35 protein-coding genes and 1 pseudogene are annotated in these 52,057 nt (G+C 68.3%); 14 read left to right on the top strand and 22 right to left on the bottom strand.

Features of this window, described 5'->3' with window-relative positions; translation table 11 throughout:
- The 11 genes from FMQ63_RS24225 to FMQ63_RS24175 form a co-directional block, all read right to left on the bottom strand.
- A partial coding sequence (locus tag FMQ63_RS24225) for a class I SAM-dependent DNA methyltransferase (RefSeq protein WP_194866445.1) occupies positions 1–712 on the bottom strand: 712 nt, incomplete at its 3' end.
- Positions 713–972: 260 nt separating this feature from the next.
- Entirely contained in the window at positions 973–1,686 is a 714-nt protein-coding gene (locus FMQ63_RS24220) for an MBL fold metallo-hydrolase (RefSeq protein ID WP_011555811.1), read from the bottom strand.
- 148 nt (positions 1,687–1,834) lie between these two features.
- Positions 1,835–2,662, bottom strand: a complete 828-nt coding sequence (locus tag FMQ63_RS24215; RefSeq protein WP_011555810.1) for an ion transporter — start codon at positions 2,660–2,662, stop codon at positions 1,835–1,837.
- Between the two features lie 43 nt (positions 2,663–2,705).
- Positions 2,706–4,340: a sodium/solute symporter gene (locus FMQ63_RS24210; RefSeq protein WP_011555809.1), complete on the bottom strand. Its 1,635-nt coding sequence runs from the start codon at positions 4,338–4,340 to the stop codon at positions 2,706–2,708.
- Positions 4,341–4,347: 7 nt separating this feature from the next.
- Positions 4,348–4,632, bottom strand: coding sequence for a DUF485 domain-containing protein (locus FMQ63_RS24205; protein WP_011555808.1), 285 nt, complete (start codon positions 4,630–4,632; stop codon positions 4,348–4,350).
- A 16-nt stretch (positions 4,633–4,648) separates the two neighbouring features.
- Positions 4,649–6,613: an acetate--CoA ligase gene (acs, locus tag FMQ63_RS24200; RefSeq protein ID WP_011555807.1), complete on the bottom strand. Its 1,965-nt coding sequence runs from the start codon at positions 6,611–6,613 to the stop codon at positions 4,649–4,651.
- Between the two features lie 28 nt (positions 6,614–6,641).
- Positions 6,642–7,715, bottom strand: coding sequence for a hypothetical protein (locus FMQ63_RS24195; protein WP_228556483.1), 1,074 nt, complete (start codon positions 7,713–7,715; stop codon positions 6,642–6,644).
- A 187-nt stretch (positions 7,716–7,902) separates the two neighbouring features.
- On the bottom strand, positions 7,903–8,730 hold the full coding sequence (locus FMQ63_RS24190) for a hypothetical protein (RefSeq protein WP_011555805.1): 828 nt from the start codon (positions 8,728–8,730) through the stop codon (positions 7,903–7,905).
- Positions 8,731–8,866: 136 nt separating this feature from the next.
- The gene (locus tag FMQ63_RS24185; RefSeq protein WP_011555804.1) at positions 8,867–10,249 is read right to left on the bottom strand and encodes a sigma-54 dependent transcriptional regulator; all 1,383 of its coding nucleotides are present in this window, start codon (positions 10,247–10,249) and stop codon (positions 8,867–8,869) included.
- 69 nt (positions 10,250–10,318) lie between these two features.
- Positions 10,319–13,219 carry an ATP-binding protein gene (locus FMQ63_RS24180; protein ID WP_228556482.1) on the bottom strand — a complete coding sequence of 967 codons (2,901 nt, stop codon included), beginning with the start codon at positions 13,217–13,219 and terminating at the stop codon, positions 10,319–10,321.
- Positions 13,216–13,410 carry a hypothetical protein gene (locus FMQ63_RS24175; protein WP_026113796.1) on the bottom strand — a complete coding sequence of 65 codons (195 nt, stop codon included), beginning with the start codon at positions 13,408–13,410 and terminating at the stop codon, positions 13,216–13,218. Before FMQ63_RS24175 ends, FMQ63_RS24180 begins: the two co-directional genes overlap by 4 nt.
- 234 nt (positions 13,411–13,644) lie before the next feature.
- Here FMQ63_RS24175 and eis point away from each other — a divergent pair, with 234 nt between their 5' ends.
- From eis to FMQ63_RS24160, 3 genes are all read left to right on the top strand, one after another.
- Entirely contained in the window at positions 13,645–14,832 is a 1,188-nt protein-coding gene (gene eis / locus FMQ63_RS24170) for an enhanced intracellular survival protein Eis (RefSeq protein ID WP_216608694.1), read from the top strand.
- A gap of 77 nt (positions 14,833–14,909) precedes the next feature.
- A complete protein-coding gene (locus FMQ63_RS24165) occupies positions 14,910–15,905 on the top strand; it encodes an NAD-dependent epimerase/dehydratase family protein (RefSeq protein WP_026113795.1) in 996 nt (331 codons plus the stop codon).
- Between the two features lie 3 nt (positions 15,906–15,908).
- Entirely contained in the window at positions 15,909–16,775 is an 867-nt protein-coding gene (locus tag FMQ63_RS24160; RefSeq protein ID WP_011555800.1) for a WGR domain-containing protein, read from the top strand.
- A gap of 67 nt (positions 16,776–16,842) precedes the next feature.
- Here the strand turns inward: FMQ63_RS24160 and FMQ63_RS24155 are convergent, their stop codons facing one another.
- Positions 16,843–17,685 carry a hypothetical protein gene (locus tag FMQ63_RS24155; RefSeq protein WP_225909483.1) on the bottom strand — a complete coding sequence of 281 codons (843 nt, stop codon included), beginning with the start codon at positions 17,683–17,685 and terminating at the stop codon, positions 16,843–16,845.
- Positions 17,686–17,855: 170 nt separating this feature from the next.
- On the opposite strand from FMQ63_RS24155, the gene FMQ63_RS24150 reads away from it, so the two are divergent.
- Positions 17,856–19,058: a substrate-binding domain-containing protein gene (locus tag FMQ63_RS24150; RefSeq protein ID WP_026113794.1), complete on the top strand. Its 1,203-nt coding sequence runs from the start codon at positions 17,856–17,858 to the stop codon at positions 19,056–19,058.
- Positions 19,059–19,085: 27 nt separating this feature from the next.
- On the opposite strand, the gene FMQ63_RS24145 is transcribed toward FMQ63_RS24150, so the two are convergent.
- Entirely contained in the window at positions 19,086–19,883 is a 798-nt protein-coding gene (locus tag FMQ63_RS24145) for a hypothetical protein (RefSeq protein WP_011555797.1), read from the bottom strand.
- Between the two features lie 93 nt (positions 19,884–19,976).
- Positions 19,977–20,420 (bottom strand): Spy/CpxP family protein refolding chaperone, encoded by a 444-nt coding sequence (locus FMQ63_RS24140; protein ID WP_225909482.1) that lies wholly within the window; start codon positions 20,418–20,420, stop codon positions 19,977–19,979.
- A 381-nt stretch (positions 20,421–20,801) separates the two neighbouring features.
- On the opposite strand from FMQ63_RS24140, the gene dnaE reads away from it, so the two are divergent.
- The 5 genes from dnaE to FMQ63_RS24115 all read left to right on the top strand — a co-directional run bounded on the left by dnaE (position 20,802) and on the right by FMQ63_RS24115 (position 27,830).
- Positions 20,802–24,359: a DNA polymerase III subunit alpha gene (gene dnaE, locus FMQ63_RS24135; protein WP_011555795.1), complete on the top strand. Its 3,558-nt coding sequence runs from the start codon at positions 20,802–20,804 to the stop codon at positions 24,357–24,359.
- Between the two features lie 40 nt (positions 24,360–24,399).
- Complete coding sequence (locus FMQ63_RS24130; protein ID WP_011555794.1) at positions 24,400–25,143, top strand: TIGR02269 family lipoprotein; 744 nt, start codon at positions 24,400–24,402, stop codon at positions 25,141–25,143.
- Between the two features lie 6 nt (positions 25,144–25,149).
- Entirely contained in the window at positions 25,150–25,878 is a 729-nt protein-coding gene (locus tag FMQ63_RS24125; protein ID WP_011555793.1) for a double-CXXCG motif protein, read from the top strand.
- A 5-nt stretch (positions 25,879–25,883) separates the two neighbouring features.
- Positions 25,884–26,711, top strand: a complete 828-nt coding sequence (locus FMQ63_RS24120) for a crotonase/enoyl-CoA hydratase family protein (protein ID WP_011555792.1) — start codon at positions 25,884–25,886, stop codon at positions 26,709–26,711.
- Positions 26,712–26,792: 81 nt separating this feature from the next.
- Positions 26,793–27,830: a prephenate dehydrogenase/arogenate dehydrogenase family protein gene (locus FMQ63_RS24115; RefSeq protein ID WP_011555791.1), complete on the top strand. Its 1,038-nt coding sequence runs from the start codon at positions 26,793–26,795 to the stop codon at positions 27,828–27,830.
- Positions 27,831–27,848: 18 nt separating this feature from the next.
- Here the strand turns inward: FMQ63_RS24115 and FMQ63_RS24110 are convergent, their stop codons facing one another.
- A complete protein-coding gene (locus tag FMQ63_RS24110) occupies positions 27,849–30,485 on the bottom strand; it encodes a U32 family peptidase (RefSeq protein ID WP_011555790.1) in 2,637 nt (878 codons plus the stop codon).
- 118 nt (positions 30,486–30,603) lie between these two features.
- Between FMQ63_RS24110 and FMQ63_RS24105 the strand changes: the two genes are divergently transcribed.
- The 3 genes from FMQ63_RS24105 (at position 30,604) to FMQ63_RS24095 (ending at position 39,248) form a co-directional block, all read left to right on the top strand.
- On the top strand, positions 30,604–31,407 hold the full coding sequence (locus FMQ63_RS24105; RefSeq protein ID WP_011555789.1) for an SDR family oxidoreductase: 804 nt from the start codon (positions 30,604–30,606) through the stop codon (positions 31,405–31,407).
- 167 nt (positions 31,408–31,574) lie between these two features.
- Positions 31,575–37,139, top strand: coding sequence for a lamin tail domain-containing protein (locus FMQ63_RS24100; RefSeq protein ID WP_011555788.1), 5,565 nt, complete (start codon positions 31,575–31,577; stop codon positions 37,137–37,139).
- Positions 37,140–37,295: 156 nt separating this feature from the next.
- A complete protein-coding gene (locus tag FMQ63_RS24095) occupies positions 37,296–39,248 on the top strand; it encodes a M3 family metallopeptidase (protein ID WP_026113792.1) in 1,953 nt (650 codons plus the stop codon).
- Between the two features lie 15 nt (positions 39,249–39,263).
- On the opposite strand, the gene FMQ63_RS24090 is transcribed toward FMQ63_RS24095, so the two are convergent.
- From FMQ63_RS24090 to FMQ63_RS24080, 3 genes are all read right to left on the bottom strand, one after another.
- A complete protein-coding gene (locus tag FMQ63_RS24090) occupies positions 39,264–40,334 on the bottom strand; it encodes a lipase secretion chaperone (RefSeq protein ID WP_011555786.1) in 1,071 nt (356 codons plus the stop codon).
- A gap of 459 nt (positions 40,335–40,793) precedes the next feature.
- Positions 40,794–41,270 carry a nuclear transport factor 2 family protein gene (locus FMQ63_RS24085; protein ID WP_011555783.1) on the bottom strand — a complete coding sequence of 159 codons (477 nt, stop codon included), beginning with the start codon at positions 41,268–41,270 and terminating at the stop codon, positions 40,794–40,796.
- On the bottom strand, positions 41,267–43,771 hold the full coding sequence (locus tag FMQ63_RS24080; RefSeq protein ID WP_011555782.1) for a glycogen/starch/alpha-glucan phosphorylase: 2,505 nt from the start codon (positions 43,769–43,771) through the stop codon (positions 41,267–41,269). The genes FMQ63_RS24085 and FMQ63_RS24080 overlap by 4 nt, the downstream gene beginning before the upstream one ends.
- 225 nt (positions 43,772–43,996) lie before the next feature.
- On the opposite strand from FMQ63_RS24080, the gene FMQ63_RS24075 reads away from it, so the two are divergent.
- Positions 43,997–44,581: a DUF2378 family protein gene (locus tag FMQ63_RS24075; protein WP_011555781.1), complete on the top strand. Its 585-nt coding sequence runs from the start codon at positions 43,997–43,999 to the stop codon at positions 44,579–44,581.
- A 47-nt stretch (positions 44,582–44,628) separates the two neighbouring features.
- Here FMQ63_RS24075 and FMQ63_RS24070 read toward each other — a convergent pair whose 3' ends face one another.
- The 4 genes from FMQ63_RS24070 to FMQ63_RS24055 all read right to left on the bottom strand — a co-directional run bounded on the left by FMQ63_RS24070 (position 44,629) and on the right by FMQ63_RS24055 (position 50,797).
- On the bottom strand, positions 44,629–45,807 hold the full coding sequence (locus FMQ63_RS24070; RefSeq protein WP_141591412.1) for a M23 family metallopeptidase: 1,179 nt from the start codon (positions 45,805–45,807) through the stop codon (positions 44,629–44,631).
- A 265-nt stretch (positions 45,808–46,072) separates the two neighbouring features.
- Positions 46,073–47,566: a SpoVR family protein gene (locus tag FMQ63_RS24065; protein ID WP_011555779.1), complete on the bottom strand. Its 1,494-nt coding sequence runs from the start codon at positions 47,564–47,566 to the stop codon at positions 46,073–46,075.
- A 35-nt stretch (positions 47,567–47,601) separates the two neighbouring features.
- Complete coding sequence (locus tag FMQ63_RS24060; RefSeq protein ID WP_011555778.1) at positions 47,602–48,711, bottom strand: DUF444 family protein; 1,110 nt, start codon at positions 48,709–48,711, stop codon at positions 47,602–47,604.
- A gap of 22 nt (positions 48,712–48,733) precedes the next feature.
- The gene (locus FMQ63_RS24055) at positions 48,734–50,797 is read right to left on the bottom strand and encodes a PrkA family serine protein kinase (protein ID WP_011555777.1); all 2,064 of its coding nucleotides are present in this window, start codon (positions 50,795–50,797) and stop codon (positions 48,734–48,736) included.
- 1,033 nt (positions 50,798–51,830) lie between these two features.
- Between FMQ63_RS24055 and FMQ63_RS24050 the strand changes: the two are divergent.
- Positions 51,831–52,057, top strand: a pseudogene (locus FMQ63_RS24050) (hypothetical protein); the annotation flags it as partial.

Here is a 52,057-nt window from a genome sequence, read left to right as displayed (position 1 = left end):
GGAGGGAGCTCCACACGGTGATGCAGGTCCGCACCTGGGTGCCCGCGAAGGCGCCGGGGCCCAGGTCCACCACCTCGCGCAGGGAGAGTGTCTCCAGCAGCGACTGGCGAAGCGGCGCGTACATGAAGGCGTCGAGGAAGCTCGCGGGGATGATGAAGGCGAGCGCACCGGGACGGGTGGCCAGCCGGTGCGCGGCCACCAGGAGGAAGAAGGCGAAGTCGTCTCGCAGGCTGGTGCCAGGCATCAGTGCCAGTGGGAGCAGGGCGCGCAGCCGCGCATAGGTGCCCGGGTCCTTCAGCACGGAGGAGGTGCCGTTGTAGGGCGGGTTGCCCACCCACAGCTCCTGGTGGTCCGGCGGAGTGGTGGCGAGCAGGGGCTCCAGTCCGTCTCGCAGCGCGTCTCCCGCGCGCACGGTGGCCTCGGGCACGCGGGCCTGGCAGAGGCGGGCGACCTCGGGGTCCAACTCGAGGCCACAGAGCCGGACGCCGGGCCGCAGCCGCGAAGCGGCGGTGAGGAAGGCGCCCGCGCCGCACGAGGGGTCCACGACCGTGAGGGGGCCTCCGCCCACGTGCTGGAGCGCGAGCGCGAGGGTGCGTTCCGCCAGCGGTGCAGGCGTGAAGAAAGCACCCACGGCCTTACGGTCCAGGCTGGGGAATTGAAGGACGAGCTTCTCCTCATCCACTTCCAGCGGCCTATGCGCGGTGCGAGGCATGGAACCGCATCCTACCCAGCGTGGTGCGGAGTGAACGTCGGGGGCCTGCTTTCTGGCGGGTGTTTCATCGAGTTGTGCGCTTGGCATCAACATACCTGCCCTGGAGTCGCAGGAGGCGGTGATGTCTGGGTGGGGCTCGCTGCCGTGTTGTGACAGGTTGGCCCGGGAACGTGGCGCGTGCGTTCACCGATTGAGACCGCCCACAAATGTCCCGACATTTCCGAACAGCAAGCCTTGAGCCGGCGCCGCCCCCCTGTACCTCAATGTGTGAAGCTGCCTCGCGCGCGGACCGGTGCCGTCAGTCCACAAGCGCGGTTGGCGGGAACCGCCACGTCGATGAGCTTGGGCTTCGGCAGGCCCAGGTTGTTCATGAGCTGGATGAAGCCGTCTCGGCTCCGGCCGGCCACGCGCGGGTTGTGTCGCTTCTCCTCGCCGATGGTCGTCACCGTCAGCCCTCTGTAGTCATGGGCCGGGTACACGAGCGTCTCATCGGGGAGCGCGAACAGCACCTGGGTGATGGAGTCATACAAGGTGCCGGCGTTCCCATTCTGGAAGTCTGTCCTGCCATTGCCACGGATGAGCAGGGCATCCCCGGTGAAGACACGGTCTCCCAACAGGTAGCTCACGCTGTCATCCGTGTGGCCCGGCGTCGCGAGCACCTGGAGCGTGAAGGTCCCGGCGCGCAGCGTGTCGCCATGTTTCACGTGGATGTCAGCGCACGGTGCCCCGGTGATGCCACTCACCACCTTGGCGCCCGTGCGAGCCCGGAGCAGGCCGGACGCAGTGACATGGTCCGCGTGCACGTGTGTGTCGAGCGCATGGGTGAGGGAGAGGCCTAGCTCCCGCAGCAGCGTGAGGTCCCGGTCGAGCTTCTCCGCGACGGGGTCGATGAGGAGTGCCGTTCCTTGTTCCTCGTCCCCAAGCAGATAGGTGTACGTCGAGGACGTCGTGTCGAAGAGCTGGCGGAAGAGCATGGTTGCCTCCAGGGCATCGAGAGCCAGGGCTCCGTCGATAAGCTTCACCCTGTGAGGGGCATTGGCTGGAGTCGGACGCCGGTTCCGCCTCCGTCCAGTCCAGGAGGCGCCCGGCCGCTGGTACGGGGGCCATGCGAGCGCCCGCGACCTAGAGCCCGTGACCGCAGTGCTTGCAGAAATGCGCGTCCAGGTCATGCCCCTGCTGGCCACAGGCGGGGCACGCCCGGTTGTCCACCGCGTGCCGCGTGGCGGCGGCCAGCTCCACGGAGACGATGCCCGTGGGCACGGCGATGATGCCGTAGCCCATCACCATCAGAATGGAGGCGATGAACTGCCCAGGTGCCGTCTTGGGGGTGATGTCGCCAAAGCCGACCGTCGTCACGGTGACGATGGCCCAGTACATGGCGCGCGGGATGCTGTCGAAGCCGTTCTCCTGGCCCTCCACCACGTACATCAGCGCGCCCATGATGACGACGATGGTCAGCACGGTGCCCAGGAAGACGGTGATTTTCGGGCGGCTGGCGCGCAGCGCGGTGAGCAGCACCTCCGCCTGGCCGAGCAGGTGCGACAGCTTGAGCACGCGGAAGACGCGCAGCAGCCGCAGCACTCGAATCGCCAGCAGGGACTGTGCCCCGGGAATCAGAACGCTCAGGAAGGTGGGCAGGATCGCCAGCAAATCCACCAGCCCGAAGAAGCTGCGGGCGTAACGCAGCGGCTTGCTGACGGAGAAGAGCCGGAGCAGGTACTCCAGGGTGAACAGGCCCGTGAAGAACCATTCGACGCCGAGCAGCAGGCTCCCGTACTGGGCCCGCACCGAGGCGACGCTCTCCAGCATCACCGCGATGATGCTGAAGAGGATGGCCCACAGGAGGCCGACGTCGAATGCCCTGCCCGCGGGCGTCTCCGCCTCGAAGATGATTTCGTGCAACCGACCGCGGAGGCCCTCGGTGGGGCCCTGCTCTGAGGCGTTGGACACGGGCCCAGTGTAGGCGACCCGTGCCCCAGGGGAATGTCCGTCCTCAGGCCTTGGCCTCGCTGCCCGTGGCGGCGGGGCGGGACGGCTCATCCGCGGGCTTCGATGCCACGGTGGCCACCGCGGGGGCCGGCTGGGGCACCCCCACGTGCATCCGGTGCTTCACTTCGGCGAAGCGGGCGGCGGACTCGTGCTCGGGGAAGAGCAGCGACACCGCCGCGCCCACGATGAAGGCCAGGGGAATGGTGATGACGCCCGGGTTGCGCAGGGGGAACAGCGCGGACGTGTTGCCCAGGAGGTCCACCTGCACCGTGGGGGACAGGAAGATGAAGAGCACCGAGCTGATGGCGCCCGTCAGCATGCTGGCCACCGCGCCATTCGTGGTGAACTTCTTCCAGGCCATGGACAGGAGCAGCGCCGGGAAGTTGGCGCTCGCCGCGATGGCGAAGGCCAGACCCACCATGAAGGCCACGTTCTGCCCCTTGAAGGCCACGCCCAGGATGATGGCCAGGACGCCCAGGAAGAGGCTGGCCAGCCGGGCCACCTTGAGCTGCTCCGCCTCGGGGGCCTGCCCCTTGCGCACCACGCTGGACCACAAGTCATGGGACAGCGCCGCCGCGCCGGACAGCGTCAGGCCGGCCACCACCGCCAGAATCGTGGCGAAGGCGACGGCGGAGATGAAGCCCAGGAAGCCCGTGCCACCCACGACTTCGGCGAGCATGGGCGCCGCCATGTTGCCGCCCTTGTCCACGCCGGTAATCGCCTGACGGCCCACCAGCACGGACGCGCCGAAGCCCAGGATGAACGTCACCAGGTAGAAGTAGCCGATGAGCCCCGTGGCGTAGAAGACGCTGCTGCGCGCCGCCTTCGCGTCCGGCACCGTGTAGAAGCGCATCAGGATGTGCGGCAGGCCCGCGGTGCCGAACATCAGCGCCACGCCCAGGGAGATGGCCTCCAGCGGGTTGTTCACCAGCTTCCCGGGTGCCAGCACCTCCGCGCCGTATTGGGTGGCGGCCTCGTTGAAGAGCCGCAGTGGGCTGAAGCCGAACTTGGACAGCACCATGCCCGCGAGCCCCGTGGCGCCCGCCAGCAGCAGCACCGCCTTGACGATCTGCACCCACGTGGTGGCAATCATCCCGCCGAAGAGGACGTAGAGAATCATCACCGCGCCCACGATGACGACCGCCGCCTCATAGGACAGGCCGAACAGCAGGTGGATGAGGTTGCCGGCGCCCACCATCTGCGCAATCAGGTAGAAGCTGACCACGGTGAGCGTGCCCACCGCCGCGGACAGGCGCACCGGCGTCTGCTTCAGCCGGTAGGCCACCACGTCCGCGAAGGTGTACTTGCCCAGGTTGCGCAGGGGCTCGGCGATGAGGAACGTCACGACCGGCCAACCCACCAGCCAGCCAACGGAGTAGATGAGCCCGTCGAAGCCGGACGTGGCCACCAGGCCCGCGATGCCCAGGAAGCTGGCGGCGCTCATGTAGTCGCCCGCGAGCGCGAAGCCGTTCTGCGCCGCGCTCACGCCGCCGCCCGCGGCGAAGAACTCCGAGGTCGTCTTCGTCTTGCGCGCCGCCCAGTACGTAATCGCCAGGGTGACGCCGACGAAGAGGAGGAAGAACAGGATGGCCGTCGCGTTCGGCTGGCCGAGCTGCGTCGTCGTTTCTGCGGGGTTCATGCCTGCCTCACTTCCCACCGCGGAGTTGGTGCAGGGCGCGGTCGTACTTCCCGTTCGCCCACAGCATGTAGATGCCCGTCAGCGCCCAGGCCGCGACGATGACCAGCGCGCCCAGCAGGATGCCAATGGACAGGCCGGGGACGAGCTGCTGCCCCATGAGCGGCTTGTCGAACGCCACCAGCAGGATGAAGCCCAGGTACGCCACCAGCGTCGTCACGGTGAGCACGCCGGCCACGCGCCAGCGCGCCGCCGCGAGTGCTTCCAGCGCTTCCTCATTCGGATTCGTGGACATGGGAATTCTCCTCCGGTCAGCGCTTCGCCTGTGGGGGTGTGGCCTTCGCGAGGAGTTCGTCGAGCACCGACGGGTCCGCCAGGGTGCTGGCGTCACCCAGGTTCTCCACCTCGCCCGAGGCAATCTTGCGGAGCATGCGGCGCAGAATCTTCCCGGAGCGCGTCTTCGGCAGGCCGTTGACCAGCACCACCCGGTCCGGCGTGGCGATGGGGCCAATGACATGCCGAACCTGCTCCTTGAGCGCGCCCACCATCTGCTCGGAGGCGGACTCCTGCCAGTCCGGCTTCACCGTGACGAACGCGCATACGCCCGTGCCCTTGAGGTCGTGCGGGAAGCCCACCACCGCGGCCTCGGCGACGGCCTCATGGGCCACCAGCGCGCTCTCCACCTCGGCGGTGCCCAGGCGGTGCCCGGAGACGTTGAGCACGTCGTCCACGCGGCCGGTAATCCAGTAGTACCCATCCTCGTCGCGGCGGCACCCGTCACCGGTGAAGTACAGGTTGGGGAAGCGCGCGTAGTACGTCTCCTTGAAGCGCTGGTGGTGGCCATACAGCGTGCGAGCCTGTCCCGGCCACGAGCGCGCCAGACACAGGTTGCCGCTGACGCCGTTGCCTTCGATGACGCGGCCCTCGTCGTCCACCAGCACCGGCTCCACGCCGAAGAAGGGCAGGGTGGCGGAGCCCGGCTTGGTGGGCGTGGCCCCCGGCAGCGGGGCAATCAGGATGCCGCCCGTCTCCGTCTGCCACCACGTGTCCACCACCGGGCAGCGGCCTTCGCCCACGACGTCGTGGTACCAGCGCCACACCTCCGGGTTGATGGGCTCGCCCACGCTGCCCAGGAGGCGCAGCGACTGGCGCGAGGACTTCTTCACCCACGCGTCACCCTCCTTGATGAGCGAGCGCAGCGCGGTGGGCGCGGTGTAGAGGATGGTGGCCTTGAGGTCGTCCACCACGCGCCACAGCCGCCCTGCGTCCGGGAAGGTGGGCGTGGACTCGAACATCACCGTGGTGGTGCCGTTCATCAGCGGCCCGTAGAGGATGTAGCTGTGTCCGGTGACCCAGCCCAGGTCCGCCGCACAGAAGTAGACGTCCTCCGGCTGGATGTCGAAGACGTAGCGGAACGTGGTGGCCGCGTAGACGAGATAGCCGCCGGTGGTGTGCAGCACGCCCTTGGGCTTCCCCGTGGAGCCGGAGGTGTAGAGGATGAAGAGCGGATCCTCGGAGTCCATCCACTCCGCGGGACAGACGCCGCGGTGCTTCGCCATCTCCGCGTCCAGCCAGTAGTCGCGGCCGGCGAGCATGGGCACTTCCTTGCCCGTGCGGCGCACCACGAGGATGGACTCCACCAGGGACAGGCCCTCCACGGCCTCGTCCGCGATGGCCTTGGTGGGCACGAACTTCGGGCCGCGCGGCCCTTCGTTGGCGGTGATGAGCACCTTGGCGCCGGAGTCGAGAATCCGCTCGCGCAGGGCCTCCGATGAGAAGCCGGCGAACACCACGGAGTGCACCGCGCCGATGCGCGCGCACGCGAGCATGGTGTAGGCCAGCTCCGGCACCATGGGCAGGTAGATACAGACGCGGTCGCCCTTGCGCACGCCGTGCGCCTTCAGCACGTTGGCCACGCGGCCCACGTGGTGCTGGAGGTCGCGGTAGGTGATGGATTCGTACTCGCCCGGCTCGTTCTTCGCCCAGATGATGGCGACCTTGCCGGGGCGCTCCGTGGCGTGCCGGTCGATGCAGTTGTAGGCCGCGTTGAGCTTGCCGCCGCCGAACCAGGAGAAGTCCACCTGTTCGGCGTCCAGGTCCATGATGGCGTCTGGCTTGTGGAACCAGGTGAGCTGTTCAGCCATCTCACTCCAGAAGGCCTCGGGCTGCTGGATGCTGCGCTGGTAGAGGCGCTGGTAGTCCTCCAGGCTCTTCACGTGGGCTTTGCGGCTGAAGGCGTCCTTCGTGGGAATGAGCGCTTCCTGCGTCTGGGCCATCGTTGGCTTCCTTGGGAGTGGAGGAGGGTTAGTAGAAGAGCTGGAGCTGGCTCGTGCCCGTCACGGCGGCACGTGCCTGGGAGATGTCGCCCGTCCACGCGACGGCGACCTCTGTCCGGAGGTTGAGCGTGTGCTTCTGGAACCAGATGTTGAAGCCGGGCTTGAGCGCGAGCAGGTCCTGGCCGTCCACGCGCGCCTTGAAGTACTCGCCGGAGATGAGCGGCTGGAACTTGCCGAAGCGCCAGCCCGTCTCCGCGTAGAGCCCTGTGCCGCTCTGCGGGTTGTCCAAGCCCTGGCGGTAGTGGAAGAGGGTGGCGTTGAAGACGAACTCCTGGTCGTTCGCCAGGGGCACGTCGAGGAACACGTCCGCGGCCGTGCCCAACGAATCATGGAGACCGGATTCCGTGGACACCGCCTTGGGCTGGTAGTCGGCGCCGATGCCCACCGACAAGCGCGGCTCGGAGGCGAAGTAGATGCCTTGGAAGAAGAGGTCCTCCTCGCGCGTGAAGAAGTTCCAGCGCGCCATCGCCGTGATGCGAGGCAAATCGTCCGGGTTGAGCACGGTGCCATCCGGGGTCGTCTTGCCGTTGACGCCATTGAAGATGGCGGCCCGGAATCCCAAGGGGCCGGCGAAGCCGCGGACCTGCACGCCGATGTCCCGCCACACCTTGCCCACGCCAGGTGCCCAGCGGACCAGGCTGGAGTGGTAGTCCACGGCCTGCAACGCGACGGCGCCCTGGAGGACATGGCGCGTCAGCGGTGGCAGCAGCATGCCCACGTCAATCCAGACTTTCTCCGCCACCTCGTAGGAGATGAACGCGTCCTGGATGAAGAAGGCGACGTTCCAGTCGCCGTTCTTGCCGAAGTTGGGCTGGTCCGTCTCGGCGAAGAACGACAGCTTCTGGGTGATGTGGCCGAAGACGAGCAGGCGCGTGCGCCGCAGGAACATGTCGGAGCTGGGGCCGCCGGACGGCGCGCCTTCGTCGACAATCTGGAGCTGCGGCTGCAGGAGGATGGCGACGTTGAGGTAGGACTCCTCGCTGATGGGAATCTTGAATGCGCTCGACGGAGTGGCTGACAGCAGGACCGCGAGCGCGGCCATGAACGACAGCATGCGTGCGGGGGCAGTGCGCATGCCCCAGCACAGAGCAACGTGTCTGCCAACGCGCCGCGCTCGGAGATTCAAGACGTTGCAGGTTGGCTCGGCGCGTCAGGACGTTACCGAAGGTGACGTTCGCGTTACCGCGGTAACGCTTCATGCGCTGCGTCGTAACGCTTCGCGCGCGGCGTCAGGTCTGCTTGGAGTTCGAGTGGTCGCCTGTCTTTCCTAGCAGGTATCCACCATGGCTGATGGCCAGCAGGGCGAGCATGCCTTGCGACAGGGCGGGCATCGCGTGGGTCGTCCCGCGCGCCACCGACATGGCCACGTCCATGAAGTAGCCCACCGCTGCGATGAGCGTGAAATAGAACATCTGCACCTTGGCCAGGTCGATGTGCGCGGTGTTGCCCACCTCGTCTCCCTGGAACATGTCCGCCATGCGCGCGTCCGTCATGTTCGCGTTGGCGTAGAGCACGCCCTGGCGGTGAGCGTCGATGTCCGCGGGGGCCTCCGCGAGTTGGACGGAGGTGTTCTGCACCAGCTTCTCGTCCGGGCTGCGCGCACGCTTGCCGCCCAGCACCAGCGGTGTGCCCAGAAGGGACGTGGTGGAGATGCCCATGGCAATCCAGAGCTCCTGGGGGATGTCGACCCCCACTGCGTTGGGCGCGCCCGACTTCACGCGGGAGAGCGTCATCGTCAGGTAGCCCGCCATCACCACCACGGTCCACACGAGCGCCTGGAATCGGGAGAGGCTCATCAGGTTGCGCTCACTGATGAGCAGCGCCAGCGGCACGCCCGCGATGGCCTTTCCCAACACCAGCAGGAAGCCGGTGAGCATGGCGGCCGTTCCGAGCAGGTTCCATCCCGGCGGCAGGAACCATGTCGTGGTGATGATGGCCATGGGCATGACCGTGGTGAGCACCACCATCCGCCCGTACTCCGCGCGAGGAACGACGCCAACGATTTCCCCCGCGCGATTGCCAGCCCCACTGCCAATCACAGGCACGCTGTCTGCCATGAGCTCCCCCCAACGGTGTGTTGGCGGAAATCCTAGCGATGGGGCGCGGCAGGCGTTCCGCTGTGCCGGGGCGGCGCCCCTGGTGGACGGGCTTCCAGCACTGGAGGGCAGTGGACAGACGCGAGGGCGCCGTGCCTCAGGCGCGCGTGCGAGGGATGCCCAGCTTCTGGCGCTTCTCCCACAATGCCTTGCGGCTGATGCCCAGGCGCTTCGCCAGCTCCGTCTCGCCCATGTGCTCCTGGTGCTCCATGACGAAGCGGCGGAAGTACTCCTCCATGGATTCCGGTGAGGCGCCGCTGGCTTCCTCGGCGGCGGCGGGGCTCGTGTCGGCGGATTCGGTGGACGCTCCGAAGCTGTCCGCCGTGTCGGGCAGCTCCAGCGCCAGGAGTCCCGTTGTCACCACCGGGCCATCCGCGAGGATGACGGCGCGCTCCAGCGCGTTCTCCAATTCGCGCACGTTGCCCGGCCAGGGATGGGAGGTGAGCGCTTCCAGGGCCTCGGGAGACAGGCTCGCCGTGGGGCGGCCAAGCTTGCGGCTCGCCTTCTCCAGCAGGTGCCTGGCCAGCGCGGGCACGTCCTCCGTGCGCTCCCGCAGCGGCGGCAGACGGATTTCCACCACGCGCAGGCGGAAGTAGAGGTCCTGACGGAAGGACCCCTCCTGCACCCGGCGGGGCAGGTCCCGGTGGGTCGCCGCGACGATGCGCACGTCCACCTTGCGGGGCCGCGTCGCGCCCACTCGCCGCACTTCGCCGTCCTGGAGCATGCGCAACAGGCGCGCCTGCGCGGGGGCGGGCAGTTCGCCAATCTCGTCCAGGAAGAGCGTGCCACCGTGCGCCGCCTCCACGAGCCCCGGGTGCGCGGCCTGCGCGCCGGTGAAGGCGCCCTTCTCGTGGCCGAACAGCTCGCTCTCCAGCAGTCCTTCGGGAATGGCCGCGCAGTTCACCGCCACCAGCGGCCCGTCCGCCCGGGGGCTCTGGGCGTGGAGGGCCCGCGCCACCAGCTCCTTGCCGGTGCCGGATTCGCCCAGCACCAGCACGGTGGCCGGGGAGGGCGCCACCTTGCGGACGCGCTCGAAGACCTCGCGCATCGCGGCGCTGTTGCCCACCATGCCGCTGACGGGGTGGGCCTGCTCCACCTCGCGCTTGAGCGCCGCGTTCTGCCGCGTCAGCAGTCCTTCGCGCAGCACCCGCTCCACCTGCATCAGCAGCTCGTCGTGGTCGAAGGGCTTGGCGATGTAGTCCACCGCGCCCAGCTTCATCGCGTCCACCGCCGACTTCACGGTGGCGTAGCTGGTCATGATGAGCACCGGCACGCCCGGACACATGACGATGATGTCCGTCCCCGGGGCGCCCGGCAGGCGCAGGTCCGACAGCACCAGGTCGAACGAGTCCAGTGGGTAGTCGCTCGACGCCTCGTGCACGGAGCCCGCTTCGGACACGTCGTGCCCCGCGCGCACGAGCAGCCGGCGCAGCTCCGTGCGGATGATGGGCTCGTCTTCGATGACCAGGATGCGGCTCATGCCGGGGCCTCCCGCTCGGGGTTCACGCTGGCTTCCATCCGGCGTGGCTCCGGAAGGCTCACCACGATGCTAGTCCCTCCCCCCCTGCCGCTTGTCCACCTGCATCGTTCCGCCGTGCTCTCGGACGATGCCCGCCGCGAGCGCCAGGCCCAGGCCCGTTCCCTCGCCGGGGCCCTTCGTGGTGAAGAAGGGCTCGAACACGCGCTGCGCCAGCTCGGTGGGAATCCCGTGTCCCCGGTCCATGACGCGCAGGCGCACCGCGCTACCGTCGATGTCCGCTTCCAGCTCCACCACGCCGTGCTCGGGTGAGGCGTCCATCGCGTTGGTCAGCAGGTTGACGAGCACCTGCTCCAGCCGCTGCGCGTCGCCTTGCACCTCCAGGCCCTCTGGACAGCGATGCTCGAAGCTCACCCCATGCTGCTTGCGTGCCAGCCGCGCCAGTTGCACGGCTTCGCTCAGCAGTGGCGCCACGGCGACGCGCGTGAAGGGCCGCGCCTGTCCGCCCACCGTGCCTTCGTGGCTGAAGCCCACCAGCGTCCGGACGATGGCGTCGATGCGCCGGCATTGCTGGAGGATGAGCCCCGCGCGCTCCTGCACCGCCGCCGGGTCCTCCAACTCGTACTTGAGGTTCTGCGTCAGGCTGGCGATGGCCGTCAGCGGGTTGCCAATCTCATGGGCCACGCCCGCGGCCACGCGCCCCAGTGAGGCCAGCCGGTCCTGATGCGCCATGCGCGCGTCCACGGCCTTTCGTGCCGTGAAGTCCTCCACCAGGAGGGCCATGCCCTCGGACGAGCCCGTGCCCTGCTCCGCGGGAGAGAGCCGCGAGCGGTGCAGCCGGAGAATGCGCTCGACGCCCGCCACGGTGACACGTGTCTCCGTGTCTCCGTCCACACCGCTGGCGAAACCGGACAGCAGCGGGCCCCAGGGGGCGGGCAGGGCATCCAGGGGATGGCCACGCACGGTGTCCACCGGCACGCCGGAGAGCTGCTCGAGCGTCGCGTTCCAGATGACGACCTCACCATCCGGCCCCACGGCGCAGACGCCCACCGGGAGGTCCTCCAGGATGCGGCGCAGGTAGCGGCGCACGGCCTCCAGCGCGGGCACCGGGCCTTGCAGTCCCCGCGCGTCGCGAAGGCGCTCCTCGACGAAGCGGAGTTGTTCGGCCAGGGCGGTGCGCGCGCCGGGCTCCAGCCGCAGCGCCTCCTCCACCGTTATGCGCGCGAGCACGGGGCCCAGCAGTCCCGACAGGTTTCGCTCCACGCCGTCGCGCAGGCGGCGCAGCTCGGAGGGCCGGCGCTCGTCCTGCGGCAGCGACAGGGAATTCAGCGCCCGGTCCACCTCCGCCGTCGCGGCCTCCTCACCCAGCAGCGGGGCCAGCTTGCGGCGGAACTCGTCGGGCGAGCCCGCCACCACGCCGCCCGCGGCGGGCGCGGCCTCCTCGCGTGTGCAGGCCCGCGCGGCCTCTGCTTCCTCGGCGGACTGGCGCGTCGCCAGCGACACGCCGATGAAGGCCAGCCCGTTGAGCGTGAGCGAGGCGAAGGTGGCGAAGCCCCAGGGCTCACTGTCGGAGAACCCGAGCAGCGCCGCCATGCGATGCGTCCACGCGACGACGCCCGGCGACGCCCACAGGGGCACCACCAGTGTCAGGAGCCAGAGGCTGGCGCCCACCGCCAGGCCCGTCAGCAGCCCGGCGCGCGTGCCCCGCTTCCAGAACAGCAGCCCCAGCACGCCCGGGATGAACTGCGCCACCGCGACGAAGGACACCAGCCCCAGGTCCACCAGTCCCGTGCCGCGGATGTTCAGCAGCCAGTGGAAGCCGTAGCCGGCCAGGATGATGATGCCGATGAACAGCCGGCGCGCCCACAGCAGCCAGCCGTATAGATGCGGCTGCCCGCGTGCGTAGCCCAGCGGCAGCACCAGGTGCGTGAGGCACATGGGCGCCAGGGCCAGTGTGGTGACGATGACCATGGCGCTGGCCGCGGAGACACCGCCCAGGAAGGCACCCAGCGCCAGCCACGTGGCGCCGCGTGACGCGGGCACCGCCAGCACGTGGAAGTCCGCGGGCCAGGGCAGTCCCAGCGCCTCGCCGCTCCAGAGCACCACGGGGACGACCAGGTTCATCACCAGCAACAGCAGCGGGAAGGCCCAGGTGGCGGTGGCCAGTCCCTCACGCTCCGGGGCCTCGGTGAAGGCCACGTGGTAGCTGCGAGGCGTGAGGAACGCGGCCGCGCAAGAGAGCACCAGCAGCGGTGCCCAAGAGGCGTCTCGCGCCGGGCGCTGAAGTGCGTCGATGGCCTCTGGATGCGCGTCGACCCAGGCCAACAGCCCGTCCACGCCGCCGAACACGTTGGAGACCGCCCAGACACCCACGGCCACCAGTGCGACGAGCTTCACCGCGGACTCGAAGGCGATGGCCAGCATCAGGCCTTCGTGCCGCTCGCGCGGAGTGAGGTGCCGTGCGCCGAAGAGGACGGAGAAGACGGTGAGGACCGCGCAGAAGCCCAGGCCCACCAGCGTGGGAGACGCGGAGGGACTGAGCACGCGCGCGGACTCCACGACGGCCCGCACCTGGAGCGCCAGATAGGGGAGGCTGCCCGCCAGCAGGAACAGTGTCACCGCCGTACCGGTGGATTGCCCCGGGTAGCGGAAGGCCAGCACGTCCGCTAGCGACGTGAGCTGCAACTCGCGGGACAGGCGCAGCAGCGGGCGCCACAGCACGGGTATCAGCAGGCACGCCAGGGTGACGCCCAGGTAGATGCCCAGGTAGCGGAAGCCATGCCGGGCCGCGTAGCCCACGCTGCCGAAGTAGGACCACGATGTGGCGTACACGCCCAGGGCCAGCGCGTAGACGAGCGGATGCTGGGTGATGCGCGCGGGGATGGCGCCTCGCTCCGCCGCGTAGGCCACCAGGAAGAGCACCAGCAGGTAGGCGACGGACGCGGCGACGAGCGAACCGAGCTCGAGCGTCATGGGCCACGACTCCGGTGCGCCGCCCAGCCGCCCAGGAGGATGACGCCCAGCCACACCGCGAAGGGCAGGTACCCCGGCGCGCCCTCCGCCAGCCACAGTCGGCGCAGGGGAGAGCCGAAGAGGAGCACCGCGACGGCGAAGACGAGCAGCGACGGCATCACGGGGGCGTCGGGCTCGGTAGGGCGCTTCATGGTGGCGAGGATACCAGCCGTGTCGCCTTCGGGTGACGAAGCCACCACGTGCGTCGTGTGGACGCGGTGGGCCTGTTCGCCGGGCGCGGGAGGAGCATCCTCACGGCGCACCTGCTGTCCGGACGTGGGCGCACGGGCCTGCCTGGCCGTGGATTGAGGCTCGACAGGCAGGCCGGGCCGTCCTGAGAATGCGGACGGCCGAGCGGCGCCTGCGTGCGCCATCGGGGAACGGAGATGTGCGTGGAGACGCAGCCTGGCGACTTTGGACCGCCGCGAGACGAACGTGAGATGGCCGCCGTCGCGGACATCATGATGCAGTCGTATGCCCTGTCCCCCGCAGACATCGCCGCCTGGGTGCAGCGGGTGTCGCGGCCGGACCTGCGGTTGTTGCGCGAGGGCGGCGAGGTGGCGGCCACGCTCGTGTTCATCCGCATGGGGCAGTGGTACGGCGGGCGCAGCGTGCCCGTCATCGGCGTGGGCGGCGTGGGCGTGTCTCCCGTCCACCGGGGACGCGGCACCGCCACGCGACTGATGCAGCACCTGCTGCGCGAGGCTCGCGCGACGGGCGCTCCGCTGTCGGTGCTCTATCCCGCGACGCAGCCGCTCTACCGGCGCGTGGGGTACGAGCACGCGGGCACGCGGCAGGAGATCCGCATCCAGGTCCCATCGCTGAACTTCAGTGAGCGGACGTTGTCGCTCCGGGCCATCGAGGAGAAGGACACGCAGGCCATCGTCCTGAGCTACCAGCGCCACGCGCGTCACCGGCCGGGCTGGCTGGACCGCGGGGACTTCTCATGGGGCCGCGTTCGCAACATGCGCGGCGAGGTGGCACATGGCTACCTGGTGGAGGGCAGCGCCGGTGTGGAGGGCTACCTCTACGTCATCCGCCGGCAGCTCAAGGACTTCAATCAGGAGCTGTTCCTCACCGACGTCGTGGCCCATACGCCCGCGGCGGCGCGGAGGATTCTGAGCTTCCTGGGGGACCACCGTTCCCTGGCCACGGATGTCTTCTGGTACGGCGGCGTGGACGACCCGCTGCTCCTGCTGCTTCGCGAGCAGACGTACGCGGTGAAGCAGGCCACGCACTGGATGGTGCGGGTGCTGGACGTGGCCTCCGCGTTGGAGGCGCGCGGCTGGCCGGAGGGACTCTCCGGCACCCTCCATCTGGACGTCGAGGACGACCTCTTCCCGGAGAACCAGGGCCGCTTCGTGCTGGAGGTCTCGGACGGTCAGGCGCGCGTGCGCCGTGGCGGCGACGGAGGCCTGCGGCTGCACGTGCGATACCTGGCGCCGCTCTACACCGGTCACCTGTCCGCGGCGTCGCTGCGGGCCATGGGCGCGCTGGAGGGTGATGATGCCTCGGTGCGCGCGGCGGGCAGTCTCTTCGCCGGGGCACCGCCCTCCCTGCGCGACATGTTCTGACCCGGGCCGGGCGCTCTATCGGGCCCGGCGCGGGAGTGCTAGGAGCGCAAGCAGTCCTTCACAGGAGCGTGCAGGCAATGCGGGCATTCGTCACCGGTGGTTCAGGCTTCGTGGGCAGGCACCTCCTCACCGCACTGAAGGTGCGCGGGACGCCCGCTCGGGCCCTGGCGCGCTCCGCCGCGGCACGGGCCTCGGTGACGGAGGCCGGCGGGGAGCCCTTCGAGGGCGACCTGTCGGACGTGGAGAAGCTGAAGGCGGGCATGGAGGGCTGTGACACCGTCTTCCATTGCGCCGCGGTGGTGAAGGGCTGGGGCGCGCGCAGCGAGTTCTACGAGACGAACGTGCGCGGCACGGAGCGGGTGCTGGAGGCGGCGCGCGCCGCGGGCGTCAAGCGGCTGGTCCACGTCAGCACGGAGGCGGTGCTGGCGGATGGCTCGCCCCTGGAGCGGGTGGATGAGACGATGCCCCTGCCCGAGCGCCCCATCGGCGACTATCCCTCCACCAAGGGCGAGGCGGAGCGCCGGGTGCTCAGCGTGAATGCGCCGGACTTCGTCACCGTGGTGGTGCGTCCCCGCTTCATCTGGGGCGCCGGTGACACGTCACTGCTGCCGCAGTTCCAGGAGGCGGTGCGGACCGGGCGCTTCCGGTGGTTCGGCGGTGGCCGTTACCTGACGTCCACCTGCCACGTGGCCAACTGCGTGGAGGGCATGCTGCTGGCGGCGGAGAAGGGCCGTGGCGGCGAGGCCTATTTCCTCACCGACGGGGAACCCGTGGAGTTCCGGGGCTTCATCACCGCCATGCTCGCGACGCAGGGCGTGGACGCGGGCGAGCGCACCCTGCCATACGGCGTGGCCGCGACGGTGGCCTCGGTGGGGGACTTGCTGTGGGGCACCTTCGGCCTGGGCGGCAGGCCTCCGCTCACCCGCACCGAGGTGCTGCTCATGGGGCGGGAGGTGACGGTGCGGGACGACAAGGCCCGCCGGGAGCTGGGGTATGAGGGCCGCCGCTCCCGTGAAGAAGGGCTCCGCGAGATGAAGGCGGAGCATCAGGACACGGCGTCGCGTATGCTCTGAGGCATGCGAAGGTTCGAGTTCGTGGAAGGCTCCAGCTCCAAGTTCTGGGAGCCGGAGCTCAAGGGCAACACCTTCATCGTCACCTTCGGCCGCATCGGCACCGCCGGTCAGCGGCGGGAGAAGGCTTTCGCGGACGAAGCCGGCGCCCGGAAGGAATACGAGAAGAAGGTCGCTGAGAAGCTGCGCGAGGGTTACCTCGAGGTGACGGAGGGCGGCGCCGCCGAGGCCGCGCCCGCGTCCGCGCCACCGCCTGCGCCGAAGAAGGCGGAGCTCCCCCGCCGCGTGCCCGCGGCCACGCCCACGCCCGAGTCGCTGAAGGCCGCCGCCGAGGCACTGGCCGCGCTCCGGGCCCGGCTGGGGTGGCGGAGCTGGGAGGTGACGTCGCGGGCCCGGCGTGCGAAGCGCGCGCTGCGGGCCCTGGGCGGCGTGGACCCCGCGGCCCACTCGGAGCTGGCGGGCACCTTCACCGCGTTGATGGAGCGCGTCGTCGCTCCGAAGAAGGATGGCCGGCTCCCGCTGCGGCACGCGCTCGCGTTGCTGGGCGAACTGGACGTGGCTGCCTTCACCCGCGCTGCCGAGGTGTGGCTCGCCGCGCCGGACGCCGTTCCCGCCGCGACGACCGTGGCCCGGCAGGCGTCGGCGCTGGGGCAGCCCGAGCTGGCGCTGCGCATGGGCATGCTGCTGGCGGAGCGTCCCGGTCAGGCGGGCGCGCCTTCCGAGGAGGGGTGGAGCAAGCGGTGGACGCGCCTGCGGCCGCACGTGGAGGAGCAGCTGTCCTCCAGCGGCGGCTCGCTGGCCAGTTGGGCCCAGTCCGTCGATGCCTCGAAGGACGCGCACCTGGCCAGCCGGTTGGCCCGCCTGGAGGCGTGAGGCGTCGGCGTCACTGGCTTTCAGGAGCGCGTGGGAGTGCCCCACGCGCTCCGCGAGAGACGGTGGGCTAGCCCGGGCCGCCGTCGCTGGGCGCGGACGACTTCTTGGCGGCGCCCTGGCCCGAGGACGGGACGCTGTCGGGCTGACGGTCCATCTCCGCCGTCGGATAGGCGCGCGCGGCATCCAGGTAGGACTGGGGCTTGATGCGCCGGCGCATGCGCCACGACAGGTTGTCGGGCTGCACGAGCACGGGCTCACCTTCGGCGCGCTGCTCCACCAGGTGTCCGTCGCAGAAGCGCCACAGCTTGCGGCCGTCCACCTCCTGCCGCGCGTAGAACAGGTCCGTCTGCCCCACCTGGGGGTTGGGCGGGCACCAGGTGCGGCGGGCGGCCTCCTCCCGCTCGGGCATCTCCTCGCGCCACTGCCGGCGGGCATCCTTCAATGCCACGGCGGCCAGCACCTTGGGCCCTTCTTCCAGCCGGACATCCACCTCCGTCAGCAACTCCTGGCCACGACGGGCAATCTCCGGGAAGGCCCCGGTGTTGCGGAAGCCGCACTCCTTCAGCCGGTTGAGCGTGTAGCGGTGCACCTCCATGATGGGCGGAAGTGAGCCGGTGGCCTCCCGCATCATCGCCAGTTGGCGAGCGTGGTCCGGCGCGTCCAGCTTGGAGAGCTGCTCCGTCTCCCGGAGGAAGCGCGCCATCGTACTGTTCACCGTCGTCAGCTCGTCCGCCAGCCACCGCGGTTCCGAGGACGCACAGGGGTCCGCTTTCGCCTTCTTGTAGTCCCGGTACTCCGCCCGAGACATGCCGAGCGAATAATGCTCCACCGGAGGAGCGGGCTTGGTCGCGCACGCGCTCAGCGCCGTGCCCAGGCCCGCAAGCACGAGCTGCCGAATGTTTGGCGTCATCCGCCCATTCTGGCATGTCATTTGTGTTCAAACAAACGTGCAGAAGCGGACACTTCGGGTTCCAGGCCTGGGTTCCGAGGCGGACGTGCCGCCCCTGTACGGCGTCGCGGAGGTTGCCTACAAGGATGCTCAGGCGCAGAGCACCCGTTCCCAGAAGTGCGAGCCGGTCCATGAAGCCCGCGGTCCTCATCATCATCGGGGTGCTCACTGCGTTGGGTGGGGCCCTCTACCTGTCTTCGCGGCGCGCCGCGGAGCGAACGGAAGAGGCGCGTCCCGCGGCGCAGGCGCCCGTATCCACCCGCGCGGTGCGGACGGAAATCACGTTCCTCTACAGCACGGAGAAGAAGGCGTGGGTGGAGGAGGCCGCGGCGGACTTCCAGAAGGCACATCCGCTCATCCGGGTGAACCTGGTGGGCCGGGGCTCGCTGGAGGCCGCGCGGGCCATCCTCGAAGGCAGTGAGCGGCCCACCGTGTGGAGCCCCGCCGACAGCGCGGTGCTGCGGATGCTGGAGTCGGACTGGGCCACGGACGCCACGCGCGAGCCGCTGTTCGCCACGGAGGGCGAAGCGGCGCCGCGGCCGTTGGTGAAGACGCCGCTCGTCTTCGTGGCGTGGGAGGACCGGGCGGAGGTGCTCCAGCGCGCCAGCGGCGGGGGCGCGGTGTCCTGGAAGGTCATCCACGACGCGGTGTCCAGTGACCAGGGCTGGCCCGCGGTGGGCGGCCAGCCGGAGTGGGGCTTCGTGAAGCTGGGCCACACGGACCCCACGCGCTCCAACTCCGGGCTCCAGGCGCTGCTGCTGGCGTCGCTGGAGTTCTACGGCAAGCAGAGCGGATTGACGGTGGCCGACCTGCTGGAGCCGCGGTTCCAGACGTGGCTGAGCCAGTTGGAGCGAGGCACGGGCCGCTTCGAGCAGTCCACGGGCACGCTGATGGCGGACATGGTCCGCTTCGGCCCGTCCCGCTACGACATCGCCGTGGTGTACGAGAACCTGGCCATCGCTCAGCTCTCCCAACCGCAGGGGACCTGGGGGGCGCTGAAGGTCCTGTACCCGACGCTCACGTCCTGGAGCGACCATCCGGCGGCGGTGCTGGACGGGGATTGGGTGCTGCCCCGCCAGCGTGAGGCCGCGCTGGAGTGGCTGCGCTATCTGCACAGCCGGCCGGTGCAGCAGCGCGCGCTGGCCTTCGGCTTCCGCCCCGCGGATGCCTCCGTGCCGCTGACGCCTCCCGGAGAGGCCAGCCTCTTTCCCCCGCTGGCCGCGCGGGGCCTTCAGGTGGACGTGCCGGACGGCGCGGCAGTCCCTGATGGCGCGGTGGTCCGCAACCTCCTCACGCTGTGGACGCGGCGGGTGGGCAACGCGCGGTCGCCGTAGCCCGTCGCTTCGCCCGATGCTCCGCCATCAGCCGCCGCGCGCCACCAGGTCGATGAAGCCGCGAATCCAGATGAGATTTACCGCGTCGCAGACGTCACGCGGTGTCGGCGTCGTCGTCTCCAGCGCGGCCGTGTAGGGCACGCCCTGGCGCGAGTACCAGTCGGTGACGCTGCCGTCGTGGTACTCGATGAGGCCGTCCGCGTCGGTGAAGCTGTGGTCGTCCACCTTCTGGCTGCGCACCACCGCGACGTGCTTCGCGCTGGCCTCCACCAGCGGGCGGTAGGCCGCCTTGTCTCCGAAGGTGTACGCATACGTCGACGCCCCGCCCAGGTAGTCGTCCTGGTGGATGTCGAGCGCGGCGGCCGGAGCGGCATAGCGCGCCAGCTCGCTGCGTATCGCGCGCGTCTCCTTGGGGCCTTCGTCATACAGCGCCCAGCGGAGGATGGGGCGCGCGACGTTCAATTCGCCCACCCACTCCCCGGGGGCGACTTCGTAGCGGAGGAAGTCGTTGTTGGGCTTCTCGCCGCTGCGGTTGTACCGCGTACCCGCCTCGAAGCCGGACGGGTTGATGCAGGGGTAGACGCGCAGCCCCACGCCGCGCTCCACCGCGTACGCCGCCACCGCCGGGAAGTGCTCGGCCAGGGTGAGGGGACCGGCGGGTTCCTCCCCGTGGAAACCGGAGGTGATGACCAGCCAACGCTCTCCCGGGACGACGAGCCGGAAGAGGGGGTAGTCCTGGTCCCCCTCCGTCACGCGGCCGTATTCGGAGACGTCCGCGACCTGGGCGTGGGCGCGGATCCGCTTTGCGTAGTCGGTGTAATTCACGCACCTAAACTAGCCGTGCTCCGCCGCCCCGCCCACCCTTTCCCGCAAGCACACACCCCACCTGTCCTGACGCCACGGTGGCGTGCGCGCGGACTACGGGCCTACGTGCTCGCGGAACTGTTCGGCCAGCGCCTTGCGCTGCTGCGGCGTCAGCGTGCCGTGGACCTCCAGGGCGGCGTCTGTCGCCTGGTGAGCGAAGGCGCGCATGGCCTCGATGCGCGCGTCCACCAGGGCGTGGAGCTTCTGCCGGTCTGGCGTGTCCGACGCGAGCTGTTGGAAGGCCTCCTCGCGCACCGCGCGGTGCTCCTGCATGAGCTGCACCCCGTCGGAGAACAGTCGGTCCTTCACGGCGTGGATGGACTGGCGCTGGGACTCCGTGGCGTCCAGCGTGTCCAGCTTGTCGTCGAGCTTCCACGTCACCAGTTGCTTCACGCGTTCTGGGTCCTTGCCCCAGCGGGGGCCTCCCCGCAGCGCGAAGCCGCTGAGCAGCGCGACGGCGAGCATCGCGGAACCGACGACGGCGAACCTCTTCATCATGGCCTTCTCCTGGGTGGAGCGCGGACGGCTCCACGTGAAGTCGCCACCCCTCGCGGCGACGGTGGGCAATGTGCCGGCCCGCCGTTGCTGGGACTTGTACGAGGCGTGAAGAAGTATGAAGCCGCCCGTCCGCTCACCGGCCAGGGGCCACGTCCCGGCGCCTGAGGGTTGGACGCATCGTGATTTCCACGGAGACGGGCGGTGGGAAGGGCGGGCCGTTAGCGTTCCGTCCAGGGCTTCCGCTCATGGCGGAACGCCGCAAGAGGCCGATTTTCCGGCTTCCCCCGCGCTTCTCCGCCAGGGGCAACACTGGACTGGCGAGCAGGGGAGCACGGCCCTAGTGTTCGGCGGCACCCCGGCCTCCAGGAGCGGAACGCGCATATGTCCTTTACCCACCTCCACCTGCACACCCTCTACTCGCTCCTCGATGGGGCGATCCGGATGAAGGACCTCATCAAGACGGTGAAGGAGAAGGGGATGAGCAGCGTTGCCGTGACGGACCACGGCAACATGTTCGGCGCCATCGACTTCTACAAGAAGGCGAAGGACGCCGGCATCAAGCCGATTCTGGGCATGGAGGCGTACGTCGCCGGACCCAAGGGGCGTGAGGACCGCTCCGAGAAGGTCTCCCACCACCTCATCCTGGTGGCGAAGAACGAGGAGGGTTACGCCAACCTGCGCTACCTCTCCTCCACCGCGTACATGCACGGGTTCTACTACCACCCGCGCATCGACAAGAAGGTGCTCGCCGAGCACAGCAAGGGCCTGTTCGCGCTCACCGCGTGCCTGGGTGGTGAAGTCACCAGCGCGTGTTTCCGCGGCGACATGGACCACGCCCGCCGCGCCGCGCAGGAGTACAAGGACATCTTCGACCCGGGGCACTTCTTCCTGGAGGTGCAGTCCAACGGGATGCCGGAGCAGGACAAGGCGAACGAGAACCTCAAGCAGCTCTCGCGCGACCTGGACATCCCGCTGTGTGCCACCGCGGACGCGCACTACATCAAGCGCGAGGACGCGCGCGCCCACGAACTGCTCATGTGCATCGCCAGTGGCAAGACGCTGGCGGACGGCAAGCGCATGAAGCACTCCACGGACAAGCTCTACGTCACCAGCCCCACGGAGATGCTGGAGTTCTTCAAGGACATCCCCGAGGCGGTCCACAACACCCAGCGCATCGCCGAGCAGTGCAACCTGGAGCTCAAGCTGGGCAAGCCGATGCTGCCCACCTTCAAGGTGCCCGACAGCCACACGCCGGACAGCTACATGGCGGAGCTGGCGTATGAGGGTCTGCGCGAGCGCTTCACCGAACTGGCGGCCACCGTCACGTATCCCATCGACCGCGAGCAGTACCAGGCGCGGCTGGCGCTGGAGATTGGCGTCATCCAGAAGATGGGGTTCTGCGGCTACTTCCTCATCGTCCAGGACTTCATCAACTGGGCGAAGAAGATGAACATCCCGGTGGGCCCGGGCCGTGGCTCCGGCGCCGGCAGCCTGGTGGCCTACGCGCTGCGCATCACCGACGTGGACCCCATCCCGTACAACCTCCTGTTCGAGCGCTTCCTGAACCCGGAACGCGTGTCGATGCCCGACTTCGATATCGACTTCTGCCAGGACCGCCGGGACGAGGTCATCCAGTACGTCGGCCGGAAGTACGGCGAGATGAACGTGGGGCAGATCATCACCTTCGGCTCGCTCAAGGCGAAGAGCGTGCTGCGCGACGTGTGCCGCGTGTTCGCGCTGCCGTTCAGCGAAGGTGACCGCATCGCGAAGCTGGTTCCCGAGGTGCTCAACATCACCTTGAGGGAGGCCATCGAGATGGAGCCTCGCCTCAAGGAGATGATGGAGACGCCCTCCAACATCGGCGAGGTAGAGGGCAAGCCCGTCACCACCAGGGACGTGCTCGAAATCGCGCTCGCGCTGGAGGGCCTGCATCGCCAGCCCGGCATGCACGCCGCAGGCGTGGTGATCGCCGACAAGCCGCTGTGGGAGTTCGTGCCCGTCTACCAGCCGCCGGGTGAAAAGACGCTGATCACCCAGTTCGCCAAGGACGAGGTGGAAGCGGCCGGCCTGGTGAAGTTCGACTTCCTCGGTCTGAAGACGCTCACCGTGATTCAGCACGCGCTGGACCTGGTGAAGCGCAACCACGGCAAGGACATCCCGCGGCACGAGATTCCGCTCAACGACGAGAAGACCTGGGAGTTGATGGCCAAGGGCGACACGGCCGGCATCTTCCAGATGGAGTCCAGCGGCTTCACGGAAATGGTCGTGAAGCTCAAGCCGAACTGCTTCGAAGACGTCATCGCCGCCGGCGCGCTCTACCGCCCGGGTCCGCTGGACTCCGGCATGGTGGACGTCTTCATCAACCGCAAGCACGGCCGGGAGAAGGTGTCGTACCCGCACCCCGCGCTGGAGCCGGTGCTCAAGGACACCTACGGCGTCATCGTGTACCAGGAGCAGGTGATGCAGATTTCGCAGGTCCTGGGTGGCTACACCCTGGGCCGCGCGGACCTGCTTCGCCGCGCCATGGGCAAGAAGAAGGCCGAGGTCATGCAGGCCGAACGGGCCGGCTTCCTCGAGGGCTGCGCGAAGAACAACGTCGACCTCAAGGTCGCCGGTGAAATCTTCGACCTGATGGAGAAGTTCGCCGAGTACGGCTTCAACAAGAGCCACTCGGCGGCCTACGGCCTGGTCACCATCCACACGGCCTGGCTGAAGGCACACTACCCCTGCGAGTTCATGGCGGCCCTTCTCTCCAGCGAGAAGGACAACACGGACAAGGTGGTGAAGCACATCGGCGAGGCGCGCGAGTCGGGCCTCGAGGTGCTGCCGCCGGATGTGAATCAGTCCGACATGGAATTCGGCGCGGTGAGCGGGAAGATTCGCTTCGGCCTGGGCGCCATCAAGGGCGTGGGCGAGGGCGCCATCGAGTCCATCCTGGAGGCGCGCAAGGATGGCTCCTTCAAGAGCCTGTTCGACTTCTGCGAGCGCGTGGACAGCCGCAAGGTGAACCGGAAGGTGATGGAAGCGCTGGTGAAGGCGGGGTCCTTCGACTTCGAGAAGCGCTCGCGCCGGCAGATTTTCGACACCATCGAGAAGGCGATGAACCGCGGCTCGGCCAGCCAGAAGGACAAGGCGGCTGGCCAGAGCTCGCTGTTCGGCATGCTGGCGGGTCCGTCCTCGGATGGGGGGGGCGGCGGACTGAAGGACGACTACGTCGAGGTGGAGGACTGGTCGGAGAAGGAGCGGCTGTCGCTGGAGAAGGAGGCCATTGGCTTCTACGTGTCCGGCCATCCGCTGCATCAGTACGACAAGGAGCTGAAGCGCTACGCGCGGCCGATTACGGCGGTGCAGCGCGCGCGCAAGGACGACAAGCTCACGGTGGCGGGCATCGTCACCGTGCTGCGCGAGCGGCCCACGAAGACGGGCAAGCGCATGGCGTGGGTGACGATTGAGGACTTGTCCGGCTCCATCGAGTTGGTGTGCTTCCCGGGCAAGGACGGCACGCGCAACGTGATGGGCCGGGACGGCAAGTGGGCGAAGCAGGGCCCCAAGCCGGGCTTCGAGAACTGGGAGCACCTGCTCAAGTCGGACGACCCCATCCTGGTGTCGGGCACGGTGCAGATCAGCCAGCGTGACGAGGACACGCCGACGCCGGAGCTCATCGTCGACGACATCCAGAGCCTCAAGGCGGTGCGTGAGAAGCGCACCAAGCGGCTGGAGCTGCGCGTGCCGGCGGACCTGCTCACGGAAGAGCGGGTGGCGAAGCTGCATGAGTTGGCGAAGAAGTACGCCGGCGCAACGCCCGTGGCGGTGAGCGTGCTCTTCAAGGGCGAGGGCGAGGCGCTCATCGGCAACACGTCCATCAAGGTGCAGGTGAATGACGACCTGCTGCTCGCGGTGGACCGCCTGTTCGGCATGCGGGTGGTGGAGTTCGGCTGAGCCGGGGCTGATTTCTAAAAGCCGGATTCCATGACGGCTGATGGGCCAGCGCCAGTACAGTGGCTGGCCCATGGGGCTTGAGTGTCGTGGATGGCTTCTGCTGTCTGGGCTCGTGAGCCTGCTGTTGGTGGGTTGTGCGTCGACGGCGCCTGGGCTCGCTTCGCTAAGCGAACCTCCTTCTTCCCTGGAGTGCGCGCGCTCGGATGAGGGTGCCTGCGTGGTCCTCGCTTGCGAAAGCGGGACGTGTGGGCTGTTCGATTGCGAGGACGTCGCGCAGGAGGAAGAGGCGCAGGCCGCATTCAGGCCGGTGCTGGCTGGAGCGTTTCGCCCACCGACACGTGGAGTTCCCTCGTTTCGCCACTGGCGGAACCTTGGGATTCGCTCCGGTTCACGGCCACGGATGACGTTCCACTTCCGTTACCGGGAGGGCTTTCTTCCCGCGCTGCCGAGAGGTCCCGGCAAGTTGGTGCATCACCACCTGTTTCCTCAACAGCCAGAGCTTGCGAGGTGGTTCAGGTCGCACGGCGTCGACATCCACAAGTTCACCATCCTCATCCCCGAGCACATCCACCGCCAACTCCATAGCGGCAAGGGTCGGGGTGGTATGTGGAACCAGGCGTGGCGGGATTTTCGGGACAGCCAGCAGGGGCGTTCGATGACGTCAGAGGAACTGCACCGCAAGGCGGTGGAGTTGATCTTCCGCTTCGAGCTGACGGGGCCCGTCGTGCCATACAATGCGCCGGTCGCGCCCTATCAAGCAGCGCCGTCCATCCGTGCTCCGTGAGGAACCTTGAAGTTCTACCGAGTTCATCCAGACACGGCGTCGGGCTACACGGGCTCCTTGGACGCGGTGAACAAGTGGTGTCTTCCTGGCGTGCATCCCTGTCCCGTGTGCCGCGCGGGCGGAGGGGCTCCCTGGCTCGCATACCCGTGCGTGGACCTGTCCAGCCTTCCTCGCGACGAGTTGAAGAAGCTGTCCGACCCCTGGCCGGTCTCTCGCGAGGAGTTCTCGCGCTTGAGGGCGTTGATTGCGCCAATGGCTCCGCCGTGGGCATTGCTGGAGCCAGGGGCCCAATTCGGACCGTGTGAAGGGAAGGGCGCTGGCCGTTTCGGCCCGCTCTTCATGCAGGACGCACCCACGTTGTTTGTTCAGCGGGCCGCTTTCGAGCGATTGAACGCCGCGGGCGTGCGAGGGCTTCAAGGGGCGTCGGTCGAGGTGCGTTTCCGTGGAAAGGCTCCGCCCGAACTGCTCCAACTACAACTGGAGTTGCATGGGCTGCTGCATCAAGCCTGCCTGCCGAAAGAGCGCGAACCACCATGCCCGGCATGCGGCGCCAGCAAACAGGCCTGGCCTCGCACCGTCGTCCTCGACGCAGCTTCTTTGCCGGGAGACCGGGACGTCTTTCGTCACCGGCAGGGCTGGGCAACCGTCATCGTCAGTGAGCGCTTCGTCGAAGCCGTGAATGACCTCGAGCTGGATGGCGTGACGTTCGAGGAACTCGAAGTCCGGGAGGGCTGAGCTGAATGGACGGGACCTACAAGTCGCTGCGCATCGAGAAGAATGAAGGCGTCGCCGAGCTGGTGCTCACCGGCCCTGGCAAGGGCAACGCCATGGGGCCCGACTTCTGGCGGGAGATGCCCGAGGCCATCCGCGCGCTGGATGCGGATGACTCCGTCCGCGTCGTGCTGGTTCGCGGCGAAGGCAAGCACTTCACCTTCGGCCTGGACCTCATGGGGATGATGGAGTCCCTGGGGCCGCTGCTCACCGGCGAAAGCAACCTGGCCCTGGAGCGCTTGAAGCTGCTGTCGCTGATTGGCGACATGCAGCAGGCCACCGAGGGCATGGCCCGCTGCCGCAAGCCCGTCATCGCCGCCGTGCACGGCTGGTGCATCGGTGGCGGTATGGATCTCATCGCCGCGTGTGACTTCCGGTACTGCTCCCAGGACGCGAAGTTCTCCCTGCGCGAGGTGAAGGTGGGCATCGTCGCCGACCTGGGCGCGCTCCAGCGCCTGCCTCGCATCATCGGCGAGGGCCACACGCGCGAGCTGGCCTATACCGGTGGTGACGTGGACGCGGCGCGCGCCCTGCGCATGGGGCTGGTGAACGAGGTGTTCCCCACGCCGGAGGCCCTGCTGGAGGAGGCCCGAGCGACCGCGAAGCGCATCGCCGAGAATGCCCCGCTCGTCGTCCAGGGCGCCAAGCAGGTCATGGAGTACTGCGCGGACAAATCCATCGCGGATGGCCTGCGTTATGTGGCGGTATGGAACTCCGCGTTCCTTCAGTCCCATGACCTGGCCGAAGCCTTTTCCGCATTCGTGGAACGCCGCCCCCCTCACTTTCAGGGGCGCTGAGCCCCCGGGCCGAGGGGCTTCCTCCGCTTGCGCTGGCGATGCGAGAATTCCAGGAACACCTGGGATTTGGAGTCCGGCGACATGACGGAAAGCATCGCGCTGCTGGGGTACGGCCGCTTTGGCCGTGCCCTGTCTGGCCTCCTGCTGGTGGCGGGCATCCCGCATCGGGTGTTCGAGCCGCGCCAGGATGACGTGCCCGACGCACTGAGGGCACCGACGCTCGCGGAGAGTGTCGAGGGCGCGGGGCTGGTGGTGCTCTCCATGCCCGTGTCTGGAATGCGCTCGGTCCTGGAGGAGCTTCGCCCGCGCCTGTCGCCCGCGCAGACGGTGCTCGACGTCGGAAGCGTCAAGGTGCGCCCTGTGCAGGTGCTGGCCTCCGTGTTGGGGCGGGACATTCCCTGGGTGGGCACGCATCCGCTGTTCGGCCCGGCCAGTCTGGCGAGGGGCGACCTGCCTCGCCGCACGGTGGTGTGCCCGAACGAACTGCACCCAGAGGCCGTGCGCAAGGCCCGGGTCCTGTTCGAACGCATCGGCTGTGAAGTGACGGAGCTGTCGCCGGATGCGCACGACGCGCTGATGGTGCGCACGCATGTGCTCACCTTCTTCCTGGCCCACGGGTTGCTCAAGGCGGAGGCCGGAAAGGACCTGCCCTTCGCGCCGCCCAGCTTCCAGCCCGTGGCTCGCCTGGAGGAGTACGCACGGCTGGAGGTGCCCCATCTCTTCGGCGTCGTGCAGTCGGAGAATCCCTACGCGCGGGACGCACGCGTGCGGCTGCTGGAGGCCCTCACGCAGCTCCACCTGGGCTGTGATTCGGGGCGCTCGGGCGCGCCGGAGCCTGTCGCCGCGCCGCCCGGGCTGACGGAAGTTCGGGAGTGCGTGGATGCGTTGGACCGTGAGCTGGTTCAACTCCTGAATCGTCGCGCCCAGCTCATCCAGCAGGCCGCACACCTGAAGGCCGAGCACGGACTTCCGCTGCCAGACGCGGAGCGCGAGGCGAGCCTGCTGGAGACCCGGCGTCAGTGGGCCGCGGAGCAGGGCATGGACGCGGACGACACGGAAGACGTGTTCCGCGCCGTCCTGCGCTTTTCACGTCGCGCCGTGCCCACGGGCTCCCGCTGAACGCGGTGGGCTTCAGCGTCAGCGCTGCACGGTGAAGGTGGGGTTGAGCACCTTCATCGTGCCCTTCGTCACGCCGAATTGTTCATGCACCGCCGCGCGGCGCACGGCCTCCGCAGGGGAGATGCGACCGGCCAGCAGCTCCTGGTACGCGGAGAGCACGCGCGAAGCCTCCTCGCGGGACTCGCGCACGAACTCCACCCGGAAGCGCCGCACGCCCCTCGCGAGCAGCGACGGCACGAGCGACGCCGCGCTCTGCGCCTGCGCGTTGAACACCGTGTTCCGGCACCCCACGTCCACCACCACCGGGTGCTCCAGACCCTTGTGGTCCCTCAGGGACACGCGGTGCTTCTCACACGGACGACCACAGCTCCGGTAGTCACGCCCGTGGGACAGCGTGTGGGAATACACACAGTGCTCGGTGTGGAACGTGGAGATGTGGTGATGCACCGTCACCGTGAAGCGCTCCGCCGGCAGGTGCTCCAGCATGGCCCCCAACTGCACCGCGTCCAGGTCATGCGCGAACGTCAGCGTGTCCAGCCCGAGCCCCAGCAAGTGCAGTGCTGTCACGGAGTTGGTGACGTTGAGCGAGAAGTCCGCGTGCAGGGCAGGGCGCGTCTCCCCATGCGCGGGCGGGCGCTCCAGGAAGTGCATCATCGCGCCCCAGTGCCGCACCAGCACCGCGTCCGGCTTCAGCTTCGCGATGCGCGCGTCGTAGCCTTCCTCGCCCGGCTTCTGCACGCGCACCGTGGCAATCGTCACGCGCAGCCCCGCCGCGCGCGCACGCTCCACCGCGCGCTGCAGGCCCACCAGCTCCATCCAGTCCAGCTCGACCTCGGGCAGCCCCGCGGCAATCACCGCTTCGAGCTGCTCGTCCGTGCGGCACAGCGGCAGCAAGCGCACGTCCTCCACGGCGCGGGGCGTCGGCTGCACACGCTCACGCAGCGACGCGCGCAGGGACTCCAGCGTGGAGCCTTCGTTCACGGTCCGCACCGGACCGCGCGCCACGGCTTCCGACAGCTCCGCCACCAGCCGGCGCCGCAGCGCCTTCATCTCCGACACCGGCAAATGGAGCCCCGCCGCGAGCCCGGACGTATCCAGCCCCGTCAGCGTGAAAGGCGTTCCGCCCAGCGCCGCCAGCTTGTCCCGCAGCAGCGCTTCGTCGATGCCACCACCGCGCGCCTCGGCCAGCGCCACCTCGCTGGACACCGAATAGACGTGTCCACCGCGCGCCCGGCCCAGCACCGTCAGCGGCGAACCGGCGGCGCCTGTCACGGTCAACTCCAGAGGCACGCGGCCTTCGGGCTCGCCGCGCCCCAGCAGCTCCTCCGTGCGCTTCGCCAGGGCCGGGTCGCTCGTCATCCAGACGCGCTGGCCCGGCTTCACCCGGCCCATGTCCGGACCGGGATTGCCGAAGCCCAGCACCCAGCCACGGCCCTTGCGCTCTACTCGGAACAGCGGACCGCCGGGCTCGTGCTTGTCCTCGGGATGCCCGTCGTCGAACACCACGCCCATGCCGGGGCGGGGCGATACCTCGGCCGGCACCGGTGTCGCCGTCTCCAGCGGAGAGGACACCTTGCCCACGGGCGCATCCGGGCGCGCCTTCTCGTCGTCCTGGCCCAGCCCTCCCGTCCAGGGACGGCCCTCCGTGTCGTCCACCACGCGCACGTCACGACCGTGCACGGACTCCACGCGGCCCAGGTACGCGCCCCGGTGCTTCGGGAAGCGCCCCTCCACCAGCGTCTGGTGGTCCGAGCCCGCGAAGAAGCCGTGCGAGAAGCCCCGGCTGTACGACAGCGTCATGTCCGCCAGGTCCTTGCGCAGCGCCCCCGTGTCCGGCGTCCCCGCGGACACACCGTCCACCCAGCGCCGATAGCCCTGCACCGCCGTGGCGACGTACTGCGGCCCCTTCTGCCGGCCTTCAATCTTCAGCGAGTGGACGCCAATCTCCACGAGCTGCGGCACTGCCATGACGCCCGCGAGGTCCTTGGGGCTGAGCAGGTACTGCACGTCGCCCAGCTCCCGCGTCTGGCCATCCACCACCAGGTCGTACGGAAGCCGGCACGACTGCGCGCACTGTCCCCGGTTGGCGGAGCGTCCACCCCACGCCTCACTGGTGAGGCACTGACCGCTCCACGACATGCAGAGCGCGCCGTGGATGAAGACCTCCAGCTCCACGTCCGTCTCCGACGCCAGCCGGCGAATCTCCGCCACGGACAGCTCGCGCGGCACCACCACGCGCGTGGCGCCCAGGCCCTTCGCGAAGCGCGCGCCTTCCGCGCTCGAAATGGTCATCTGCGTGGAGGCATGGACCTCCATCTGCGGACACACCGCGCGGGCCACCAGCGCAATCGCGGGGTCCTGGACGATGAGCGCGTCCACGCCGGCTTCGGCGATGCGGCGAAGGATGTTCTCCACCACCGGGAGCTCGGGCTCGAAGACCAGGGTGTTCAGCGTCAGATAGGCGCGGGCGCCGGCGCGGTGCACGAGCGCCAGCGTCTCCGGCAGGGTGGCGAGCGAGAAGTTCTCCGCGCGTGCGCGTGCGTTGAACCCTTCGTCCAATCCGAAATAGATGGCGTCCGCGCCACTGGCGAGCGCGGCCTTCATCGAGTCGAGGTCCCCAGCGGGGGCGAGGATTTCGGGGCGGCGGCGGGTCATGGCGCGACCTCTAACACACGGCCCCGGGTTCCGCTGTCCGTCCGGCGAACGTCATGGACGCAGTGCGGCAGGTTTGTTCAAGTCCCTGCCCGGTTGCTTCCACAGGAGACGGGTCCAAATGGCTGATGGCGTGTTCCGGGACGGGCTGCTCGCGGGCAAGGTGGCGTTCATTTCTGGCGGCAGCAGTGGCATCAACCTAGGCATCGCCGAGTCCTTCGTGAAGGCGGGCGCCAAGGTGGCCATCAACGGCCGCAACGTGGAGAAGCTCGAGGCCGCGGTGAAGGGGCTTCAGGCGCACGGCACCGCCATGGGCGTGGCCGCCGACGTCCGGGACTATGCCGCGGTGGAGAAGGCCCTCCAGACGGTGCGCGAGGCCTACGGTGAGCTGGACGTCGTCGTGTGTGGCGCCGCCGGCAACTTCCCCGCGCCCGCGCTGGGCATGTCCTCCAACGGCTTCAAGGCCGTCATGGACATCGACGTGCTGGGCACCTTCAACATCAGCCGCGCCGCCTTCGAGCACCTGCGCAAGCCGGGCGCGTCCCTCATCAACATCTCCGCGCCCCAGGCGTATCTCCCCATGGCCATGCAGGCCCACGTCTGTGCCGCCAAGGCCGGCGTGGACATGCTCACCCGCGTGCTGGCCATTGAATGGGGTGGCTCCGGTGTGCGCGTCAACGCGATTACCCCCGGCCCCATCGACGACACGGAAGGCATGCGCCGGCTCGCCCCCAGCGACGAGGGCCGCGACAAGCTCGCCCAGGCCCTGCCGCTCCAGCGTTTCGGGAAGAAGCAGGACATCGCCCAGCTCGCGCTCTTCCTGGCGTCGGAAGGCTCGTCCTACATCACCGGCTCCATCATGGTCTGCGACGGTGGCCAGTCCCTGCTGGGCGGCGGCGCGCTCATGGCCGCGCTCGGCATGTAACGGGGACGCACTCAACGGGGCATGGGTCATGATAGCCCCGTGGGTTCCACCCGGGATGCAAAGCTCTGGTGGAGGTCTACGTGGTGAAGGGACTTGTCTGGTAGAAGGCACTGGGACCTCGCGAGTGCTCTCTTCCGTGCGGGGTCCGTTCGTTCCCGGAGCCTCTCATGTCCCGTTGTCCTCTCGCGCTCACCCGGTTGCTAGGGTTGGGCGTGCTGTGCCTCGGCGTTGTGCTGGTGGGGTGTGGTGACAGCGCCACGTCGCCGCTCCCGCCGCTAGCGAAGTCTCTGCCCGACGCGGCGCTCTCCACGGTGCAGGTGGACCGGGTGGAGCAGGTGCTGGCGGACGGCGTGGACCGGGTCACCATCACCGTGACGGTGCGGCAGAAGGACGGCGCTCCCATGGAGGGCCGCACGGTGCGGGTGGAGGTCTCCGGCGACGGGAACACCGTGACGCAGCCCGCGGACCGGACGAATGCCCAGGGCGTGGCCACCGCGTCCGTGGTGTCCACGCGAGGCGGCTCGAAGCGGGTGACGGCCTCGGTGGATGCCGAGGGAGGCGCGGTGGTGCTGGGCTCGCGTCCCGTCGTCGGCTTCACCGCGCTGCGGGCCACGAGGCTGGCCTTCGCGGCGGCCTCGCTGTCGGCCCGAGCCGGTGCACCCATTGGCGGGCTGGACGTCGAGTTCCGGGACGCTGACGGCCGCCCGGTTTCGTCCGTCACGGGGGAGGTGACGCTGTCGCTGGCCGCTGGCCCGGGTGGGGCTTCCCTGGGAGGCACGCTCCGGGCTCAGGCCGTGGACGGCGTCGCCCGCTTCCAGGAAGTGGTGCTGATGCGCGCGGGCCTGGGCTATCAACTCAAGGCCGAGGCCACCGGCGTCGAGGGCGCGGTCAGCCCTTCGTTCGACGTGACGCCGGCCGCCGCCGCCACTGTCGAGGTGACGGGGCTGCCGCAGACCGCCATCGCGGGCTCCACGCATGATGCGGAGGTGACGGTGCGTGACGCGTTCGGCAACGTCGCCAGTGGCTATCGCGGCACGCTGAGCGTGCAGTCCTCGGACGCCACGGCCACGCTGCCGGGCGGGCACACCTTCACGGAGGTGAACGCGGGCCGCTTCCGTTTCACGGGCATCACCCTGCGGCGGGCGGGCACCCAGCGTGTCGACGTGCAGGACGCCGCGCAAGCGGGCCTGGCGGGGCGCCAGGACGTGCGCGTCTCGGCGGACCGGACCTCGGCATTGGCTTTCGCGCGCGTGCCCTCGCATGCGTCCGTTCGCGCCGCGCTGACCGCCGTGGAGGTGGTGCTCCAGGATGCGCATGGCAACCGGACGCCCGTGGGTGCACCTTCGGTGACGCTGTCCCTCGTGCCGGCGGGTGGCGCGCCACTGCGTGGTGTCACCGAGGTGGCGCCCATGGAGGGGCTGGCGTCGTTCTCCAGCGTGCACGTGGACACGGAGGGCCGCTTCCAGCTTCAGGCCACTGCGGATGGACTGACGCCCGCCACGAGCACGGACATCGACATCATCGATAACGTGTTCCCCGCCATCCCTGTCCTCGCCGCGACCGCGGCCACGCACGACAGCGTTACGGTGTCCTGGACGGCGGTGGGTGATGACGGCGACCAGGGGCGGGCCGCGTCGCATGCCCTGCGTTACTCGCTGAACCCGATTGAGACGGATGCGGACTTCAACCAGGCGACGCCGGTGGGCGGCCTGGGCGAGCCCGCGGAGGCTGGCACGCAGGAGTCCGCCGTTCTCACGGGCCTTCAGCCCGGCACGAACTACTACGTGGCGCTGCGCGTGGCGGACAACCAGGACAACGCGGTCCGCTCCTCCAGCTTGATGGTGCAGACGCAGGTGCAGGGCGTCACGCGGCTCGTCTTCTCCCAGCAGCCCGTGGATGGGGACGCGGGCGATACGCAACCGGAGCTCCGCGTCTCGCTGTTGGATGAGGATGGAGAGGTCGTCACGACGGCCACGTCGCCGGTGACGCTCACGCTGGAGGACGAGCCCGACTTCACACCCTTGCAGGTGGCGGCGGTCGCGGGCGTGGCGACTTTCTCGGGCGTGGTGGTGGAGCAGGCGGGAACGCACCGCTTCGTCGCGTCGGCCACGGGGTTGGATCCGGTGCCCAGCGACGCGTTCACCATCGCGCCGGGCGACGCCGTCCGGTTGTCGCTCGCGGGCCTGGTCTCGCCGGTGGCCGCGGGCGCCGGGGGCAGCGTCGTGGTGACGGCCCATGACGCCTTCGACAACGTGGCCACGGGCTACACCGGCGCGGTGCGTTTCTCGTCCACTGACGCCGAGGCGGAGCTGCCGGGCGACTACACGTTCACCGTGGCGGATGCGGGCCAGCGGACCTTCAGCGGCGTGAGGCTGCTGACCTCTGGGCCTCAGAGCGTCGCCGTGGTGGACACGGCACGGCCGGAGCTGACCGACACGCTCGATGTGGAGGTGAGCACCGGTGCGGCCGCTGAGTTGGTGCTGAGCGCGCTTCCCGCCGAAGTGGAGGCCGGCGAGGCGCAGAGCCTCACCGTCATCGCGCGCGACGGTTTCGGCAACATCGTCACGGGCTACACGGGCACGGTGCAGTTCGAATCGAGTGACCCTGAGGCGACGCTGCCCGCGAACTACACCTTCGTTCCCGGGCAGGACGCGGGGCAGCGCACGTTCTCGGTGACGCTGGTGACCTCCGGCGCGCGCTCGGTGACGGTGCGGGAGGAGGGCAACACGGGGCTGGAGGCGGCGCTGAACACCCAGGTCCTGTCTGGTCCCGCTGTGCAGTTGACGGTGCAGTTGGACTCATCGACGACCCGCGCGGGCGAGCCCGTGGGGGCCACCGTGTCGGTGCGGGATGTCCACGGCAACCTCGCCTCGGGCTACCGGGGCACCGTCCACTTCGAGATTCCAGGGGACGCCCAGGCCACCGTGCCTTCGGACTACACCTTCACCGAGTTGGACGCCGGTCAGCGCCTCTTCAATGTGGAGTTCGCCACAGTGGGCACGGGGCAGCTCGTCGTCACGGACACCACGACGGCGACGTTGACTGGGAATGCCTCTGTGACGGTGCAGCCCGGGCTCCTCGCGGCGTTGTCGGTAGCGGGGCCGACGAAGTCCATCGTCGCGGGCGAGCCTCAATCCTTCACCGTCTCCGCGCGTGACCGCTTCGGCAACGTGCTGACGGCGTACCAGGGAACGGTGGCGCCCGCGTCCACGGACCCGGAGGCTGCGCCCCTGTCGGCGCACGTGTACACTGCGGCGGACCAGGGAGCGCACACCTTCACCATCACCTTCGAGACGGCGGGAGCGCAGTCGGTGACGTTCACGGACGGCGATGCCCCGGTGTCCGGTACGTCTGACTTCACCGTGGAGGCGGGCGCGCCCGTGCAGCTCGCGTTCGTCGCGCCTCCGGAGCCGGGCACCGTCCTGGAGCCGCTGTCCGAGACGCGGGTGGCCTTGCAGGATGCGTTCGGCAACGTCTCGAACGTCACGGCGCCGTCCGTGACGCTCCAGTTGGTGGGGGCGGTCGGGGTGACGCTGGGCGGCACCTTGACGGTGGCGCCGGAGGCGGGCGTGGCCGTCTTCAGCGACCTCACGGTGGACCAGGCGGGCAGCTTCGTCCTCTCCGCGACCACGGAGAACCCGTCGCTGCCGTCCGTCGACACGATGGTCACCATCACCGACGACGTCGCGCCCGCCGAGCCCGTTCTGAACGCCAGCCTGGTGGACAACACGACGGTTCGCCTGACGTGGCTGGCCACGGGAGACAACGGCGTCGTGGGCAACGCCGCGCGCTACGAGCTGCGCTACAGCGCGGGGCCCATGGACCCGCAGAGCTTCGCGCTCGCCAGCGAGGTGCCCACGGCGGCGCCACGGGCGCCGGGACAGGCGGAGGAAGTGATTCACGCGCTGCCGCCGTCCCAGGCGGCCACCTGGTACTTCGCGCTCCGCGTCTTCGACGGCTCGAACAACGGCAGCACCGTGGCGTTCGTCTCCATCTCGGTGCCGGGCCCCTGCGGCGATATCGTCTGCGCGCCGCGCGCGCCGGAGTGTGACGAGGACGGTGTGCAGCGTGTGGCGTACGCGGAAGCGTGCGTGGTGACGGCGGGCCTGGCGGAGTGCCAGTACACGGCCACCCCGGAGGTCTGCCCGGGGCAGGACGGCGTCTGTGTCGCGGGGGCGTGTGACACGGCGCCTGCGCCCGTGGCGGGTGAGTTGGTCATCAGCGAGGTGATGCACCGCCCGGACGCGAACACCACCGAGTACATCGAGCTGACCAGCACCGTCGACGGACCGCGGGACATCGCGAACCTGCGCATCCGCTTCGACAATGGCGCGGGCGGTGAGACGGACTTCAGCGTGCTGACGACCGGGGACCGGCCGCTCGTCGTCCCGGGCCGGGGCACCTTCGTCCTCGCGAGCAACACGGATGAGGCCACCAACGGCGGCGTGGTGGCGCAGTACGGCTACGGGAGCACGCTCTTCGAGCTTGGCCACTCGGGGCACCTCTTCGTCGAGATGGGCGCCACCGTGGTGGATGACGTGGCGTACTCGGCCTCCTTCCCGCAGACGACGGGGCGCTCGATGAACCTGTCGTCCGTGGTGGTGGGCACGCGGGCCAGCCAGCACGCCTGGTACTGGTGTGACTCGGAGGAAGTGCTTCCTGGCGGTGGACGGGGCACGCCGGGCGGCGCCAACGCGTCCTGCGGTGTGGAGATCACCGGCCCGGTGGACCACTGCGCCATTCAGTATCCGAAGTCCTTCGCTACCCCCATCCGGGCGGGCCGCGCGGAGTCTGTCTACAGCCAGTTCTATGAGCCCCAGGTGAGCACTCGGAACCAGAACGGCAACGACGGCTTCCCGCACCTCGTGGCGGAGCTGGGCTACGGAACCGATGCCTCGTCACCTGCCTCGTGGACGTGGGTGACGGCGGAGCCGAACGCGGGCTTCGCCACGCCGGGCAACGACGATGAGCGGGTGGCTCCGCTGAACATCGCGGCGCCGGGCAACTACATCTACGGCTTCCGCTACCGTTTCACCCAGGGGCCCGCGGCGGCCCAGGCGTGGGTGTACTGCGACCAGGACGGCGTCGTCGCGGAGGGAAGCACGGGCAATTACGGCACGGTGACGGTGGTTCCGCCGCCAGCCGTGGCCAATCACGTCGTCATCAGCGAGGTGAGTGGCGGCAACGGAGGCGGTGCCGCGGCGACCGATGAGTTCATCGAACTCTACAACCCGACGAACGCCGACGTGAACATCGGCGGCTGGCTGGTGCAGTACAGGTCTGCGACAGGGCCTTCGTACTCCGGCACCGTCACCATCCCCTCCGGGACTGTCATCCGCGCCCACGGGTACTTCCTGCTGGGGGGCGGCAACTACAGCGGCCCCGTGGCGCGGGATCTGGGCTATTCGTTCGACGTCTCGTCGTCCACGACGGCTGGTGGCCATGTTCGTATCGGTCCTGGGCTGACGACCGCCGTCAATGACGTGGCGGTAGACAAGGTTGCGTGGGGCACCGGGAACTCGCCCGAAGGCACCGCCGCGCCCTCTCACCCCGCGGTGGGCGGAAGCCTGGAGCGGAAGGCCCTGAGCACCTCGACCCCTGCCACCATGGCGGATGGCAGTGCTGATGCGTCCTTCGGCAACGGCTGGGACTCGAACAACAACAGCGCGGACTTCGTCACCCGGGCCATCCGTCAGCCACAGAACTCCCAGAGCCCGGTAGAGCAGCCGTAGCCGGGCTGGAAGCACCGGGTTTCCCACGGAGGCCGCCGGGCGTGCATGCGCCGGGCGGCCTCTCGCATTTCCGCCGCCAATCCCTGCTGCTCCCCGGCGTCCGGCGCATTACCTTTGCGGCCGTATATTCGCCGTCATCACGTCCAGGAGCAGATTGTGTCAGAGAGCCAAGTCCCCGACGCCGCCCGCCTCGTCACCTGCCCACCGGCCGAATTCACGCGTGCCGGTGAGGAGGCCATGGCCGCCGCCCGAGCGGGAATCGCCCAGCTCAAGGCCCTCCGCCCCCCCTACGTCACGCGCGAGGTGCTGGAGATCTACGACGAGGCCACGGCAGCGCTCGACGATGCGGGAGCCCGCGCCAGCGTCGCCCGCCATGCGCACCCGGACGCCGCCATGCGCGAGGCCGCCGAGGCCGCCGAGCAGGCCCTGGAGACGCTCAGCAACGACATCCGCATGGACCGGGGCGTCTATGACGTGCTGGCCGCGCTGGACTTGTCCGGCGAGGACGCCGCCACGAGGAAGTGGATGGAGAAGGTGCGGCGGGAGTTCCGCCGCGCGGGCGTGGACCGGGATGACGCCACCCGCGCTCGGGTGAAGGCGCTCCAGGAGGAGCTGGTCCGCATCGGTCAGGAGTTCAGTCGCAACATCCGCCAGGACACGCGCACGGAGGCGCTGTCTCCGTCCGCGCTGGAGGGCCTGCCCGACGACTACGTGCGCGCCCATCCGCCCGGGCCGGACGGCAAGGTGCGCATCACCACGGACTACCCGGACATCGTCCCCTTCATGACGTACTCGCGGGATGCCCAGGCCCGCGAGCAGATGTGGCGCGTGTTCCGCCAGCGCGGCCACCCCGCCAACGCGGACGTCCTGCAGCGCATGGTGTCCCGCCGGAACGAGCTGGCCACGCTGCTGGGCTACCGGAACTGGGCGGCCTACGCGACCGAGGACAAGATGATTCGGGACGAGGGGGCCGCCTCGGACTTCATCGAGAAGATCGCCGCCGCGTCCGGTGCGCGCATGGAGCGCGACTACGCCACGCTGCTGGAGCGCAAGCGCCGTGACGTCCCTGGCGCCGAGCGCGTCAATCCGTGGGACCAGGCGTACCTGGAGGACCGCGTGAAGGCGGAGCAGTACGCCTTCGACTCGCAGGTGGTGCGGCCCTACTACGAGTACACGCGCGTGAAGCAGGGCGTGCTCGACCTGACGGCGCGCCTGTTTGGCGTCACCTACCGCCGCGTCGCGGACGCGCCGGTGTGGCACCCGGACGTGGAGGCCTACGACGTGTTCGAGGGCGCCACGCTGCGTGGGCGCTTCTACCTGGACATGCACCCGCGCGACGACAAGTACAAGCACGCGGCCCAGTTCACGCTGACCAGCGGGAAGTCGGGACGGAGGCTGCCGGAAGGGGTGCTGGTCTGCAACTTCCCCCGTCCTGGCGCGGAGCCCGCGCTGCTCCAGCACAGCGACGTGGAGACCTTCTTCCACGAGTTCGGCCACCTGCTGCACCACATCTTCGGCGGCCACACGCGCTGGGCGGGCGTGTCCGGCGTGCGCACGGAGTGGGACTTCGTGGAGGCGCCGTCGCAGATGCTGGAGGAATGGGCGCGTGACACCGCCAGCCTCCAGACGTTCGCGAAGCACTACCAGACGAACGAGCCCATCCCCGCGGATGTGGTGGAGCGCATGCGCCGCGCGGAGGAGTTCGGCAAGGGCCTGTGGGTGCGCCAGCAGATGTTCTACGCGGCGCTCAGCCTGGAGCTGTACCGGCGCAAGCCGGAGGGCGTGGACGCGGTGACGCTCGTGCGCGAGCTTCAGGGGAAGTTCACGCCCTTCCCGTACGTGGAGGGCACCTACTTCCACCTCTCCTTCGGCCACCTCGACGGGTACTCGTCCAACTACTACACGTACATGTGGTCGCTCGTCATCGCGAAGGACCTGTTCACGGTGTTCCAGCAGAAGGGGATGCTGTCCCCGGAGCCCGCCCAGGCCTACCGGCGCGCGGTGCTGGAGCCGGGTGGTTCCGACGACGCGGCCCGGTTGGTGAATGCCTTCCTGGGGCGCGACTACGACTTCCGCGCCTATGAGGAGTGGCTCAATCAGGCGGCGTGACGTCCCGTCCGCGTTTCAGTTGCGCCCCCACTGCCGGGGGCGCGTGAAGCGGAAGAGGCCACTGGCCTCTTCCTGGGCGATGACGTCCGCCTCGGTGCCGAAGTAGCGGGCGCGCACCTCCTGGAGGCGGGCCTCCAGCGCATCGCCGGAGAGCGTCCGTGCCAGGGTCGCGCGCTCCGCCATGTACCGGAGCCCCGCTTCCCAGCGGGCATCCCGTGTCTGGTCCAGCGCGTCCCATCGCCGCAGCGCTTCGTCATTCAGCCCCATCTCCTGGCGCACGGCCCACAGGCTGCGCGCGCGTTCGGCCGGTGTCATGCCCGTCAGCTCACGTTGGACGGAGGGCAGCGCCAGGAAGCGATTCATCGTCTCCTGCGAATGCCGGGAGAGCTGCGCTGGTGCCCCGTCTCCGTAGACCTCTCCCAGCCGCGCCTTGTAGGCAGACAGCTTCTCCGAGAGGGGCAGGTCCTGCCTCGCATCAATCACCTGGAGCGCGTCCACCAGCGCGTGGTGCTTCAGCTCCGAAGCCCAGAGGCGTTGCGCCGTCTCCTTCCCGAAGAGGCGGTTGCGCGCGTCCCAAACGGCGGCACGGCGCTGCTTCGAGTCCAACCCTCGCAGGTAGGCGTCGTTGTCCTTTACCCACTTCTCGTAGTCCAGACGGTCGCGCAGCAGGGTGGCCAGCGCTTCGTACTGGCCGGGAAAGGCTCTGCGGAGGAATGTCTGGAGTTCTTCTCTCCACCGGTCCGGTGAGCGCGTCTGGAAATACCGCATGAGCTGCTCCAGCATCCGGAGCTGGACGGACGGTTCGTGCAGGCGCGAGCCAAAGCGCTCGAGCAGCGAGAGGCGCAGCACCTCCAACTCCAAGGCCAGGGACTCTGCCGCCGGGGCTGCTGCGTTGACGGCGCCGGGCATGGGCGGACGGCTCGCCGGGGCCCCCACGAGCGTTGGACCGCTGCGGCCCTGGGAGCTCACGGGGCCAGGGGCGGGGGGCGCGCCAGCAGTCTGTCCCACGGGGAGAATCCGCCATCCCAAGAGCAGCCCCAGGATGGCCGCACTCGCTCCCAGCACCCGGTTGGCTTGCAATCTCATGCCGCCAGGTCCTCGGACGTGACGACTCCAATGCCAATCACCCTCCAGTCCCTTGAGCGGAGCTGGAAGCCTCGGATGTCCGCTGAAGCGCAGCGGACGCCGCGGATGTTTTCCGTGTAACGAAGGTGATGGGCGAATTCGTGAGTGTTTGTGTTCTGATTTGGATTGTTCTCCGGGAAGACACCATGAAGTAGGCGATGACCTTGTTTGCCAGCGTTTCGCTCGGATTCCTCGTCAGCGCGTGCGGCGGAGCGGAGCTGGAGGATGCCGACGGCTCGACGCTGACCACGGCGGCGCAGGCCATCTGTGAGGGCTACATCCCTGGCGCCATCTGCTCTGTGGGAGTTCGCAGGTGGCGTCGACTGGGGCAATTGCCAGGATGTGGCGAACACCATCTGCGAGCGCACGGCCTACGGCGCGTGCTGGAACTGGAGCTACTGAGCCCGTCCCGGCCTGACCTCAAGGCCTCCCACGTCGCACCAGGGGCAGCCCGGCCTGGGCATACGTCCGCTTCTCGCGCAGACGTCCTGCTTCCCAGTGCAGGACGTCCAGCCCGTACCAGCCGAAGTGCTGGCCGTACATCAGCCGGTACATGAGCTGGCGCGGGCCGCGGCGCGCGGACACCTCGTGCTGACAGCGCCAGCGCAACACCACCTTGCCCGCGGGCGCATCCACCACCATGTCCTCGGTAAGGAATCGGATGCGCCCGAAGTCACCGCGAAACTGCGCGGCGAAGGCCTCGCGCACCTGCGCGAGGCCCCGGCACAGCTTTCCGTCGTACGTCTCGTACATCGCGTCCGGCGTGAAGTACGCCATCACCGCATCGAGGTCGTCGCGGTTGAAGGCGTCGGTGAATGCCCGCACCACGTCCTCCAGCGCCCTCCGGTCGGCGTCGTCACCGGCCGGGAGGGAAGGGGATGCGGGCCCTGTGCTCACGGATCCACCGGCGTCTGCTGGATGCGCCAGATCTCCTCGGCGTACTGCTTGATGGTCCGGTCCGAGGAGAAGATGCCGCCGCGCGCCACGTTGATGATGCACTTGCGCGCCCAGCCGTCCGCGTCCTTGTAGGCGTGCGCGACGTCCTCTTGCTTCGCCATGTACGACGGGAAGTCCGCCAGCATGAGGTAGCGGTCCTCCTCGAGGAGGCTGTCCACCAGCGGCTTGAAGAGGTGCTTGTCCTCCGGCGAGAAGAAGCCGGTGGAAATCAGGTCCAGCGCCTCGCGCAGCTCCTGGTGCTGGTTGTACTCGTCGCGCGGGCGGTAGCCCTCGCGCTTGCGAGCAATCACCTCGTCCGCCGTGAGGCCGAAGAGGAAGAAGTTCTCGTCGCCCACCGCGTCGCGAATCTCCACGTTGGCGCCGTCCAGCGTGCCCAGCGTCAGCGCGCCGTTGAGCATCAGCTTCATGTTGCCGGTGCCGGACGCCTCCATGCCCGCGGTGGAGATCTGCTCGGACACGTCCGCGGCGGGGATGATGCGCTCGGCCAGGCTCACCCGGTAGTTGGGGGCGAACACGACCTGCAGGCCCGTGGTGCCCGCGTCGCTGTTCACCACCTCGGCGATGCCGTTGATGAGCCGGATGGTCAGTTTCGCCAGGTGGTAGCCCGGCGCCGCCTTGGCGCCGAAGATGAACGCCCGCGGGTGGATGATGGTGGACGGATCCCTGCGCGCCTTCATCCACAGCGCCACGATGTGCAGCGCGTTGAGGAGCTGGCGCTTGTACTCGTGCAGGCGCTTGATCTGCACGTCGAAGATGGCGTCCGGATTGAGCTGCACCCAGCGCAAGTCACGGATGTGCCGGGCCAGGTCTTCCTTGTTGGCGCGCTTCACCTCACGGAAGGCCTTGCGGAACTCCGGGTCCTCCGCGTGCGCCTCCAGCTTCGTCAGCTTGTCCAGGTCCGTGACCCAGCCCTCGCCGATGCGGGACGTAATCAGCTTGGACAGGCGGGGGTTGCACCATGCCAGCCAGCGGCGCGGCGTCACGCCGTTCGTCTTGTTGTTGAACCGCTCCGGGTTCATGGACGCGAAGTCCGTCAGCACGTCCCGGCGCAGCAGGTCGGTGTGCAGCGCGGCCACGCCGTTGACGCTGTGGCTGCCGACGACGGCGAGGTGGGCCATGCGAATCTTCTTCTCGGCCCCTTCCTCCACCAGGCTCATCCGCTGCATCTTCTCCTGGTCGTACGGGTAGCGAATCTGCACCTGCCGCAGGAAGCGCGAGTTGATTTCGTAGATGATTTCCAGGTGGCGGGGCAGCAGCCGCTCGAAGAGCGTCGCCGGCCACTTCTCCATCGCCTCGGCCAGCAGCGTGTGGTTGGTGTAGCCGAACGTCTCCTGGGTAATCGTCCACGCCTCGTCCCAGAGCAGGCGCTTCTCGTCCACCAGCACGCGCATCAGCTCCGCCACGCCAATGGCCGGGTGCGTGTCGTTGAGCTGGATGGCTGCCTTGCGGGAGAAGTCCTTGAAGTCCGTGTGGTTCTTCAGATAGCGCCGGACGATGTCCGCGATGGAGCACGCGACGAAGAAGTACTGCTGCTTGAGCCGCAGCTCCTTGCCGGCCTGGAACGCGTCGTTGGGGTAGAGGACCTTGGAGATGACCTCCGAGTCGTTCTTCTCCACCACCGAGCGCTCGTAGTCGCCCGCGTTGAACAGCAGCAGGTCGAACTCCTCGGAGGCGCGCGCCTGCCACAGCCGCAGCGTGTTGACGGTGTTGTTGTGGTAGCCGGCGATGGGCGTGTCATACGGAACGCCCACCACCGTCTTGCCGCCCACCCAGCGCGCCACGGGACGGCCATCCGGGCCCTGGTGGTGCTCCACGCGCCCGAAGAAGCGCACCGGCACCGCCTTCTCCGGCCGGACGATTTCCCACGGGTTGCCGAACTTGAGCCACTCGTCGGCGCGCTCCACCTGGTACCCGTCGACGATGTCCTGCGTGAAGATGCCGAACTCGTAGCGGATGCCGTACCCCATGCCGGGGTAGGCCAGTGTGGCCAGCGACTCCATGAAACACGCGGCCAGGCGGCCCAGGCCGCCGTTGCCCAGGCCCGCGTCCGGCTCCATCTCCAGCAGGTTGGTGAGGTCAACTCCCACCTCCTGCATCGACTCGGAGGCCGCTTCGTACATCCCCAGGTTCAGCAGGTTGTTGCCCAGGGCCCGACCCAGCAGGTACTCGGCGGACAGGTAATAGGCGCGCTTGACGTCCTTTTCGTAATACGTGCGCGACGTCTTCACCCACCGGTCTGCCAGCCTGTCACGCACCGCGAGCGACAGCGCCATGAAGCGGTCATGGGGGGTGGACGACTCGTAGTTCTTTCCGCGCGAATAGCGGACGTGGTCGAGGAAGGAACGGCGCAAGCTGGCCGCGTCGTGCCCGAGCCCGCTGTCGTCAGTCGTGGCCGGCTGGGCGGGGCGGGGCGGCTGGGAGGCGGAGGCAGGAGGGGCCATGGCGCTGGGTATCTCTGGACGGAGTTGCTGCGGGTTCATGGTTTCGCGGGCACCGGGGTTTCCCGGGTTCGCGAAGGTGCATCAGGCTAGCGCAGCCGTGTCTCGCATCGCACCGGTAAAGCGCGTCCCGGCCCTTGGGGACAGCTCACCTGGAAGGGCGGCGGACTGCCTGCCGGTGGATGGCGCGCCAACCCGGAGACGGATTGATGTAGAGATCCATCCGCCATGGGCTTTCCGCAGAACGACCTCGAACAACGGTTGGCCGTCATCCGTCCCGACGACACGGTGCGCGGGCTCGTCTTCAACGCGGTGTTCAACCTGACAGAGAAGAAGCTGGGTGTGGAGGCGGCCACTCGCCTGCGTGAGCCCTTCTTCAAGCGCTCCCCGGTGGACTTCTTCTCCTACCCGGCCATTGATGCCCTGCGCCTCTTGTACGCGACGTCGGAAGCGCTCACGCCCGTCTACGGCTCCATGGAGGACGCGGTGCGGGCCTGCGGGGCCGCGGCCGTCACGCACTTCTTCCAGTCCACGGTGGGGCAGACGCTCAACCGGCTCATCGGCAAGGGCGACCCCAAGCGGCTCCTCTCCCACGCACCCACCGCGTACTCGACGCTGGTGAGCTACGGCCGGCGCGAATTCGCCGTGCTGGGAGACAAGCAGGTGCGCCTGGCCTTCCACGGGGACATGCAGCCGGTGCAGTACCACGAGGGCGTCTTGAAGGAGGCCCTGAGCGTCGTCGGCTGCAAGAGCCGGGTGGTGGGCACGCCTCGCGGCGTGACGGGCGCTGACTACGTCATCACCTGGGAGTAGACCCGCGGCGCGCGTCCCACGGAGGGGCCGCGCACCGCGTCACAGCGTCACGGCATCGCTGCGGCCTGCCCGGCGACGGCGGCCACGGACACCGCCTCCATCTGCCCCGTCAGCTCCTGCGCCTTGGCGAGGAAGTCCGGCAGCAGCTCCTTGGGCAGTGGGTCCGCGCGGGGGAACTGCTGGTTGAGCGGGTTGGTGTACTGGCCGTTGCGCTTGAGCCCGAAGTGCAGGTGCGGCCCGGTGGAGCGGCCTGTGTTGCCGGAGTAGGCGATGACCTGCTTCTGCCGCACGCGGGCGCCCGCGCGGACGCCTTCGCCGAAGCGCGACAGGTGCATGTACTGCGTCTCGAAGCCGTTGGCGTGGCGGATGACCACCATGTTGCCGGCGGCGCCCGCGTAGCCCGCCTGCGTCACCGTGCCGTCGGCCACCGCCCACACGGGGGTGCCGATGGGGGTGCCGTAGTCCACGCCATTGTGGGCCTTGAGGTACTTGAGCACCGGGTGGAAGCGCGAGCCGAAGCGGCTGGTGACGTTGGCGTACTTCAGGGGCGTCTTGAGGAAGGTCTTCTTCGCGCTGGCGCCCTCCTCGTTGAAGTAGTTGGGCTGCCCGTCCGGGAGCACGTAGCGGTACACCTTCTTATTGCCCACGAGGCCGCCCGCGTACGTCGCCGCCAGCACGTCGCCGTAGCGCAGCAGGCGGCCCTTGGAGACGAACTTCTCCACCAGCGCGCGCGCCGTGTCGCCCTTGCGCACGTCACGGTAGAAGTCGATGTCCCAGGCGAACACGTCCGCCAGCACCATGCCGATGGCCGGGTCCTCGCCGGCGGCCACCGCCGCCTCGTACAGCGACGACTGGATTTCCAGCGCCACCACGGCGACCTGCTTCTCCACCTCGATGGCGCGCTTGCTGCCCACGTACTTCTCGCCGTCGCGGCGGACCTGCCACTCGTCCACCATGCTCTGGCGGTAGTCGAAGAAGTCCAGCTCCCCGTCGCGGATGACGAGCCGCAACTGGTCGCCCACGCGCGACTTGCGGAAGTCGAACACGCCCTCCAGCGCGGAGATGACGGCGGCCACCTGCGCGTCCGGGAGTTGCGCGTCGTGCAGCGCCTGCGCGAGCGTCTGGCGCGGCTCGATACGGCGGTTCTTGATGACGTGACGGACCGCGGCTTCGGACGTCGAAGCCAGCAGCGCGGCGGCCAGGCAGAGCAGGGGAGCGATTCTCATGGGGCGGCGGCCGAGTGTAGTGGACACCCTGGCGCTCGCCCAGCGAAGGGCCGGGAAATTTCCGGGCTCGGCTGCCTGGCTGCTTGAAGCCACCGAGGAGCGCCTGGCCCGGCCTCCCTTCGCCCCCAGCGGGAGACGCTGCCCACCCGGTGTCCTCAGGGCCTCCGGCGCATCGACGAGGCCCGTGTCCGCGGACCCGCGCTACTTCGAACAGGCGATGCCGTCGGTGAATCTTTGGCGCACCGCCCGGGGCGGGCACGGCTGCTCAGAGTTCCACCTTCCGCTCGGAGTGGCTCTGCCCGTCGAAGCGGAGAATGACGCCCTTGTTGTCGTACCGCGTGAGGATGTTGACGGGCCGGCGCCACAGGGACTGGAGGTTGCGCAGCGTCTCGCGGGCGTAGTCGCCCTTGAGGTCCTGTCCGTCGTGGCGGTGCGCCAGCAGCAGTTCGCTGCGGTTCTCGAAGTTGCCGTCCACCACCTCGATGATGGGCTGGCCGAAGTTGGTGAGTCCCTGGAGGAGCTTGTTCTTCACCTTCTTGAACTCGCGGTCGAGGATCTCCCACGAGTTGCGCTTGTCGTTGAAGCCGTACACGAAGAGCTTCTGCTCCATCGCGAACTCGGGCGTCAGGAACGTGTCGATGAAGGTGATGTCGTTGTAGTGCTTGCGGACCTCGAAGATCTTCTCGCGGCCGGCGCCCAGCTTCTTGTCCCAGGCGCGGCGCGCGCGCAAATCATCGCACTCGTCCCACTCCTTGCCGAAGCGGCCCTTGTTCCACCGCTCCTCGATGTCGCGCCACAGCTCGATGCCGAGCTTGTACGGGTTGATGGCGCCAGGGCGGGTCCCCATGGTGCCGGAGTGGTGGTCCGCGTAGTCGATGATTTCGTCGTCCTTGAGGGCCCGGCGCGTCATGATGGTGGAGTGCCAGTAGCTGGCCCACCCCTCGTTCATGATCTTCGTCTGGCCCTGGGGCGCGAAGTAGTAGGCCTCGTCGCGCAGAATCGCGAGGATGTCCGCCTCCCACGGTTCCAGCGGCGCCTCTTCCAGCAGGAAGAGCAGCACGTCGCGCTGCGGGCGCTCGGGGAACTTCTTGGCGCGCTGCTTCTCGTCCTCCACCTTCTTGCGCTGTGAGTCGAGGAACTCGGACGGGTTGATGTAGCCGCGCATGTATTCGCGGTCCACCTTGAAGCCCTCCACGCGCTCGTTGGCCTTGAGCTCGTCCTCGGCCTTCTTCGGGTCCGGGTTGCGCCGGATGTGCGGCGCGTGCTGGTCGATGAGGTTCTCCAGGCTCAGCGTCCGGTCGATGAAGTCCTCGACCTTCTCCACGCCAATCTTGTCCACCCAGCGCCTCACCCGCGTGGCGTGGTTGGCCATCTCATCAATCATCCGGCGGTTGGTGTGCCGGAAGGAGAAGTTGTTCTTGAAGAAGTCGCAGTGACCGTAGACGTGGGCCATGACGAGCTTCTGGTCCACCTCTGGGTTGCTCTCCATCAAGTAGGCGTAGCAAGGGTCGTTGTTGATGACGAGCTCGTAGATTTTACTCAGCCCGTACTCGTAGCCCTTGGCGAGCTGCTCGTACTCCATGCCCCAGCGCCAGTGGGGATAGCGGGTGGGAAAGCCGCCGTAGGCGGCCACCATGTTCATCTCGTCGTAGGACACCATCTCAAAGTGGGTGTCGAAGAAATCCAGGCCGAACTCCTTGGCGTAGCCATGGATTTCGTCGCGGAGCGAGGCGAGGCGAGGGGGGAGGCTCTTGGGCATCGGGCAGTCGCTCCGGTGGGGAAGGACCGCTGAAGTCAGCGGCCCTTGCCGAGGAAGTCCTTGATGGACGCATAGATGGCGTCCTTGTCCGCGATTTCGCTCAGCGCGACGTTGGGCGTGTCCCCCACCGCCTCGCGCAAATCCTTGATGAACTGGCCGCTGCCGTAGGGCGACTCCACCTGGCCGTAGGCGAACTGGTTGACGTTGGGCAGCACGTCGTTGCGCAGCATTTCAATGCACTGCCGCGTGTCGTCCGCGCTCCAGTTGTCCCCGTCGCTGAAGTGGAACGGGTAGATGTTCCACGCGCTCTTCGGGTAGTCCGCCAGGATGATGTCCCGGCAGAGCTTGTAGGCGCTGGAGATCATCGTCCCGCCGGATTCGCGGGTGTGGAAGAACGTGTCGCGGTCCACCTCGCGCGCCACCGCGTCGTGGATGATGTAGCGCGCCTCCAGGCCCTTGTATTGGTGGCGCAGCCACGTATCGAGCCAGAAGCTCTCGATGCGGACGATCTCCTTCTGCTCGTCACCCATGGAGCCGGACACGTCCATCATGTAGATGATGACCGCGTTCGTTTCGGGCAGGTCCTGGAGCTTGTAGCTGCGGTAGCGGCGGTCCTCGCGCGTGGGGATGATGACGGGCCGCGCCGGGTCATACGTGCCAGCGGCAATCTGCCGCCGCAGGGCCTGCTTGAAGGTCCGCTTGAAGTGCCGCAGCGACTCCGGGCCGGTGGTGTTGACGCCGGTGTAGCGGATCTTCTGGGTGATGATGCGCTCGTTCTGCCGCCGCTCGATGTTGGGCAGCTGCAGCTCCTCGCCCAGAATCTGGGCGAGCTCGTCGAGCGTGACGTCCACCTCCATGGCGTGGTCGCCTTCGCCCTGGCCGGCCTGCTTGCCCTCGCCGGGCTCCACCGCCCCGGGGCCGAGCTGTTGGCCGACGTCGCCGTCACCCTGCCCGACGCCCCCCTGTTCCTTGTGTCCGTACTTGAAGCGGGGGATGTCGATGAAGGGGATGGGGATGGAGATGGCGTCCTTCCCCTTCTTCCCAATCATCTCGCCCTTCTGCACGTACTTGCGCAGGTTGGCTTTGATCTTCCCCCGGACGATCTGTTTGAAGCGGGAGTGGTCCTGGTGGATCTTCAAGGTCACGACGGCTCGCCCCTCTCTGGTGTTACTCCTTCGCGTCGCCGCGGGCGAAGATGCTGGCCACGAAGTTCAGCACGTCCGTGGAGCAGATCTCGCAGTAGCCGTAGTTCTTCATCATCCGGTCCTTCACCAGGTCGATCTTCTCCTGCGTCTCCTTGTCGACGACGGAGGACACCAGGTTCTTGAGCTTGATGCTGTCCTTCTGGTCCTCGAACAGCTTCAGCTCCAGCGACTTGTGGAGCCGCTCGTTGGTCCGGTAGTTGAAGGTCTTCCCCTCCACCGCGAGCGCGCCGATGTAGTTCATGATTTCGCGGCGGAAGTCGTCCTTGCGGGTATCGGGGATGTCGATCTTCTCCTCGATGGACCGCATCAGCCGCTCATCGGGCTCCTCGTAGAGGCCGGTGTACTTGTTCTTGACCTTCTCCTTCTGGGTGTAGGCCTTGATGTTGTCGATGTAGTTGCCGCACAGCTTGGCGATGGCGTCCTCGTCTGCGGAGATGGCGCGCTGGACCTCGTTCTTGACGATGTCCTCGTACTCCTGCTTCACGGACGTGAGCAGCTCCTTCATCCCCTTGCGCGTGTCCTCGTTGTTGATGAGGGAGTGCGTCTTGAGGCCGGCCTCCAGCTCGTTGAGGACCATGAAGGGGTTGATGCAGCCCTCGCCCTTGTCGCTCACCAGGGCGTTGGAGATCTTGTCCTGGATGTAGCGCGGGGAGATGCCTTCCAGGCCCTCGCGGTTGCTCTCCTTGCGCAGCTCCTTGATGTTGTCCTCGGTGAAGTTCGGGAGCGTCTTGCCGTTGTAGAGCTTGAGCTTCTGGAGCAGCGACAGGTTGTGCTTCTTGGGCTCCTCCAGGCGCGTGAGCACGGCCCACATGGCGGCCATCTCCAGCGTGTGCGGAGCGATGTGCTTGCCCTTGATGGCACGGGAGTTGAAGTCCTTCTCGTAGATCTTCACCTCTTCGGACAGCTTGGTGATGTACGGGACGTCAATCTTCACCGTGCGATCTCTCAGGGCCTCCATGAACTCGTTGTTCTCGAGCTTCTTGTACTCGGGCTCGTTGGTGTGGCCGAGGATGACCTCGTCGATGTCCGTCTGCGGGAACTTCTTCGGCTTGATTTTGTGCTCCTGCGACGCGCCGAGCAGGTCGTAGAGGAACGCGACGTCCAGCTTAAGCACCTCGACGAACTCGATGATGCCGCGGTTGGCGATGTTGAATTCGCCGTCGAAGTTGAAGGCGCGCGGGTCGGAGTCGGAGCCGTACTCGGCGATCTTCCGGTAGTTGATGTCACCGGTGAGCTCAGTGGAGTCCTGGTTCTTCTCGTCCTTGGGCTGGAAGGTGCCGATGCCCACGCGGTCCTTCTCGCTGAAGACGAGCCGGTTGACGCGGATGTGGCTCATGACCTTGGCGAAGTCGCCCTGGTACTGCGTCATCAGGTCCTTGAAGACGAAGCGGCAGGCGGGGCACAGCTCGGAGCCATCCGGAATGGTGTAGCCGGACTCGGGCGCAGACAGCTCGGCGTAGATCTTGGAACGCCACTCCCGGGGGATGAGGTTGAGCGGCTCCTCGTTCATCGGGCACTTCATCTTCTCCTTCACCGGGGCGCCGTCCGAGCCCTTCTTGTCGGTGAGCCAGGAGAAGGTGTACGCGGCGCCCTCCGGCGTCTTGGAGTAGTCCTCGGTGCCCTTCTTCAGCAGGCGCGCGATGGTGGACTTGGACGAGCCCACGGGGCCGTGGAGGAGGATGACGCGCTTCTCGGTGCCGTAGCCCTGGGCGGCGGACTTGAAGACGTTGACCAGCTTCATGAGCGGGACATCGAGCCCGAAGATGGCGTCACGGCCGCCGAACTTCTCGTCACTGAAGAAGTGGTAGCGGATGAGCTTCTTCTTGTTGTCGATGTACTCCGTCTTTCCGTGGCTGAGGATCATGTCGTAGATCCTCTGGAAGGCGGTGCGGGTGACCTTGGGGTTCTGCCGGACGATTTCGAGGTACTCCTCGAACGAGCCTTCCCAGTTGAGCTCCGCGTAGGTCTTCACGTCCTGCAGCGCGGCGATTCTGGAGACCCACGAACCCTTCTCAGCGTCCTTCATGTCTCTCCCTCGGAGCCACCCGGGGACGCGGAAAGCCGCGCCGACAGGGGGGCCAAAATGGTCAACCTGGAGGGCATGACTGCCATTCCACACCCACCCCGACGAGGTCCCAGGCACGACAGCCCTGCTGCCCCTTCGGGACCCCGCCGCGGAGTGGGACCGCGCGTTACGCTCGTGTCAGGGGTGGAACACCCGAAGGCGCACCCCCTCCACGGGGTGAAAAGGCATCTTGATTATAAGGGCCCTCGCCCACGGGGGTAGGCGCACACCGGCTGCACGAAGGGTAGTGAACGCCTGAACGGTCATTTCCCCGGCGCCCGGCAGCAGCAATGCTCGTGTGGGTTGTGGGGCAGCGTGCCCTTTCACTCCACATGTCGGCGCGGAGCCTTCACGGACGAGGCTGGCGTCGCATGCATGAAAGCAGGCGAGCGGTTGTGCGGGATGGGCGTCGGGTACCGAGTGAGTGTTGTGCGCCGGACGCGCGTCCCGCGAGGTGACAAGGGGATGATTCGCCGCTCACGTCACGGCGAGGCGCGACGGACATCGGCGCATGCCATGCCAGGTATCGGGCATGCGGGAATGGGCCCGTGGTCCAGGCGCTCGTCGCCACCAGGCATGCCGGGTGAGACATCAGGGCGTGTAGGAAGGCGACCTGTGGCTCGAAAAGGTGCCGCTAGAGGCCGGATGGGACCTCAAGGCTGGCGGGCAGGCGGCTTGTCCCCCGCATTCAAGCTCATCGCATGAGACATCAAGGCCTGCGGAAAGTGGCTCGTCGCAGGCGCGCTTTGCTGTGAATGAAACGCGACACGGCGCATCCGCGTCTGGCGCGGCGCAGCCCATGCTTCACTCGAAGGGTCTCTCATTCTGGACGGCTCGGGGGCGTGCACGAGAGGAAGACCTCTGAGCATGGCGTATGCAGTGGGGCATGGCGCCTGTCCTTCCTTGGAGCCTCCTGGTGCCCGTCCTCCTGCTCGTCGCAACCTGTCTTCTTGGCGCATGGGGCCAGGCAACAGTCCCTCATGCGGAGGGAGACGTGGTGGCGACGGCACTGCTCGATGCAGGGCGCTCACCTCGCCGCGCGCTGCGGCTGGAGCAGCGGCGAGGGTGGGGCCAGGGCATGGTGGTGTCGGTCTCACCCGAGGTTGAGACGGTGCTGGGCGTGGGGGCCGGCCGCGAGCTGCGAACGGAGTATGGCCCCGAGGTCGCGGTGCCGCTCTACGTGGAATGGCAGGCGGGGGCGGGGAGGGGACAGGCTCGTTA

The organism is Myxococcus sp. CA005 (assembly GCF_006518205.1).
Classification (GTDB): domain Bacteria; phylum Myxococcota; class Myxococcia; order Myxococcales; family Myxococcaceae; genus Myxococcus; species Myxococcus xanthus.
This window is presented reverse-complemented; position numbering and strand designations above follow the sequence as displayed.

What these genes read in the sequence shown, in the direction of transcription:
- FMQ63_RS24220 (WP_011555811.1), bottom strand. Translation starts at nt 1,686, where the DNA reads ATGCTCTTCCGCCAGCTCTTCGACACGACGTCCTCGACGTACACCTAT.
- FMQ63_RS24210 (WP_011555809.1), bottom strand. Translation starts at nt 4,340, where the DNA reads ATGAACCCCGCAGAAACGACGACGCAGCTCGGCCAGCCGAACGCGACG.
- FMQ63_RS24205 (WP_011555808.1), bottom strand. Translation starts at nt 4,632, where the DNA reads ATGTCCACGAATCCGAATGAGGAAGCGCTGGAAGCACTCGCGGCGGCG.
- acs (WP_011555807.1), bottom strand. Translation starts at nt 6,613, where the DNA reads ATGGCCCAGACGCAGGAAGCGCTCATTCCCACGAAGGACGCCTTCAGC.
- FMQ63_RS24195 (WP_228556483.1), bottom strand. Translation starts at nt 7,715, where the DNA reads ATGGCCGCGCTCGCGGTCCTGCTGTCAGCCACTCCGTCGAGCGCATTC.
- FMQ63_RS24190 (WP_011555805.1), bottom strand. Translation starts at nt 8,730, where the DNA reads ATGGCAGACAGCGTGCCTGTGATTGGCAGTGGGGCTGGCAATCGCGCG.
- FMQ63_RS24185 (WP_011555804.1), bottom strand. Translation starts at nt 10,249, where the DNA reads ATGAGCCGCATCCTGGTCATCGAAGACGAGCCCATCATCCGCACGGAG.
- FMQ63_RS24180 (WP_228556482.1), bottom strand. Translation starts at nt 13,219, where the DNA reads ATGACGCTCGAGCTCGGTTCGCTCGTCGCCGCGTCCGTCGCCTACCTG.
- FMQ63_RS24175 (WP_026113796.1), bottom strand. Translation starts at nt 13,410, where the DNA reads ATGAAGCGCCCTACCGAGCCCGACGCCCCCGTGATGCCGTCGCTGCTC.
- eis (WP_216608694.1), top strand. Translation starts at nt 13,645, where the DNA reads ATGTGCGTGGAGACGCAGCCTGGCGACTTTGGACCGCCGCGAGACGAA.
- FMQ63_RS24165 (WP_026113795.1), top strand. Translation starts at nt 14,910, where the DNA reads ATGCGGGCATTCGTCACCGGTGGTTCAGGCTTCGTGGGCAGGCACCTC.
- FMQ63_RS24160 (WP_011555800.1), top strand. Translation starts at nt 15,909, where the DNA reads ATGCGAAGGTTCGAGTTCGTGGAAGGCTCCAGCTCCAAGTTCTGGGAG.
- FMQ63_RS24155 (WP_225909483.1), bottom strand. Translation starts at nt 17,685, where the DNA reads ATGACGCCAAACATTCGGCAGCTCGTGCTTGCGGGCCTGGGCACGGCG.
- FMQ63_RS24150 (WP_026113794.1), top strand. Translation starts at nt 17,856, where the DNA reads ATGAAGCCCGCGGTCCTCATCATCATCGGGGTGCTCACTGCGTTGGGT.
- FMQ63_RS24140 (WP_225909482.1), bottom strand. Translation starts at nt 20,420, where the DNA reads ATGATGAAGAGGTTCGCCGTCGTCGGTTCCGCGATGCTCGCCGTCGCG.
- dnaE (WP_011555795.1), top strand. Translation starts at nt 20,802, where the DNA reads ATGTCCTTTACCCACCTCCACCTGCACACCCTCTACTCGCTCCTCGAT.
- FMQ63_RS24130 (WP_011555794.1), top strand. Translation starts at nt 24,400, where the DNA reads ATGGGCCAGCGCCAGTACAGTGGCTGGCCCATGGGGCTTGAGTGTCGT.
- FMQ63_RS24120 (WP_011555792.1), top strand. Translation starts at nt 25,884, where the DNA reads ATGGACGGGACCTACAAGTCGCTGCGCATCGAGAAGAATGAAGGCGTC.
- FMQ63_RS24115 (WP_011555791.1), top strand. Translation starts at nt 26,793, where the DNA reads ATGACGGAAAGCATCGCGCTGCTGGGGTACGGCCGCTTTGGCCGTGCC.
- FMQ63_RS24110 (WP_011555790.1), bottom strand. Translation starts at nt 30,485, where the DNA reads ATGACCCGCCGCCGCCCCGAAATCCTCGCCCCCGCTGGGGACCTCGAC.
- FMQ63_RS24105 (WP_011555789.1), top strand. Translation starts at nt 30,604, where the DNA reads ATGGCTGATGGCGTGTTCCGGGACGGGCTGCTCGCGGGCAAGGTGGCG.
- FMQ63_RS24100 (WP_011555788.1), top strand. Translation starts at nt 31,575, where the DNA reads ATGTCCCGTTGTCCTCTCGCGCTCACCCGGTTGCTAGGGTTGGGCGTG.
- FMQ63_RS24090 (WP_011555786.1), bottom strand. Translation starts at nt 40,334, where the DNA reads ATGAGATTGCAAGCCAACCGGGTGCTGGGAGCGAGTGCGGCCATCCTG.
- FMQ63_RS24080 (WP_011555782.1), bottom strand. Translation starts at nt 43,771, where the DNA reads ATGGCCCCTCCTGCCTCCGCCTCCCAGCCGCCCCGCCCCGCCCAGCCG.
- FMQ63_RS24075 (WP_011555781.1), top strand. Translation starts at nt 43,997, where the DNA reads ATGGGCTTTCCGCAGAACGACCTCGAACAACGGTTGGCCGTCATCCGT.
- FMQ63_RS24070 (WP_141591412.1), bottom strand. Translation starts at nt 45,807, where the DNA reads ATGAGAATCGCTCCCCTGCTCTGCCTGGCCGCCGCGCTGCTGGCTTCG.
- FMQ63_RS24065 (WP_011555779.1), bottom strand. Translation starts at nt 47,566, where the DNA reads ATGCCCAAGAGCCTCCCCCCTCGCCTCGCCTCGCTCCGCGACGAAATC.
- FMQ63_RS24055 (WP_011555777.1), bottom strand. Translation starts at nt 50,797, where the DNA reads ATGAAGGACGCTGAGAAGGGTTCGTGGGTCTCCAGAATCGCCGCGCTG.